This window comes from Pseudomonas sp. 910_21 (assembly GCF_052850735.1).
Genome location: NZ_VXCY01000006.1, coordinates 171,412 through 229,082, shown reverse-complemented (window position 1 = coordinate 229,082; position 57,671 = coordinate 171,412). Strand labels below are relative to the sequence as shown.

43 protein-coding genes and 1 pseudogene (2 of these 44 only partly in view) are annotated in these 57,671 nt (G+C 65.2%); 21 read left to right on the top strand and 23 right to left on the bottom strand.

Annotation, left to right across the window (positions count from 1 at the left end; translation table 11 throughout):
• From FW796_RS20430 to FW796_RS20400, 7 genes are all read right to left on the bottom strand, one after another.
• Positions 1-718 carry the beginning of a TonB-dependent receptor gene (locus FW796_RS20430; protein WP_446439909.1) on the bottom strand. 1,553 nt of this gene lie to the left of the window's left edge, so the window shows 718 of its 2,271 coding nt (coding positions 1-718); the start codon lies at positions 716-718; its stop codon lies beyond the left edge, outside the window.
• A gap of 570 nt (positions 719-1,288) precedes the next feature.
• A complete protein-coding gene (locus tag FW796_RS20425) occupies positions 1,289-2,347 on the bottom strand; it encodes an ABC transporter substrate-binding protein (RefSeq protein ID WP_123727342.1) in 1,059 nt (352 codons plus the stop codon).
• A 37-nt stretch (positions 2,348-2,384) separates the two neighbouring features.
• On the bottom strand, positions 2,385-3,437 hold the full coding sequence (locus tag FW796_RS20420; protein WP_346632901.1) for an ABC transporter substrate-binding protein: 1,053 nt from the start codon (positions 3,435-3,437) through the stop codon (positions 2,385-2,387).
• A 19-nt stretch (positions 3,438-3,456) separates the two neighbouring features.
• Positions 3,457-4,614, bottom strand: coding sequence for an LLM class flavin-dependent oxidoreductase (locus tag FW796_RS20415; RefSeq protein WP_123727344.1), 1,158 nt, complete (start codon positions 4,612-4,614; stop codon positions 3,457-3,459).
• 340 nt (positions 4,615-4,954) lie between these two features.
• On the bottom strand, positions 4,955-6,793 hold the full coding sequence (locus tag FW796_RS20410; RefSeq protein ID WP_446439908.1) for an ABC transporter ATP-binding protein: 1,839 nt from the start codon (positions 6,791-6,793) through the stop codon (positions 4,955-4,957).
• On the bottom strand, positions 6,786-8,567 hold the full coding sequence (locus FW796_RS20405) for an ABC transporter ATP-binding protein (protein ID WP_346632903.1): 1,782 nt from the start codon (positions 8,565-8,567) through the stop codon (positions 6,786-6,788). The genes FW796_RS20410 and FW796_RS20405 overlap by 8 nt, the downstream gene beginning before the upstream one ends.
• A gap of 564 nt (positions 8,568-9,131) precedes the next feature.
• Positions 9,132-10,379, bottom strand: a complete 1,248-nt coding sequence (locus FW796_RS20400; protein WP_346632904.1) for an acyl-CoA dehydrogenase family protein — start codon at positions 10,377-10,379, stop codon at positions 9,132-9,134.
• A gap of 492 nt (positions 10,380-10,871) precedes the next feature.
• On the opposite strand from FW796_RS20400, the gene FW796_RS20395 reads away from it, so the two are divergent.
• The 8 genes and pseudogenes from FW796_RS20395 to FW796_RS20360 all read left to right on the top strand — a co-directional run.
• Entirely contained in the window at positions 10,872-11,927 is a 1,056-nt protein-coding gene (locus FW796_RS20395) for an ABC transporter substrate-binding protein (RefSeq protein ID WP_346632905.1), read from the top strand.
• A gap of 15 nt (positions 11,928-11,942) precedes the next feature.
• Entirely contained in the window at positions 11,943-12,674 is a 732-nt protein-coding gene (locus tag FW796_RS20390) for a class II aldolase/adducin family protein (protein WP_446439907.1), read from the top strand.
• Between the two features lie 255 nt (positions 12,675-12,929).
• Positions 12,930-14,129, top strand: coding sequence for an LLM class flavin-dependent oxidoreductase (locus tag FW796_RS20385; protein ID WP_446439906.1), 1,200 nt, complete (start codon positions 12,930-12,932; stop codon positions 14,127-14,129).
• Positions 14,130-14,139: 10 nt separating this feature from the next.
• Positions 14,140-15,711, top strand: coding sequence for an ABC transporter substrate-binding protein (locus tag FW796_RS20380; protein ID WP_446439905.1), 1,572 nt, complete (start codon positions 14,140-14,142; stop codon positions 15,709-15,711).
• The gene (locus FW796_RS20375; RefSeq protein WP_346632909.1) at positions 15,704-16,765 is read left to right on the top strand and encodes an ABC transporter permease; all 1,062 of its coding nucleotides are present in this window, start codon (positions 15,704-15,706) and stop codon (positions 16,763-16,765) included. The genes FW796_RS20380 and FW796_RS20375 overlap by 8 nt, the downstream gene beginning before the upstream one ends.
• 23 nt (positions 16,766-16,788) lie before the next feature.
• A complete protein-coding gene (locus FW796_RS20370; protein WP_404939831.1) occupies positions 16,789-17,634 on the top strand; it encodes an ABC transporter permease in 846 nt (281 codons plus the stop codon).
• Positions 17,631-19,424, top strand: a complete 1,794-nt coding sequence (locus FW796_RS20365; protein ID WP_446439904.1) for a dipeptide ABC transporter ATP-binding protein — start codon at positions 17,631-17,633, stop codon at positions 19,422-19,424. The genes FW796_RS20370 and FW796_RS20365 overlap by 4 nt, the downstream gene beginning before the upstream one ends.
• 192 nt (positions 19,425-19,616) lie before the next feature.
• A pseudogene (locus FW796_RS20360) lies at positions 19,617-20,072 on the top strand (REP-associated tyrosine transposase); the annotation flags it as partial.
• Positions 20,073-20,136: 64 nt separating this feature from the next.
• Here FW796_RS20360 and FW796_RS20355 read toward each other — a convergent pair.
• From FW796_RS20355 to FW796_RS20330, 6 genes are all read right to left on the bottom strand, one after another.
• A complete protein-coding gene (locus tag FW796_RS20355) occupies positions 20,137-21,228 on the bottom strand; it encodes an LLM class flavin-dependent oxidoreductase (RefSeq protein WP_446439903.1) in 1,092 nt (363 codons plus the stop codon).
• A gap of 37 nt (positions 21,229-21,265) precedes the next feature.
• Positions 21,266-23,845 carry a TonB-dependent receptor plug domain-containing protein gene (locus FW796_RS20350; protein WP_446439902.1) on the bottom strand — a complete coding sequence of 860 codons (2,580 nt, stop codon included), beginning with the start codon at positions 23,843-23,845 and terminating at the stop codon, positions 21,266-21,268.
• Between the two features lie 462 nt (positions 23,846-24,307).
• Positions 24,308-25,891 carry an ABC transporter substrate-binding protein gene (locus tag FW796_RS20345; RefSeq protein WP_446439901.1) on the bottom strand — a complete coding sequence of 528 codons (1,584 nt, stop codon included), beginning with the start codon at positions 25,889-25,891 and terminating at the stop codon, positions 24,308-24,310.
• A 4-nt stretch (positions 25,892-25,895) separates the two neighbouring features.
• Complete coding sequence (locus FW796_RS20340) at positions 25,896-27,104, bottom strand: LLM class flavin-dependent oxidoreductase (protein ID WP_346632915.1); 1,209 nt, start codon at positions 27,102-27,104, stop codon at positions 25,896-25,898.
• A gap of 15 nt (positions 27,105-27,119) precedes the next feature.
• Entirely contained in the window at positions 27,120-28,343 is a 1,224-nt protein-coding gene (locus tag FW796_RS20335) for a lipase family protein (RefSeq protein ID WP_346632916.1), read from the bottom strand.
• Positions 28,344-28,365: 22 nt separating this feature from the next.
• Entirely contained in the window at positions 28,366-29,439 is a 1,074-nt protein-coding gene (locus FW796_RS20330) for an ABC transporter substrate-binding protein (RefSeq protein ID WP_346632917.1), read from the bottom strand.
• Between the two features lie 522 nt (positions 29,440-29,961).
• On the opposite strand from FW796_RS20330, the gene FW796_RS20325 reads away from it, so the two are divergent.
• Positions 29,962-31,029 carry a sigma-54 interaction domain-containing protein gene (locus FW796_RS20325; protein ID WP_346632918.1) on the top strand — a complete coding sequence of 356 codons (1,068 nt, stop codon included), beginning with the start codon at positions 29,962-29,964 and terminating at the stop codon, positions 31,027-31,029.
• A gap of 52 nt (positions 31,030-31,081) precedes the next feature.
• Here the strand turns inward: FW796_RS20325 and FW796_RS20320 are convergent, their stop codons facing one another.
• From FW796_RS20320 to FW796_RS20305, 4 genes are all read right to left on the bottom strand, one after another.
• Positions 31,082-31,870: a type 1 glutamine amidotransferase domain-containing protein gene (locus FW796_RS20320; RefSeq protein WP_346632919.1), complete on the bottom strand. Its 789-nt coding sequence runs from the start codon at positions 31,868-31,870 to the stop codon at positions 31,082-31,084.
• A gap of 124 nt (positions 31,871-31,994) precedes the next feature.
• Complete coding sequence (locus FW796_RS20315; RefSeq protein WP_404939843.1) at positions 31,995-32,834, bottom strand: metal-dependent hydrolase; 840 nt, start codon at positions 32,832-32,834, stop codon at positions 31,995-31,997.
• 38 nt (positions 32,835-32,872) lie between these two features.
• A complete protein-coding gene (locus FW796_RS20310; protein WP_346632921.1) occupies positions 32,873-33,772 on the bottom strand; it encodes an SDR family NAD(P)-dependent oxidoreductase in 900 nt (299 codons plus the stop codon).
• Entirely contained in the window at positions 33,759-35,327 is a 1,569-nt protein-coding gene (locus FW796_RS20305) for a flavin-containing monooxygenase (RefSeq protein ID WP_404939845.1), read from the bottom strand. The genes FW796_RS20310 and FW796_RS20305 overlap by 14 nt, the downstream gene beginning before the upstream one ends.
• Positions 35,328-35,592: 265 nt before the next feature.
• Between FW796_RS20305 and FW796_RS20300 the strand changes: the two genes are divergently transcribed.
• From FW796_RS20300 to FW796_RS20255, 10 genes are all read left to right on the top strand, one after another.
• Positions 35,593-36,588 carry an alpha/beta fold hydrolase gene (locus FW796_RS20300; protein WP_404939847.1) on the top strand — a complete coding sequence of 332 codons (996 nt, stop codon included), beginning with the start codon at positions 35,593-35,595 and terminating at the stop codon, positions 36,586-36,588.
• A gap of 293 nt (positions 36,589-36,881) precedes the next feature.
• On the top strand, positions 36,882-38,174 hold the full coding sequence (locus FW796_RS20295; RefSeq protein ID WP_404939849.1) for an alkane 1-monooxygenase: 1,293 nt from the start codon (positions 36,882-36,884) through the stop codon (positions 38,172-38,174).
• Between the two features lie 131 nt (positions 38,175-38,305).
• The gene (gene praA, locus FW796_RS20290) at positions 38,306-38,797 is read left to right on the top strand and encodes an alkane oxidation protein activator PraA (RefSeq protein WP_446439900.1); all 492 of its coding nucleotides are present in this window, start codon (positions 38,306-38,308) and stop codon (positions 38,795-38,797) included.
• 207 nt (positions 38,798-39,004) lie between these two features.
• Positions 39,005-39,505, top strand: a complete 501-nt coding sequence (gene praB / locus FW796_RS20285) for an alkane oxidation protein activator PraB (protein WP_346632926.1) — start codon at positions 39,005-39,007, stop codon at positions 39,503-39,505.
• 122 nt (positions 39,506-39,627) lie between these two features.
• Positions 39,628-41,043: an outer membrane protein transport protein gene (locus tag FW796_RS20280; protein ID WP_404939851.1), complete on the top strand. Its 1,416-nt coding sequence runs from the start codon at positions 39,628-39,630 to the stop codon at positions 41,041-41,043.
• Between the two features lie 279 nt (positions 41,044-41,322).
• Complete coding sequence (locus FW796_RS20275; RefSeq protein WP_446439899.1) at positions 41,323-43,872, top strand: acyl-CoA dehydrogenase; 2,550 nt, start codon at positions 41,323-41,325, stop codon at positions 43,870-43,872.
• 30 nt (positions 43,873-43,902) lie between these two features.
• Entirely contained in the window at positions 43,903-45,255 is a 1,353-nt protein-coding gene (locus FW796_RS20270) for a 3-oxoacyl-ACP reductase (RefSeq protein WP_404939855.1), read from the top strand.
• 3 nt (positions 45,256-45,258) lie between these two features.
• On the top strand, positions 45,259-46,149 hold the full coding sequence (locus FW796_RS20265; RefSeq protein ID WP_346632930.1) for a MaoC family dehydratase: 891 nt from the start codon (positions 45,259-45,261) through the stop codon (positions 46,147-46,149).
• Positions 46,149-47,447 (top strand): acetyl-CoA C-acetyltransferase, encoded by a 1,299-nt coding sequence (locus FW796_RS20260; protein WP_346632931.1) that lies wholly within the window; start codon positions 46,149-46,151, stop codon positions 47,445-47,447. Before FW796_RS20265 ends, FW796_RS20260 begins: the two co-directional genes overlap by 1 nt.
• Before the next feature lie 19 nt (positions 47,448-47,466).
• Entirely contained in the window at positions 47,467-49,170 is a 1,704-nt protein-coding gene (locus tag FW796_RS20255) for an AMP-binding protein (protein WP_404939859.1), read from the top strand.
• A 158-nt stretch (positions 49,171-49,328) separates the two neighbouring features.
• Here the strand turns inward: FW796_RS20255 and FW796_RS20250 are convergent, their stop codons facing one another.
• Genes FW796_RS20250 through FW796_RS20235 form a run of 4 tightly spaced genes read right to left on the bottom strand, consistent with a single transcriptional unit; the run spans position 49,329 to position 53,997 of the window.
• Positions 49,329-50,615, bottom strand: coding sequence for an efflux RND transporter periplasmic adaptor subunit (locus tag FW796_RS20250; RefSeq protein WP_346632933.1), 1,287 nt, complete (start codon positions 50,613-50,615; stop codon positions 49,329-49,331).
• The gene (locus FW796_RS20245) at positions 50,605-52,104 is read right to left on the bottom strand and encodes a TolC family protein (RefSeq protein ID WP_446439898.1); all 1,500 of its coding nucleotides are present in this window, start codon (positions 52,102-52,104) and stop codon (positions 50,605-50,607) included. Before FW796_RS20245 ends, FW796_RS20250 begins: the two co-directional genes overlap by 11 nt.
• Entirely contained in the window at positions 52,097-53,296 is a 1,200-nt protein-coding gene (locus FW796_RS20240) for an ABC transporter permease (RefSeq protein ID WP_446439897.1), read from the bottom strand. The genes FW796_RS20245 and FW796_RS20240 overlap by 8 nt, the downstream gene beginning before the upstream one ends.
• Positions 53,293-53,997 carry an ABC transporter ATP-binding protein gene (locus FW796_RS20235; protein ID WP_446439896.1) on the bottom strand — a complete coding sequence of 235 codons (705 nt, stop codon included), beginning with the start codon at positions 53,995-53,997 and terminating at the stop codon, positions 53,293-53,295. Before FW796_RS20235 ends, FW796_RS20240 begins: the two co-directional genes overlap by 4 nt.
• 353 nt (positions 53,998-54,350) lie before the next feature.
• On the opposite strand from FW796_RS20235, the gene FW796_RS20230 reads away from it, so the two are divergent.
• Positions 54,351-55,106, top strand: a complete 756-nt coding sequence (locus tag FW796_RS20230; protein WP_446439895.1) for a TetR/AcrR family transcriptional regulator — start codon at positions 54,351-54,353, stop codon at positions 55,104-55,106.
• A gap of 92 nt (positions 55,107-55,198) precedes the next feature.
• The gene (locus FW796_RS20225) at positions 55,199-56,146 is read left to right on the top strand and encodes an alpha/beta fold hydrolase (protein WP_346632937.1); all 948 of its coding nucleotides are present in this window, start codon (positions 55,199-55,201) and stop codon (positions 56,144-56,146) included.
• Between the two features lie 142 nt (positions 56,147-56,288).
• Here FW796_RS20225 and FW796_RS20220 read toward each other — a convergent pair whose 3' ends face one another.
• Together FW796_RS20220 and FW796_RS20215 are read right to left on the bottom strand one after the other, a co-directional pair.
• Positions 56,289-57,602, bottom strand: a complete 1,314-nt coding sequence (locus FW796_RS20220; protein WP_446439894.1) for an NAD(P)/FAD-dependent oxidoreductase — start codon at positions 57,600-57,602, stop codon at positions 56,289-56,291.
• A protein-coding gene (locus FW796_RS20215) for a polyamine ABC transporter substrate-binding protein (protein ID WP_317073221.1) crosses the window boundary here: on the bottom strand, positions 57,599-57,671 show its final stretch. Its footprint extends 1,016 nt past the window's final position; the window shows 73 of its 1,089 coding nt (coding positions 1,017-1,089); the start codon falls outside the window, past its right edge; its stop codon occupies positions 57,599-57,601. Before FW796_RS20215 ends, FW796_RS20220 begins: the two co-directional genes overlap by 4 nt.

Sequence of the window (57,671 nt, the reverse complement as noted above, 5' to 3'; positions counted from 1 at the left end):
CGGCTTTCTTGTCGACGTCGCCGTAGCTGTGGTCATCGGTGAGGTTCTTCTGGAAGCCGTCACGCTCTTCCGAATACAGCGACAGCCGCGCCGCCAGCCGGTCATCCACCAGGGCGCCGCCAATGGCGCCATTGAGGATGCGTTCGCTCTTGCTGCCGATGCCCAGGGTGCCGTAGCCGTCGGTGTCGAAGGTCGGCTTCTTGGATATCACGTTGACCGCACCGGCGGTGGTGTTCTTGCCGTACAGGGTGCCCTGGGGGCCGCGCAGAATCTCGATGCGCTCCAGGTCGAACAGCGGCCCGCCGCCGGCGATCGGCGCGTTGAGGTAGACGTCATCGGCGTAGATGCCCACCGGGAACACCGTGGCCGCCCCGGTATCACCGGTGCCCAGGCCGCGGATGTACCAGCGCGGGCGGCCGTCGCCGTCGGGGTTCTTGGCCGAGGCATTGGGGATGAAGGTGGTGATGTCCCCCATATTGCGTACCCCGTCGGTCACCAGGCTGGTGCCCTGGACTGCCGACACCGCCACCGGAACCTCTTGCAGGGTTTCCTCCCGGTGCTGGGCCGTGACGGTCACCGTCTTCAAGGCGGGTTCGGTGCTGTTCCTGGTGGTGTCGGTGTCGGTGGTTTCAGCGGCCAGCAACCCCTGGCTGAGTGTGCCTCCAGTGAGGGCCAGTGCCAGCCATAGACTCTTGGTGATCGGATTAAGCGTATGCATGTTGAACTCCCCCATTTAAAGTTTCGCTAAGAGGGCTAGAGCAGAGATCGTGCCAAGAGGCTTAGAGGGTTTTTTGGGTAAGTGTTAGTTTGATCAAGATATTGAAAAATAACGATTATTTATAATTTTATGGAATGTTCTGGAAGGGTGTTTGGCGGGGCTGAAGCGTTGCGATGCAAAGGTGTAAAACAGTCTGCGCAGGATTCAGCAGAAGTTGCTTGGCTGGTGCTGCTGGAGCAGCACCGATTGCTCGCTCGACTGTTGCCACACCAGCAACGACCGCGACCCTACGGGGGGACGCGGTGCATCTGCTTGTGTAGGAGCCGGCTTGCCGGCGAAGAGGCCCGTGAGACATGCATTGCCTGAGCCGACGCCTTCGCTGGCAAGCCAGCTCCTACGGGGGGGCGTGGTGCATCTGTTTGTGTAGGAGCCGGCTTGCCGGCGAAGAGGCCTGTGAGACATGCATCGCCTGAGCCGACGCCTTCGCTGGCAAGCCAGCTCCTACGCAGAGCGTGGTGCCGTGGTTATGTGCAGCTCCCCCGTCAGTTCGTGCGGGGGAGTGGGGCGGGGTTACACCGCCACTCGGGAGGTGGAACCGATGACCGTCTCCAGCACGCTGAAGTCGATCCATTCGCGCACGTCGAAACGCCGGGGAATGAATTGCCAGCGGTGCAGGAAATCGGTGAAGTCCTGCAGGGCTTCGATGGAGCGGGCATCCAGGGTGGTGCGCAGGCGCCGGTGGGCGTCCTCGCCATAGGCTGCTGCCACCCAGTATTCGCTGGTGTTCAGTTCCCGGGCCAGAAAGCGCCGGGTTTCTTCGGGATTGGCCCAGGCCCACTGTTCGGTGCGCAGCACGGTGTCGACGATTTTCACGCTGGCATCGAAGTGCTCGCGCAGCAGGTGGGTGTCCACGGTCAGGGTCCGTGGCGTGCCGTTGTTGGAACGGATCAGCGGATCGGGGTGGGAGCCGGTGTCCACCACCACTTGCAGGCCGAACTCATTGGCCAGGTGCACGGCGTGGGCGCCCTTGAGGAAGATCGCATCGATGTCGCCCCGCAGCAGGCCGATCAGTTCGTTGTTGCGCCGGCTGAAGCGGGTCACCCCGAGGCTGACTTCGGAGCCGTACAGGTGTTGTTTCTGCTCATCGCTGTAGGTGCCGCCGTAGGGGTAATCCACCAGTTCGACGTCGCTGACCGCCAGGCCTTCGAGCTTGAGGGCGTTCTCCAGCCCGCGCAGGGCCTGGGCGCGGGTGAAGTCGATCTGCACGTTGGCCCATTTCGGCAGGCCGAAACGCCGGTTCTTCAGGTCGCGGATGCTCTTCACGCCGCTTTCCGCGGTGGTCAGGATCAACTGCACCTCGTCGCTCCAGGACAGCCCCAGGACCCGGGTCTGCACGCCGCTGGAATAGGCCCAGATGGCCGGGATGTTGCCGCCGTGGCGCACCGAGTTCTGCAGGTGGTGGTCGTAGTGAGCCTCGCGCACCTCGCGTTCGCTGGATTCGCGCAGGGACTGGATATTGGTGCCGAAGGGCAGGAAGGCTTGCGCCAGTCGCCCGGACTGCACCGCGATGCCGAGCCCGGTGGGCACCGGGCTGTGGGTGTACCAGAGGGTATCGAGTGGTTTGCTCATAAGGGTCTTCAGTTCGAATCCATGAAACCTGGCGCGGTCAGCCGGCCAGAGCGGTAGGGGTGGCCAGCAACGCATCCAGCGGCCGGCGGTCGATCCATTGGCGCACGTCGACCTGTTGCGGGATGAAGCGCCAGCGCCGCAGGAAGGCGCTGAAGTCCTGCAAGGCGTCGATGGCCTGTTCGTCGAGGCCGGTGCGCAAGCGCAGATGGGCGTCATCGCCATAGGCGGCGCTGACCCAGTACTCGCTGCTGTTGGTTTCCCGGGCCAGGTAGCGGCGGGTGTCTTCCGGGTGCCTGTGGGCCCAGTCTTCGGCCCGCAGCACCGCGCCGAGAATGCCCCTGGCGACGTCGAAGTGCTGCTCCAGCAGATGACTGTCCACCGTCAGGGTACGGGGCGTGCCGTTGTTGCAGCGGATCAGCGGGTCGGGGTGGGCGCCCGTGTCGATCAAAGTGCGCAGGCCGAATTCATGGGCATGACGGGCGGCGCTGGCACCCTTGAGAAAGATTGCATCGACCTCGCCGCGCAACAGGCCCTGCAGTTCCAGGTTGCGGCCGCTGGCGGGCTGGACGCTGACCGGGGTGTCGGCCAGGGTTTGCACCAGCGGGTCGCTGAAGGTACCGCCGTAGCGGTAGTTCACCAGTTGCAGGTCGCCCACTTGCAGGCCGTCCAGGCTCAGGGCATTTTCCAGGCCGCGCAGGGCCTGGGCGCGGGTGAAGTCGATCTGCGCGGCGGCCCAGTCGGGCAAGCCGAAACGCCGGCCCTTGAGCTCCTTGATGCTGTGAATGCCGCTGTCGGCGCGGGTCAGGATCAATTGCACCTCGTCGGCCCAGGACAGGCCGATCAGCCGGGTTTCCCGGCCCTGGGCCCGGGCCCACAGGGCCGGGATGCTGCCGCCGTGGCGCACCGAGTTGCGCAGGCTGTGGTCGAAGTGGGATTCACGCACGGCCTGGTCGAGGGACTCGCGCAGCGACTGCACCTGGGTGCCCAGGGCGCCGAGGCTGTCCTGCAGCCAGCCTTGCTGCACGGCGATGCCCAGGCCCGTGGGGACCGGGCAGCGGGTGTACCAGAGGGTATCCAGAGGATGAGACATGAACGGGCTCCTTAAGGCGTCAGGCACGCGCCTGCAAGGGCGTCGCCTGGGCGACGGGGCGTTGATGCACCAGGGGCAGCACTTCCTGGCCGATGCGCAGGGCTTCTTCCAGATGCGGGTTGCCGGCCAGGATGAAGGTGGAGAAACCGGCGTCGCGGTACTCCACCAGGCGCTCGGCGATGTTCTGGTGGCTGCCCACCAGGCCCACGGTAGGGCCGGGCTTGGCCTTGGCGAAGCCGGCCCAGAGGTTGGGGCCGAGGATCAGGTCATCGAAGCGATCGATGTTCTGGTGATAGGCGGTCTGCCGGGCGCCGCCCACGGAATCGGAGCCGCTGGTGAAGTTCTTGGCAATCAGGCTGCTCTTGCCTTCGAGCTTGTCGAACTGCCGGCGCAGATCGGCCCAGGCCTGCTCCTCGGTCTCCCGGGCGAACAGATCGACCCGCAGGCCGAAGCGCACCGTGCGCCCTTGCTTGTCCGCCAGCTCCCGGACCCGCTCGATATGCGGTTTGAGCTGGTCGATGGGCTCGGCCCAGTTGAGGTAGACGTCGGCATGCTTGGCCGCCACATCCAGGGCCGCGTCGGAGAAACCGGAAAAATACACCCCGGGCTTGCGTTCATGTTGCAGGCCCGGGGGCAGGGCGCCGTTCTCCAGTTGATAGATATCGCCGTCGTAGGAGAAGCGCTCGTTCTCCCATAGGCCCTGGATGATGTCGAGGAACTCGCCGGTGCGCTGGTAGCGCCGGTCGTGCTCCAGGTAGTCGCCATTGGCTCGCTGACTGACCGGATTGCCGCCGGTGATGATGTTCCAGTCCAGGCGGCCGTGGCTGAGGTTCTGCAGGATCGCCGCCTGCTGGGCGGCATAGGCCGGCAGGGTCCAGGTGGCCTGGAAGGCGATCAGAAACTTGATGCGTCGGGTTTCCCGGGCCAGAGCGGCGGCGGCGATCCACGGCTCGGGTCCGGTGGGCAGCAACGCGCCCTCGAAGCCTGCGAGCTCGGCGGCCTTGGCCACCTGAGCGATGTAGTCGATGTAGGTGAAACCGTCGGCCTCGCCATTGGGCAAGCGCCCGGGGGCGATATGCCCGGGACGGTGTTGGGGATTGCCGCGATTGTGTTTGTCGGTGCTCAACTGCGGACCGTCGGTGCCCAGCGGCAGGCGCCAGAAAAATTCAGTGCTCATGGGTGCTCCTGATTCAGTAACGCGTTGCGCCGCGCGGGTGCGAAGACGCCTGTCAGGGGTGATTGCAACCGCCATGCCATGGACCGCAGAGGCCGCAGGCGTGGGGTTTGAGGGGCTATGCCAGAGACTGTGGCGAGGGCCAGTGCTGCTGTAGCAGCACCCCGTCAGCAGCGGTTGCTGAGCGCGCAACAGATACGCCGCCCCCCATATCAACGCTGCCCGTGTAGGAGCCGGCTTGCCGGCGAAGAGGCCCTTGAGCCCTGTGTTGTCCTTGCGGACGCCTTCGCTGGCAAGTCAGCGCCTACGGCTGGCGCAAGATCGGCGTCGTCCTTATGGGTGGTCAGGCCGGGGCGGTCTCGGCGCTGCGCAGGTAGGCCTGATACAGCGCGGCGTAGGCGCCGTCGCGTTGTATCAGTTGCCGGTGCGGCCCCTGTTCCACCAGCCGGCCATGACGGATCACGGCAATCCGGTCGGCGTCGCGGATGGTCGCCAGGCGGTGGGCGATGATGATCGCCGTGCGCCCCTGGCACAGCCGGCGCAATGCCTGCTGGATACGCCGCTCGGTATGGATGTCCACCGCCGAGGTGGCTTCGTCCAGCACCAGCACCGCCGGGTTGGCCAGGTAGGCGCGCACCAGGCACACCAGCTGGCGCTGGCCGTGGCTCAAATGCCCGCCCAGGGGCCCGACTTCGCTGTGGTACTGGTGCGGCAGGCGCTCCAGCACTTCATCGGCCCCCAGTTCCCGGGCCGCGGCAATCAGGGTCGAGTCATCGGCGTCGGGAGCCGCCAGGCGCAGGTTGTCGAGAATGCTGCCACTGAACAGCACATTGTCCTGCAGCACCACGCCCACGGCCCGGCGCAGGTCATGCTGGGCCAATTGCCGGATGTCCACGCCATCGAGTTTCACGGCGCCGCCCTGGACGTCGTAGAAGCGCGTCAGCAGTTGCACCAGGGTGCTTTTGCCGTGACCCGAGGGGCCAACGAGCGCCAGCACTTCCCCGGCCTCGATCTTCAGGTCCAGGTTGTGGATCACTGGCGTGGGGCTGTTGGGGTGATAGGCGAAGCGCACCTGTTCGAAGCTGACGTCGCCCCGTGGACGCGGCAACGGCTGTGGCTTGTGCGGGTCGAGGACCTGGGGCCGGGTATCGAGCAGCAGGAAGATCCGCTGGGCCGAGGCCGAGCCGGTGGCGTAGCGCTCGAACAGGTCGGACAGCTCCTGCAAGGGGCCGAGAAACAGAAACACGTAGAACAGGCTTTCCGCCACCTGGCCCACGCTGACTTCGGCGCTGGCCAGGCCGAAGGCGCCCACCAGCAACAGCGCGGCCATGCCGGCTGAGCTGAGCAGGGCAGTGAACGGGGCGAACCAGCTGGAGCGCAGGCTGCCGCGAATCAGCGCCTGATTGAAGTCCTGCAGCAGGCCGCGATAGCGCTGCAAGTTGCGCCCTTGCTGCCCACATTGCTGGAGCATGCGCGCGCCGCTGACGCTTTCCACCAGGTGCGCGGTGAAACGGCTGCGGTTCTCCGCGACCTTCGCCCAGTTGCGTTGGGAGATGCGCTTGAATCCCCAGGTCGCCACTGCCAGCAGCGGCACCGTGGCCGCCAGGCTGAGGAAGAATCGCGGGTCGATGCGCCACAGCATCACCGAGGCCAGCCCGCAGCGCAGCAGGGCACCCAACAGCTCCGGTGGCCCCTGGATCAACAGCGGCTCCAGGCTGTCGACGTCGCGGTCGGCGCGGGAAATGATCCGCCCGGCACGAGTCTGGTCGAAGTAGCTGATGCTCAGGGCCTGGACATGGGCGAAGACCTTGATCCGCAGGTCGTTGAGCACCCGGATCGCCGCGCTGCCGGCGACGAACTGTGACAGCCCGGCGAGGACAAAGCGCCCCAGCCAACTGGCTGCCAGCCCCAGTCCCAGCCACAGCAGCAGCGACTCGTCCAGCAGCCAGTGCCCCTGGTCGAGCACCAACCCATGGTCCAGCAGTTCACGGACGAACCAGGGCCGCAGAAAGACGGTGAACACCAGCAGCAGCTCGATGCCGATCACCGTCAGGATGGCCGCGCGAATCGGTCGCAGCAGGGGCAGCAGGCGGGAAAACATGCTGCGGTCCAGGGCCTGCCTGGCGAGCATTTCTTCTATTTCGATGTCGCTCAGGGCCTTGCCGGCGATTGGGTTAGCCATGGTCGATTCCCAGCAGGTCGCGGTAGTGCGCGTTGGAGTTCAAAAGGTCGGCGTGACGGCCGCTGGCGCTGATGCGCCCGTCCTGGAGCAGCAGTACCCGGTCCGCCAGGAGAATGGTCGAGAGCTTGCTGGAGATCACCAGCAGAGTGGTGGCCCGGCCCTGGTCCCGGCGTAGCTGGCGGATGTTGTGCAACACCTGGCGTTCGCTGATGGCGTCCAGGGCGCTGGTGGCATCGTCCAGGCAGAGGATGTCCGGCTCGCCGAGCAGTGCCCGGGCCAGGCTCAGGCGCTGGCGCTGGCCGCCGGACAGGGTCACCCCGCGATCGCCGAGTCGGCTGTTCAGGCCTCGGGGCAGGCGTTCGAGTACATCTTCGGCAGCCGCCAGGGCCAGGCCTTGGCGCAGTTGCTGATCACTGGCGCCGGGGGCTGTCAGGCGCAGGTTGGCGGCCAGGGTGTCGGAAAACAGGAAGCTTTCCTGGGGCACCACATGCACCCGGCGCCGCAGTTGGTCCAGGTCCAGGTCGCGCACGTCCTGCCAGCCGCTCTGTTCGCAACCCAGCAGCAGGCGGCCTGTGCCGACTTCCGTGAGGCGCGGCAGGAGGCTGGCCAGCAGGCTCTTGCCGGTGCCGGTGGCGCCGACCAGGGCGACGATCTCGCCGGGCTGCAGGGTCAGGGAACAGTGCTCGAGAATCTTGCGGCCGCCGCCCGGAGCGCTGACGCTGACTTCTTCCAGCTTCAGCCCCAGGGGCGTGAGTGGCAGCAGGGCCGTGCCGCTGCGAATGCCGGCCGGCTCATCCAGCAGGTGCCAGATGCGTTCGGCGCTGGAGCGGGCGTCAGCGAAGGTCTGCATCACCCGGCCAATGCCTTCGATGCGAAACACCAGGGTGGTGACGATCAACAGGGCGCTGACCAGCTCGCCGATCCCCAGTTGCCCGGCGGCCACCTGATGGGCGCCGTACACCAGCACCCACACATGGCTGAGGGCGACCACCGCCTGGGGCAGAGGAATCCGCGAACTGGAATAGGCCAGGGCCCGGCGTGCCTGTTCGGCGAACAGCGCGACCTGGGCGGCGAAGCCCTGGATACGGCTGTGCTCCAGGGCGAAGGACTTGATCACCCGCACGCCGCCGATGCCTTCGCTGAGGTCCTGGTTGACCCGGTCGTAGGCCGCACCCACGGCGCGGTCGAGGCTCACCAGATGCTCGGTCTGGCGCACGAAGATCCACAGCCCGCAGGCCGTCAGCAGCAGCGGCACCACGCCGAGCCAGGGGCTGTACCAGCTCAGCAGGCCGACAGTGGCCAGCACCACCAGGGGCGTCTCCACCACTTGGCGCCAGAAGCTGATCAGGGCATCGCGGACCTTGTCCGCATCGCGGGTGGTCCGGGTGATCATCTCGCCCATGCCGTGCTGCCAGTGGTAGCCCAGGTGCAAGCCCTGGACCTGCTGCAGGATGCGTTCGCGCAGGCGGGTCAACAGCTCCTGGCTGAGCACCAGGGACAAGACGCTGGCGGCGTACTGCAAGGCGCCACGGCCCAGGGCCACCGCCAGCATCAGCCACAACCAGTACCAACCGAGGCGGGCATCCAGACTGCCGTCCGCCAGACGCTGCACCGCGCGTCCGGCGCTGACATCGTTGATGGCATGGCCGATCAGCCACTGCTGCCAGACCAGTCCCAGATTGACCGCGATATAGAGCAGCGCCACCAGAGCGAAGCGCCAGGGCATTTCCCGGTAGATCGCCAAGGCGCGCAAGAGAGGGTGTTTTTTGATCATGCAGGGCTCATTCAAAAAAGTCGGACACTCCCCGTAGGAGCCGGCTTGCCGGCGAAGAGGCCATCGAGCCTTGTGCCGGTCTTGCGAACGCCTTCGCTGGCAAGCCAGCTCCTACGGTGCTGGGTGATGCGTGCTTCTTCGTAGGAGCCGGCTTGCCGGCGAAGAGGCCCCGAGCCTTGTGCCGGCCTTGAGGACGCCTTCGCTGGCAAGCCAGCTCCTACGGTGCTGGGTGATGCGTGCTTCTTCGTAGGAGCCGGCTTGCCGGCGAAGAGGCCCCCGAGCCTTGTGCCGGCCTTGAGGACGCCTTCGCTGGCAAGCCAGCTCCTACGGTGCTGGGTGATGCGTGCTTCTTTGTAGGAGCCGGCTTGCCGGCGAAGAGGCCATCGAGCCTTGTGCCGGCCTTGAGGACGCCTTCGCTGGCAAGCTAGCTCCTACGGTGCTGGGTGATGCGTGCTTCTTTGTAGGAGCCGGCTTGCCGGCGAAGAGGCCCCCGAGCCTTGTGCCGGCCTTGAGGACGCCTTCGCTGGCAAGCTAGCGCCTACGAGAGGGGTGGCAGTGGGTGGGTTATGGGGTCGGGCGAGTTGCGCCCTGTTGTTCCTTGGCGTTGAGGATGGCGGTGTATTCACCCGGGTCGACGCCGTTGAGGTAGTAGTTGCCAACGTGATGCAGGCGCCAGCGGATCGGGTCGTGGGTGGTGTGCACCCGGGCGTTGCGCCAGAAACGGTCGAGGTTCCATTTGCTCAGGGAGGAACTGGCCCCCAGCAGCGAGAAGATGTCGCTGGAAATCTTCAGCGAGGCACTGTCGGAGTGGGCGCGGGCGGTGGCCACGCAGAGGATCAACTGGTCCTGCAATTCCTTGTTGTCCGGGTCCTGTTCGTGCTCATCGAAGACTCGGGCGGCGTCCCGCAGCAAGGATTCGGCGGCGCGCAGGGCCACGGCGTATTCGCCGATCTGCTTGATGATGTGGGGCTCTTCGCTGGCGTGGTCGACGCCGCTTTCCACCCAGGGCCGGGCGTGCTGTTTCAGGTAGTCCACCGCCGCTCCCAGAGCCCCGGCGGCGATCCCGGTGTCGATGGCCGCATGGAGGATCTGCGGAAAGGTCAGACCAGTGCGCTTCATCGGCCCCTTGCGCGGCGAGACGAAGTCTTCGTCCAGTTCGATGTTGTCGAAGATCACCGTGCCGCTGACCGAGTTCTGCTGGCCGAAGGCGTGCCAGTCGTCCACCAGGGTCAGGCCCGGGGTGTTGCGGTTGAGCAGCACCCCGGCACCGCCTTCCTCACTGGCGGCGGTCAGGGAGATCCACTCGGCCAGGTAGGCGCCGGTGGAGTAGAACTTGCTGCCATTGAGAATCAGCTTGCCGTCGGCGCGGCGCTCGATGCGGGTCTTGAGGGCAAACTTGTTCTTGCCGCCGACTTCCGCCAGGGCGTTGCCAAAGCGCTTGCCGGCCAGCACATCGCTGATCAGGCGGTCGCGTACCGCCTCCGGGTAGCCAGTGAAGATGCCCCGCAGCATCACATTGTGGATCTGCAGCAACTGGCCGACGCCGCCGTCGGCCACCGAGATCAGGCGCACGGTCTCGACGATGGTGGCCACCGAGGCCCCCAGACCGCCAAAGGCCTTGGGCACGCCGATGGCAGTCAGGCCGCTTGTGGACAGCAGTTCGGCCTGACGCCGGGGCAACTGGCCGTTGGCCTGACTGTCGGCGGCAATGGCGGCGATTTGCGTGGCGATCTCCCGGGCGGCGGCGATGGCTTCGGCCTCGCTGCGCAGGACACGGACCGGAGTGACAGGAAGGGCTTGGACGCTACTCATATGGAACCTCTCTCAAAGAAATCTGCCCCCAGGGGCGTGTGTATCGGCCTGATCCGTAGGAGCCGGCTTGCCGGCGAAGGGGCCCTTGAGCCTGGCGCCAGTCCTGGTGACGCCTTCGCTGGCAAGCCAGCTCCTACAGGGGGTGTATGCATTGGCCTGATCCTACGAAGAAGGGGGCGTGCTTGAGGGGCTTGAGCAAGTTCTGCGCCAGGGCCTTTTCAGTGTGCTGAAAATCCGTTGCAGGCCTTGTGCAGCAAGGCTTGCAGACGGGGGTGCAACTGGCGCTAAAACGTCTGTTGCTGCTCCAGCAGCAATGCCCGTCGGCCCGTTGCTCCAACAGCAGCAGTCGCTGCGCAATGCTGCTGGTCGGGCAGCAATTGGCATCGCGCGGCTTTCGCCGACAGCGGCCCAGGCCCCGGAATCCGGGGCTTTGCCCGGTTGGCACGGGCGCTGCAATGGCTCCGGCAACTGCCATTGCACAGGAACCGGTCCATGACGCTTGCTGCCTCTTTACCCTTATCCGCTGCCCAGCCTCGGCTGGAGCAGATCTGGTTCACCCGCTGCCCGGTGCCCACCGCTTCCGGGATCGCCTACAAGCTGGGCTGGCTCAGCGAGGAATTCGCTGCCGACGGCCTGCCGGTCGCGACTCTGCAGGAAGCCCGGCAGCTGGGCCATCACCACTACGATCACCAGTTGCCCGGGCTGTTTCGCGAGGGCGGCAACGTCCCGGCCCTGGCCGCCCGCGCCGCCGGTTCCCCTAGCCGACTGATCGGTCTGACCTGGATCGAGGAATGGCAGACCCTGCTGGTGCGCCCCGACTCCGGTATCCGCCGCCCCGAGGATCTCAAGGGCAAGCGCCTGGCCCTGCCGGCCTGGGGCGAGAATCGTCCGGGCAGCATTGCCCGGGCCATGAGCCTGCATGGTTACAAAGGCGCGTTGAGCCTGGCGGGCCTGGGTTTCGATGATGTCGAGCTGGTGGAGGTGGCGCTGCAGGATCAGGAACGTGCGGCGACTCCCCAGGAAGGTTTGCAGCGCCTGTGGTCCGGCCTGGACTACCTGGTGCGCGGCGAGGTGGATGCGGTCTACGTCAAGGGCGCTGCCGCTGCCGATGCGGCGCGGCGCCTGGGGCTGGTGGTGGGCATCGATCTGGATCAGATCGCCGAGCCGCGCTACCGCATCAACAACGGCACGCCGCGACCGATCACCGTGCACCAGAGCCTGCTGGACAACCACTTCGATCTGGTGGTGCGCTTTCTCGCCCAGACCCTGCGCGCCGCTGAATGGGCGGCGCAGAACCGCCCGGCGCTGAACGCCATTCTTGAAGAGGAAACCCGTGCCGGCAGCGCCGGCGTCGCCCAAGCCTATCGCGGCGATTTCCACACCACCCTGGCTCCCGACCTGTCGCCCCAGCGCCTGGAGTTCCTCGATATCCAGAAAAACTTCCTCTATCGCCATGGCTTCCTGGAACGGGATTTCGCCATCGCCGATTGGGTCGACCCACGCCCCTTGCACGCCGCCCATGAACTGCTGGCCCAGCGCCGCGCCTGAACCCGGAGAATTGCCATGACTGTATTGATCAACGAAACCCCCATTACCCAGGAACTGCAGGCCTTCATCGATCAGGTGCTGCTGGAGGCCGAACAGGCGTTCACCGTGTTCCGCGAAACCCAGACCATCACCGCCAACGGCACCGTGGGCTTCATCGAGCGGGTGCCGGGCCAGGAGCTGCTGGTCTCGGTGAACTACGGCGGCCCGTGGAACTACCGCAAACCGTTGCAGGCCACGGTCACCGACTTTGCCGGCAAGGTCATCCTCGGCCAGGGCAAGGGCGGCCTCGGTCGCTACACCAAACTGTTCCAGCAACACCCCGACATCACCACCGTGTCCCACGTGCATTCGCCGTACCTGGGAGCCTGGGCCCAGACCCACCGGACCTTGCCGTTCCACTACGTACCGGTGCAGCGCTACCAGCTGGCCCGGGAACTGCCGGTGTACATCGACCGGCGCCAGCCCGAGGTGGACTTCATCCTCGACAGCATTACCCAGAACCCCTTCAACCTGGCGATTCTCGAAGCCAACGGCGGCTCTACCGTGTGGGGCAAGCAAGGCCTGCGGGCCACGGCGGAATTCATCTTGTTGCTGGAAGAGGGCGCGCAACTGCAACTGCTGGCCGATGCCTTGGGCGGCTCTCGGCCTTACGGCCCGGGGGTCTTGACCCAGCAATGGAAGATGAGCGGCCTCTACGAGCGCGCCACCGAGCTGGGCCTGGTGCCCGCCATCGACCGCCGCACCTGACCCGCCGCCCCGCGGGATCGCGCCGGGCTCCTGCGGGACTTATCTGACTGCTGTAGGAGCTGGCTTGCCAGCGAAGGCGTCCGCAAGAGCGATGCAAGACCCGAGGGCCTCTTCGCCGGCAAGCCGGCTCCTACACAAGCACTGCCGGTATCGCGCCAGCTGTAGGAGCTGGCTTGCCAGCGAAGGCGTCCGTCAGGGCAACGCAAGGGCAATGCCTAGGCGCTAAAGGCGTTCAAACATTCAAGGAACAGGCACATGGCCGTCAAGATTCTCTGGTACCTCACTACACCCGATGGCCCCTATCCCTGGGAGCCCGAAGGACGCTGGAACACCGATTTCGAGCACCTCAAGCAGCTGGCGGTGGCCAGTGATCGCCTGGGTTACTACGGCTCGCTGCTGGGCTCGAGCCCCAATGAAAGCCTGGCGGTCTCGGCGGCGCTGATCGATGCCACCCAGCGCTTGCGCTTTCTGGTGGCCCAGCATCCGGGGGAGCTGTCACCGGCGGTGCTGGCCAAATGGGCGCTGACCTTCGATCAGTTCTCCAACGGCCGCTTGCTGTTCAACGTGGTCAACGGCAGCGATGCCGGGCTGGCCACGCTGGGGGTGCACTATCCCCATGATGAGCGTTATGACTTCAGCCTGGAGTACTGGCGGGCCTTCCAGGGCTTCTATGCCGGCGACACTGCTGGCTATGACGGTCGCTACGTCAAGCTGGCACCGCGTTCCCCGGCGGCGGCCAGCCATCCCCTGGGCGGCTGGCACGCGCCGCGGCAGGTCCCCGGCATTCCCCTGTGGGGCGCCGGCACCTCCGGCCCGGGAGTGGCCCATTCGGTGCAGTTGCTGGACGTCTACCTGAGCTTTGCCAACACGCCGCCGAAACTCGGCGAAAAATTCCGCCAGGTGGCTGCCGAGGCGGCGAAGATCGGCCGCGAGCTGAGCTTCGGCACGCGCCTGCAGATCATCGTCCGGGAAACCGAGGAGGAGGCCTGGGCCCACGCCGAGAAACTGCTGCAGCGCACCTCGTTGCAGACTGCCCGGGCCTCCATCGAGCGCCAGTTGCCACCCGGAGAAACCCTGGACAGCTTCCACAGCGACGACCCGCAGATCCAGCGCAATCTCGAGGCCATCCGCGCCGGCCGCCTGCCCAAGGCCCGGGACCTGGAGATCTACCCCAATGTCTGGCTTGGTCCGAGTCTGTTCGGTTTCAACATCCTCGGTCCGGCCGCGGGCACCTACCTGGTGGGCAGTGCCGAGCAGGTGGCCGAGCGTATTCGCGAATACGAAGAGCAGGGCACCTCGGCCTTCATTCTCTCGGGCTTTCCGCTGATCGACGAGGCCCATCGAGTGGCGGACCTGCTGTTCCCGCTGCTGGACCTGGATCACGGTTTCGAGGTGCCGCGCCTGGGGGGCGTCGCGGCGGCCCGCCAGCCAGCCATTGCCACTGAGCAGGCCTGAGGAGCGAGCCATGAGCGAGGTGTTTTCCCGCCGGGTATTTCTCGGCAACTCCCTGGCTGTCGGTGGCGGCCTGTTGCTGGGCACGGGCCTGCTCGGCGGCTGCGACAGTGGCGTGGCGGTGAACGGTGCGGCACTGGCGTCCAGCACCCCGGCGCGCGGCGGGCGCCTGCGGGTGGGGATCATTGATGGCGACCAGTCCGGCAACCTCGATGCGCACAAACCCGTGGGCGGCGGGATCATTCGTGGCTGGGCGCTGTACAGCAAGTTCTGGGAGTGGAACCCGGACGTCAGTACCCGCCTGGCCCTGGCGGAGTTCGCCGAGCCCAATGCCGATGCCAGCGCCTGGACCATCCGCATCAAGCCGGGGCTGGAGTTTCACCACGGCAAGAGCATCGGCGCCGACGACATGCTGTTTTCCATCCTGCGCCTGACCGATCCGCAGCTGGCTTCACCCTTTGCCGGGCTGGTGGGGGCCATCGACCGCCAGGCCTTGCGCAAGCTGGACGAGCGCACCATCGAGATTCGCTTCAAGCAGGGCCAGAGCTTCTTTCCCCTGGACGAGACCCTGATCAGCTTCGGCGGCATCGTGCCCACCGACTATCACCCGGTGACCAACCCGGTGGGAGCCGGTCCCTACAGGCTCAAGCGCTTCATTCCCGGGCAACGCTCGCTGTACAGCCGTTTCGAGAATTACTACAAGCCGGGACAGCCCTATGCCGATGAACTGGAAATCATCGAGTTCAAGGATCAGGTCTCCCGGGCGGCGGCACTGCGTGCCGGGCAGATCGATGTAGCCAGCGGGGTCCAGGCCGAGCACAGCGCGCTGCTCAAGGCCGATCCGCGGCTCAGGTTCTATGCCTCGCCGAGCACCTCGTTCACCGGCTTCAACCTCAATCTGGCCAAGGCGCCGTTCCAGGATGAGCGAGTGCGCCAGGCGTTTCGCCTGCTGGCCGACCGCCAGGAACTGGTGGATCGCGGCCTCAACGGTTTCGGGCGGGTCGCCAATGACCTGTATTCGCCCCACGATCCCACCTACAACCACGGCATTGCCCAGCGCCCCTACGACCTGGACCAGGCCCGTTCCTTGTTGCGTCAGGCCGGGCACAGCGATCTGCGGGTGGAGCTGACCAGCACCCCGGGTGCTGGTGTCAATGCGGCCCTGGTGTTCGCCCAGCAGGCGAAGAAGGCCGGGGTCGAGATCAAGGTGACCCAGGTCGACGGCTCGGTATTCAACGGCCCCCAGCGGGAGAACTGGCTGCTGTCGCCCGGGGCCACACCAGCCCGAGGCTTTCTCGCCTCGGCGTTGCACAACGATGCGCCCCAGGCCATCTACAACCGCAGCAATTTCCATGATCCGCGTTTCACCGAGCTGTACCAGCAAGCCCTGGCCCAGCCCGACCTGGAATTGCGCAAGCCACTGGTGCACCAGGCCCAGGCCATCCAGCACCAGCGCGGCGGCCTGCTGATCTGGGGCTTCAATGATGTGCTGGACGCCGCCTCGGTGCGGGTCGGCGGCCTGGTGCCGGAACAGACCACCTTCGCCTCCTGGCGCTTTGACGAGTTGTGGTTGAACCATGTCTGAACCCTGCGCAAAAACCTCCAGAACGCCAGCCTGGCTGTCCTGGTTTATCGGTCGCCTGGGCTATGGCCTGCTCACGGCCTGGGTCATCAGCCTGGTGGTGTTCGTCGCCACCCAGGCACTGCCCTCGGACCCGGCGCGGGTGATCCTCGGTCCGGACGCGCCCCTGGAGAGCATCCTCACCCTGCAACGGCAACTGGGGCTGGACCGGCCGCTGCTGGAGCAATACCTGCGCTGGCTGGGGCAGACCCTGGCCGGTGACCTGGGCCAATCCCTGGATTCCAGCGCCCCCGTGGCCGAGATCCTTTTTGCCCGGCTGGGCTACACCCTGGCGCTGTTGGCCGGGGTCGTCGTACTGGTGGTGCCCGTGGCCCTGGCGTTGGGGGTGACCCTGGCCCTGCGCCGGGACAGTCGCCTGGATCGCTGGAGCCTGTCGCTGCTGATCTTTCTCAAGGCGACGCCGGGTTTTCTCCTGGCCATTGGCCTGGTGCTGCTGTTCTCCATGCCCCACATGGACCTGCTGCCGGCGGTGTCGATCCTCGATCCCCAGTTGCCGCTGTGGCGGCAGTTGCAGTTCCTGGTGCTGCCAGTGCTGGCCCTGGCGCTGTCGGCCTTGCCCTACCTGACGCGCATGGTGCGTGCGGCGATGATCGAGGCCCTGGAGTCCGACTATGTGATTGCCGCGCGGCTGCGGGGCATCCCGCAGTGGCGCATCGTCTGGCGCCACACCTTGCCCAATGCCCTGGTGCCGGCGATCCAGGGCCTGGCCCTGACCCTGCGCACCCTGATTGGCGGGGCCCTGTTGGCGGAAGTGGTGTTCAGCTACCCGGGCATCGGCACCTCGCTGAACGCGGCGATCCAGATGCGCGACCTGCCGATGATCCAGGCCATCGTGCTGGTGATCACCCTGGGGGTGGTGCTGATCAATCTGCTGGCGGACCTGGCCACGGTATTGCTGACCCCCAAACTGCGCACGGCGAGGCGGGTCGGCCTGATCCGCCGCAACCGGCGCGGCATCCAGCCTTGGTGGCGTCGCTCGGCGCCCAAGGCCCCCTGAACCTGCGGCATGAGAACCGATGCATGAGTGATTTCCGTACTTCCCGCTGGCGGCTGTGGCTGGCCGAATCGCAAACCCGCAAGGGCGCCCTGATCACCTTGCTGGTGGTGCTGCTGGCATTGCTAGGGCCCTGGCTGGCGCCCAGGGGCAGCACCGACATGCTGGGCCCGGTCTACGGCGCCCCCGACGCCGGCGCCTGGCTCGGCTACGACTTTCTTGGCCATGACGTGCTGTCGCGCCTGCTCAGCGGTGGTCTGTCAGTGTTGTGGATGTCCCTGGCGGCAGCGTCCATCGCCTTGCTGCTGGGCGGCGCACTGGGGTTGCTGGCGGGGCTGTCGCGGCGCCGCCTGGATCAACTGATCAGTTGGCTGGCGGATGTGTCCCTGGCCTTTCCCGACCTGATCCTGGTGCTGCTGATCGTCTCCATGCTGGGGCGTGCGCCCTGGCTGATCGTGCTCACCGTGGCCATTGCCTTCACCCCCGGGGTGGTGCGCCTGGCGCGTGGCAGCGCGGTGGCGGTGGCCGGCCAGGAGTTCGTCGAGGCGGCGCAGATGATGGGGTATTCACGCTGGCGGATTTTGTTGCGCGAGATCCTGCCCAACATCCTCACGCCCTTGCTGGTGCACTTGGGCAACATGCTGACCTGGGGGGTGGGCATGCTCTCGGGCCTGAGCTTCCTCGGTTATGGGGTGGCGCCGCCGGACGCCGACTGGGGGCTGATGATCAATGAAAACCAGGCCGGCCTGCTGGTGCAGCCCTGGGCGGTACTGGCCCCGGCGGTGCTGATCGGCATCTTCGCCTACGGCACCAATATCCTCGCCGAGGGCATTGGTCGCAGTCAGTCGCGGATCGGGGAGAAACGCCCATGAACGCGGTCGCGGAAATTGCCCGGGATGTCCGGGTGCTGCAGGTCCGTGACCTGCGGGTGGAATTGACGCCCGAGGTCGATGTGCTGTCCGGGGTGTCCTTCAGTGTGGGCACCGGGGAGATTCTCGGTCTGGTGGGAGAGTCGGGATCGGGCAAGACGACCCTGGCCACGGCGCTGCTGGCCCATGCTCGCCAGGGTGCGCGTATCGTCGGCGGCCGGGTCGACGTGGCCGGGGAGTCCTTGCTGGAGCTTACCGGCGAGGCCCTGCGCCGGGCCCGGGGCAGCCTGATCGGCTACGTTGCCCAGGACCCGGCCACCGCCTTGAACCCCGCCCTGCGCATCGGCAGCCTGCTGCGCGAAACCCTGGCCGTGCATCAGGTGCGCCTGGCGGCGACGGCGCAACACCAGCGCATCGTCGACACCCTGGAACAGGTAGGGCTGCCGGCGGACCCCGAGTTCCTACGGCGCTTTCCTCATCAACTCTCCGGTGGCCAGCAGCAACGGGTAATGCTGGCCCTGGCCTTTGTCTTGCGGCCCAGGCTGATTGTCCTGGACGAACCCACCACGGCCCTGGATGTGACCACCCAGGCGCACATCCTGGCGACCCTGCGCCAGCTGTGCAAAAGCCAGGGGGTGGCGGCGATCTACGTCTCCCATGACCTGGCGGTGATCAAGGATCTGGTGGACCGGGTGCTGGTGATGTATGCCGGGCGGATCGTCGAAAGCGCATCCCGCGAGGCGCTGTTTCGCCAGCCGGCCCATCCCTACACCCGGGGCTTGCTGGCGGCGATTCCCGACGTCGGCCAGCGCCGGCCATTGCTGGCGATCCCCGGGCAGGCCCCGGCCCCGGGCCAGCGGCCCCAGGGCTGCGCTTTCGCACCCCGGTGTCCGCGTCGTGGCCCGCAATGCAGCGTGCTCGAACCGCCATTGCGCGCCCTTGCGCCTGAGGTTCAGGTGGCCTGCGTCGATCCGCATCGGCAGGCACTGCCGGAGCCTGTGCCCGTGTCCGCGCCTGCGCTGCAGTTGGCGCCCGGAGCCGGGCTGGTGCCCTTGCTGGAGGTCGAAGACCTGAACCTGGCCTACGACCGTCAGGTGCTCTTTGATGTGTCACTGCAGGTGGCGCCTGGAGAGTGCCTGGCCCTGGTGGGCGAGTCCGGCTCCGGCAAGACCAGCCTGGCCCGTGCCCTGGCCGGACTGGGCGACAATGCCGAAGGCCGGGTGCGTTATGCCGGCCGCCCCTTGAGCCTGTCGGCGCGCCAGCGAGAGAAAGGCTTGCGGCATCAGATCCAGTACATCTTCCAGAACCCGTACCGGGCGCTGAACCCGCGGCACACGCTGTACCAGACCCTGAGTGCGCCCCTGGAGCACTTTTTCGCGATCAAGGGCGCCGAGGCCCGGGCCCGAGTGGACGCGGTGTTGCAGCGGGTGTCGCTGTCGCCGGCCCTGGCGGACCAGTATCCCCACAGCCTGTCGGGGGGCGAACGCCAACGGGTGGCGATTGCCCGGGCGTTGATCTGCGAACCGAAACTGTTGATCTGCGATGAAGTCACCTCGGCCCTGGATGTGTCGGTGCAGGCGTCGATCCTGGCCTTGTTGCGGCAACTGCAGGAAGAAGGTTTGACCCTGCTGTTCGTCACCCATGACTTGGGCGTGGTGCGGGCCATTGCCGACCGAGTGCTGGTGCTCAAGCAGGGACGGGTGGTGGAGCAGGGCACGCTGGATCAGGTGCTGGACCGGCCCGAACATGCCTACACCCGGACCCTGCTGGAGAACTCGCCGCGGCTGGGCTGACGGCGACATCTTCTGCGGCAATTGCACCGCCTTCGCTGGCAAGCCAGCTCCTACAAGGCCTGCGCGCACCCGTAGGAGCCGGCTTGCCGGCGCAGAGGGCGCCCGAGACACACCCCGATCCACAATCCGCCGTCGCAATCGTCCCCACGCTTTAGCCTTCCAGTGTGAACCCGGCATTCGGAGGGCAACGCAATGTCCCAGCGTTTTCACGGCAACCGGCTGCGCACCGGGCGCTACTCGCAAACCGGTCAGATCTACCTGCTCACCGCGGTGACCCACTGTCGTGAACGGTTCTTCGACGATTGGCGCATCGGCCGTCTGGTGGTGCAGCAACTGCGTCAAGCCGAGCTGCAAGGGTTGGCCCATTCCCTGGCCTGGGTGGTGATGCCGGATCATCTTCACTGGCTGCTGGAGCTGGGCGGTTGCTCATTGTCGGCCCTGATACGGCGGATCAAATCCTCCAGCGCACGGGAGATCAACGCCCACCTGCAACGTAGCGGTCGGCTTTGGCAAAAGGGTTACCACGACCGGGCCCTGCGTCGCGAAGAAAACCTGCGCGTGGTTGCCCGTTACCTCATTGCCAACCCGATCCGCGCCGGCCTCGTCACCCGCGTGCACGACTACCCCCTCTGGGATGCCATCTGGCTTGCCGGCGAAGAGGCCCCTGAGCCTTGCGCTGCCCTTGCGGACGCCTTCGCTGGCAAGCCAGCTCCTACACGGTTGGGTGGGGCGCGCGGCGGCGGGCGGCGGCTTCGCGGACGGCGGGGATGATCCAGCGGCCATAGTCGATGGTGTCGTAATAAGGGTCGTAACCCCGGTTGAGGAAGGTGCTGACTCCAAGGTCGACATAGTCCAGCAGGGCCTGGGCCACGGTCTCGGGGGTGCCGACCAGGGCGGTGGTGTCGCCGTAGGCGCCCACGGCGGTGGCAGTGGGCATCCACAGGGCGCGGTCGTGGCGGTCGCCGCGGGCCGCAGCCGCCAGCAGGCGTTCGGAACCGGTGCCCTTGAGGCGTTTCTGCCAGGGGCTGCCGGCGGCGAACTGCGGGTTGGCCTGGATCTGCGCGAGGATCTGCTCGGCGCGTTGCCAGGCCAGTTCTTCGGTGGCACCCAGGATCAGCCGTACCGAGAGGCTGACCCTGGGCGCGGTCACGCCTGCGGCGCTGGCGGCGGCCTTCAGTTTGCCGATCTGTTCGGCTACCCCGTCCAGGGGTTCGCCCCACAGGGCATAGAGGTCGGCGTGCTTGACCGCGATCTGGTAGGCGATGTCGGAGGAGCCGCCGAAGGAAATCGGAATGTGCGGCTGTTGCAGGGGTTTCACCGGGGAGAAGGCGCCCTTGATGCTGAAGTAGCGGCCCTCGAAGTCGAAGGGTTCCTCGGCGGTCCAGGTGCGACGGACGATCTCCAGGTATTCGTCGGTGCGTTTGTAGCGTTCGGTCTTGTCCAGCAAGGTGTCGCCTTCCTGAGGCTCGGCGGTGATGCCGGTAATGGCGTGCAGGCGGATACGTCCGCCACCGGTGGTGTGATCCAGGGTGGCAAAGGCCCGGGCGGCGACGGTGGGGGCGCTGAGGGCCGGGCGGTGGGCGATCATGAAGCCCAGGCGCTCGGTGTGGGCGGCGGCATAGGCGGCAATCTGCAGGCTGTCGGCGCTGCCCGGGCCGCTGGCGATCAGTACCCGGTCAAAGCCGGCGTGTTCATGGGCGCGGGCGTGCTGGCGGATGAATTCCAGGTCGAAGTCCGGGCTGCGCACGCCGCGGGTTTCGGACCATTGACGGGGGAAGATCATGCCGACGAATTCGATGCTCATGTGCAGGCTCCTGGGGCGAAAGTTGGGGGAAGGGGGGTTAGAACTGGTAATCAATCTGGGCCAGCACGGTGCGTCCGGGCATGGGCTGCAGGAAGGTGTTGGTGGAGCCGGCCAGGCCGCTGACGAAGTTCAACTCGTTGGTCAGGTTGAGCACGCGCAAGGTGGTGCTCCACTGGGGCTGGCGGTAGTAGAGGGCCAGGTCGAGGTTGTATTCGTCGGGGATCTTCACGGTCTTGCTCAGGTTCAGGTACCAGCTGCTGGTCCACCAGCCGGAGAGTTCGGCACCAAAGCCGGAATCGAAGCGGTAGTCGAGGTAGCCGCTGGCGGTGTATTCGGGAATCTGCACGGCGTCGAAGCGCCCGGACGGCCGTCGGTTGAGGCTGTTGTTGTCGCCGAATAGCGTGCCGTTGTCGGCGATGAACCCGGCTGAAGCGAAGCCGGCCTGGGAGGTGAATTCGTTGTAGGCGCTGAGCCTGGACAGGTTCAGGCCGCTGCGCAGGTGGTTGTCCGGCTGGTAGCGCAGGGTCGCTTCGGTGCCCTTGATGATCAGCCGGGCGATGTTGTTGTTGCTGTCCGGAGACTGGTCCCGGGCCTGCTTGAACGCCGCCAGGGTCATGAACAGCTGGTCGGGCACGGCTTCGACTTTCAGCCCCACTTCATGCAGCACGCTGAGGCTCTGGAAGGCCAGGGGGTTGAGCTGGTTGGCGCCACTGCCGCTGCCCCAGCCCAGGCCGTTGGAGAAGAACCCGGTGTTGACCGCCAGGGAGCGGTCGAAGGTGTAGTACAGGGTGCTGTTCTCGGTGGGCTTGACGTAGGGGCTGACCTGGAAGGCGAACAGCCGATAGTTATGGCTGTCGCGGCGGTCGTTGCCACCGGCAAGGACGAAGGGGTTGTCGATTTCGGCATCGATCCAGCTGCGGCTGGCGCCGATGTTCAGGCCCACTCGGTCGCCCAGGCGCAGGTTGTGCTGGCTGAACAGGGTCTTGGTGGTCCAGGTGCTTTCGGCAGTGTAGGGCGCCACCGATTCGGCATACAGGCCGTGGCCGGCGGGGTACATGGCCGCCAGGTTGAGCCAGCCGTAATAGTTGGAATATTGGGGGACCCCGGGCTGACCGATCCAGGCGCCGTTGCCGCCGGCGGGGTTGCTGCCGGTCAGCCCCAGCAGGTCGCCGGGGTTCTTGCCCGAGGGGTCCTGGGTCAGGTCGTAGGCGTTGATGGTGGAGCCGAAGTGGTTGTTGGCGGCGATCGACTGGTTGAACTCGCGGCGGTAGATCAACCCGCTGTTGCTGTCGTCGCGCAGGGTCAGGTCGCCGAGCCGGGTTTCATTGCGTGAACGGAACTCGAAACGGTTGTCCAGCAGGTTGTCCTTGGACTGCACCTGGAAGGCGCCGACGGCGTCGGTCAAGTCCCTGGAGCGCTGGTAGAAGGTGCTGTTGGCCAGGGTGATCGTCGGGGACAGATCGGCCTCGACCCGCAACTGGCTGGTGAAGCGCCGCGAGCTGCTCTGGTCTTCGCCGCGCTGACCGACCTGGGGCGACAGGGAGGTCAGGCCGTTGCCCGCCAGGCTCGGGTCATAGACCCAGCCACGCAGGGTGCCGGGGCTGGCCTGGGTGTTGGGCGAGGCGGCCTGGAAGCTGCCGTCGACCACGCTGTACTGGCCCAGGGCGTTGCGCTGGCGCTGCACCCAGCCCAGGGTCGGGGCATTGGCGGCGCCGGAGGCCAGCACTGGCGACCACAGGCTGTTGCCGTTCTGGATGATCGGCGTGGCGCGCCCGGCGTAGTACTGGCCGTTGTCCACCAGTTGCTGGGTGGCGCGGTTCCAGCCATGGGTGATGTTGTAGTCGTAGTAGTTGTCGTAGCTGGCGTTCCAGTCCACCCGCAGGTTGTCGTTGCGCCAGGCCAGGGCGCCGTAGAAGGCATCGAAGTTGTTGTCGACGTTGTCGTAGTAGTCCTGCTGGCGCTGCTGGGTGATGCTGACCCGGTAGGCCAGCTGGTCGCTCAGGGGGCCGGTGTTGTCGATGCTGAACTTGCGCGAGTCCCGGGACTGGCCGTCCGGCACCCAGGCACCGAGCTCGCCGCTCAGACGGGTCTTGAATTCGCTGAAGTTGGGTTTCTTGCTCAGGTAGTTGACGTAGCCGCCGCTGCCGGACACCGAGCCATAGGTCACCGAGGAAGGGCCGGCGACGATATCCGCCCCCTCGTAGGCGTTGAAGTTGGCCGGATGGCGCACACCGTAGGCACGCTGGCCGTCCTGGAATACCTCCGAGCCCTGGGCGCGGAACTGCGGGGCGATGCCGGCGTTCTGCCCGCCACCGCGGGTGATGCCCGGGGCGTACTTGACCAGATCGTCGGCGCTGCGGATCGGGTCGTTGGCCAGTTGCTCGGCGTTGATCTGGGTCACCGAGCGTGGCGTATCGAGCACCTTGGTTTCGGTGCCGCCATACACCGAAGTCGGCGGCCGGGTGGGCAGGGCATCGTCGTCGGACTGGCTGCTGGCCTGGACGGTGACGGTTTGCAGCTGGGTATCGGCGGCGCACAGCGGCGAGGCCAGGGGAGAAAACATCACTACGGCCAGGGCCGGGCCGAATGCGGGGCGAGCGAAGGCGTTGGAGGGCATGGCACATGAGCCTCATATTGAATCGCATGGGTGTTCTGCAGGAGCCGGCTTGCCGGCGAAAGGGCCTGGAGGCTCGCGGTGCTCTTGCGGGCGCCTTCGCTGGCAAGCCAGCTCCTACGGGTTGTGTGGCGGTTGCGGTGGTTCCTTGTAGGAGCCGGCTTACCGGCGAAAGGGCCTGGAGGCTCGCGGTGCTCTTGTGGGCGCCTTCGCTGGCAAGCCAGCTCCTACGGGTTGTGTGGCGGTTGCGGTGGTTCCTTGTAGGAGCCGGCTTGCCGGCGAAAGGGCCTGGAGGCTCGCGGTGCTCTTGTGGGCGCCTTCGCTGGCAAGCCAGCTCCTACGGGTTGTGTGGCGGTTGCGGTGGTTCCTTGTAGGAGCCGGCTTGCCGGCGAAGAGGGCCTGGAGGTTGGCGGTGCTCTTGCGGGCGCCTTCGCTGGCAAGCCAGCTCCTACAGTGGGCGGTGGGTCAGGCGCTGTCGTTGAGCCACAACCTTTCGAAACGCCAGGTGCTGAACAGCGATTGTTCTTCGTGGGCACCGCCCACGCGGGTGGAGACGCTGTCTAACAGGTCGGCGTAGCCCCAGATCAGCATGCCGCCCCGTTCGTACTGGATCTGCTGGGCCTGGTGTACCAGGGCCGTGCGCCGTTGCAGGTCGGGCTGGGCCATGGCGGCGAGAAACACTTCGCTGAATTGCGGATCGTTGAAGTGGGTCTTGTTGGATACGGCAAAGGGCGCGTCGGTGTGGATGGCGCTGGCCAGGAAGGGCGCGCCGATGCTGCCGCCGGTGCTCAGGGTCCAGTCGTTGCGCTGTGGGCCCTGGAAGGTCGCCAGGTCCACTTGCTTGACCTTGAGGGTCACGCCAATGCGCTTGGCCTGTTCCGCCAGGACCAGGGCCGAGGTCAGGCCCGGCCCGGGAGTCGTCACCAATTCCAGTTCCAGGTTCTCCTGGCCGGCCTCCTTGAGCAGTTGCGCGGCGCGCTGCGGGTCGTGGGCGCGCGGCCCCAGGCTGTGGTTGAAGGTCGGGTCGCTGGGGGCATACAGGTCGTTGGCCACCCGACCCTGGCCATTGAGGGCGCGGCGTACCAGTTCCTCGCGGTCCGCCAGCAGGCGGAACGCCTCACGCACCCGGGGATCGTTGAACGGCGGCTTGTCCAGGTTCATGTCGAACGACAGCCAGTTGCCGGTCACCGATTTCAACAGCCGTACCCGAGGGTCGCGCTGCAGCACCTGCAGTTGTTCGGTGGGCATCACGTTGGCCATGTCGATCTGCCCGGAACGCAGGGCTGCCAGGCGTGCCACCTGATCCTTGAAGTCGATGATTTCCAGCTCGTCGGCGTAGGGCTGGCCGTCCTTGTAGTAGTTGTCGAAGCGGGTGAACAGCGAGCGCTGCCCCGGAGTGAAGCTTTTCAGCTTGTAGGGGCCGGCGCCCACCGGATTGGTCACCGGGTGGTAGTCCACCGGGACGATGCCGCCGAAGTTGACCCAGTTTTCCGCCAGCGGCATGTAGCTGCGGCCCTCGCGAAAGCTCAGGCGCACGGTGCGCTCGTCGAGCTTTTGCAGGTTGTCGCGATCGACCCAGTGCAGCAGCGCCGCATAGGGCGAGGCCAGTTGCGGGTCGGTGAGGCGGCGGATGGAGAAGATCAGGTCATCGGCGTCGATGCTTTTGCCGTGGTGGAATTCCAGGCCCTGGCGCAGGCGCAGGGTCCAGCTGCTGGCATCGGCATTGGGTTCGGCGAACTCGGCCAGGGCCAGGCGCGGTTGCATCTGCTCGTCCCATTCCCAGAGTTTGCTGTACAGCGCAAAGCCTCGGACGATGCCGCTGCCGATGGGCTTGTGGGCATCCAGGTTGCCGCTCTGGTTGCCGTCGAGAATGCCCAGGCGCAGGCGCCCGCCGTAGCGTGGTTGATCGCTGGCGAGCGTGCCAGGGGCGCTGGCATTGTCCGCGTCGCAACCGGCCAGCAGGCCGCTGCCCAGCAGCAGGCCACCGCCGAACAGCGCGCTGTGGCTCAGAAAGCGGCGGCGACTGAAACCCGAGTAATCCTGGCTCATGACATCAGGCTCCAGCCGGGCCGTTGGCGCTGCGCAGTTCCAGCGGCGCTTGCGGCTGACGACTCAAGGCGGCGCGCTCGGCGCGAAAGTGCGGCAGGATGTGCTCGCCCAGACGGTAGGCTTCTTCCAGGTGCGGGTAGCCGGCGAGGAAGAACAGGTCGATGCCGATGGCGTGGTACTCGCGGATACGCGCCACGACGTTTTCGTAGCTGCCCACCAGGGCGCAACCCGGTGGAATGCCGATGTAGCCGAAACCGGTCCAGACATTGGGGTGGATGAAGAAGTCGTCGAAACCCTGGGTCTCGTTCTTCTGCGCGAACTGGTTTTCGTAACTGAGCTTGCGCGCAGTGCGCAGCCCGGCATGAGCGGCCACGGCCTTGACCGCGCCCTTGGCGATACCTTCGTCGAAGAAACGCTTGGCTTCGGTGCGCGCCAGTTCCTCGGTTTCCCGAGTGATGACGTCGATGGACAGGCCGAAGCGGATGTCGCGGCGCCCGTACTTGAGGGCCCGCTCGCGGATATCAGCGATCAGCGCGGCGATCTCGTCCGGGTGTTCGGCGCGCATCAGGTAGAAGTCGGCGTGCTTGGCGGCGAACTCGCGGGCGGCGATCGATGAGCCGGCGGTGCAGATCAGCGGCAGTTCGGCCTTCTTCAACGGCCCGCGCAGGCCACCGCCTTCGGCGCGGTAGAAGCGGCCTTCGTAGTGGAAGTTCTCGCTGTGCCAGTAGCCCTTGACCACGTCCATGAACTCGGTGGCTCGGGCATAGCGCTCATCGTGGTCGCTGAAGTCGCCGACCTGGCGCTGAATCGCGTCCGAGCCGCCGTTGATGATGTTCCACACCAGGCGGTTGCCGGTGGCGCGCTGGTAGGTGGCGGCTTGCTGTACCGCGACCCACGGCGTGTAGTGATAGGGCTGGAAGGCGGTGACGAACTTCAGGGTGCGGGTTTCCCGGGCCAGCAGCGAGCACACGGTCCAGGGCTCTTCGCCGGAGGGCGCGTTGACCATCAGCGCGCCGCCGAAGCCGTTGATTTCAGCGGCACGGGCGATCTGCCCGAGGTAGTCGATGTAGGTGAAGTGATCACCGACGCTGAAGCTTGAGACGGCGCCGGTGCTGGGCCCGCCGCGGTGCCAGTCGCCGCGGTTGCGCGGGTCGCCGGGGAGGAACTGGGTTTCGCCGTGCAGGGGCAGGCGGGTAAAGAATTCGATGCTCATGGCAGGGCCTCCTGGCTATTGCACGCTGGGGTTGCAGATGGGGGTAATGGCTTGGCCGTTGATGACCTTGTGGGCGAAGGGCACTGAGTCCTTGAGCGAGGCGTTGACCGTTTCGCTGTGGCCCAGGCCCTTGTACAGGTGGCCCTCGACCAGCGAGCCGGCCTTGCAGGCGTCCTGCATCAGCGCCACCTGGGTCGCGGCGGCCGGGGTCTTGTCCTCGGCACCGGTGCCGATGAACACCGGCTGGGCGGTTTTCAGGGTCGGGTAGGACACTTGTTTCTGCCAGGCCGCCAGTTGGCTGCCCTGATAGTCCTTCTTGGCGTTGGCCGGGGTCAGGCCGACCCCCACCACGTCGCTGACCAGGGACGCCAGGCAACTGGTACGGGCCTGTTCGAACAGCGGCAGGGCCTTGTCGGTATAGAAGTCCTTGGGGTTGATGCTCGGGTCGTACTGCTGGGCGGCCAATAGGGTGTAGAAGCCGTAGGCCAGGGAGGCGTCGACCTTGTTCGGGTCCTGTTCGCCGACATTTTTCGCGCCGATGGTGTAGATCACCCCGGTGCCGATGCTGCCCTTGACCCCCAGCTCCGGTGCGTAGGTGGAGGCGTAGGCGGCCGAGGCGAAGGCGCCGGCACCGCCCTGGGACTGGCCGACGATCAGCACCTTGTTGGCCAGCCCGGGCACCCCGGCAACCACCGCTTTGGCGGCGTCGAGAATGCCGTAGGCGGCCATGCGGTTGTTCAGCAGCGGATGGCCGCCGGGCACGCCCAGGCCCTGGTAATCGCTGGCGACAATGGCAAAGCCTTCGTCCAGCCAGCGGCTCAGGTACTGCACGTCACGGTAGGAGCGGCCCTGCCAGGAGGGTGCGCAGACATCCGCCACGCCCACGGTGCCGTGCCCCCAGGACGCCACCGGCCAGCCGCCGGCCGGAGCCTTGCCCTTGGGCAGGAACAGGGTGCCGGAGACCACCACCGGGGTCTTGCCATCGATGCCGTCGGTGGAGCTGTAAAGAATCCGTTGCGCACTGGCTGCGTTGGGCAGGCTCAGGGTCGCTTCCAGGGGCTCGCTGCGCAGCAGCTTGCCCGGGGTGGCGGGAATCGCGTCCTGCCAGGTGTAGAAGACCGAGACCCGGCCGTCGCCCTGCAACGGGTCGGGCTTGGGTGCGTAGGTCGGGCCGGCCAGGGCCGACAGGGAGACAGCCAGGACACTCAGGCCGAAGGCGAATTTTGCGGACAGTTTCATCAAGAAGACTCGTACTCAGGGTTCAAGGAAGGGTGGTGACCTGGCCGCGCAGGGCGGGCCAGTAGTCAGCGAGGTGCAAGTCGATCAGCGCCTGGTTGGTGAAACCGGTGGCCAGGGCCGGGGTGATGTCGTAGGGCGTGCGGATCAACTGGTTGTCCAGGGCATAGGTGCTCAGCGCCTGGTAGTGGGCCTTGAGCTGCTGGTCGCTTTTCGGCGCCCAGCGTTCCTTCCACGTCACCGGGTCGCCCTGGTCGTCGCGGCGCAGCACGCTCTCGGCAGTGCCGGCCCGGGAGGACAGCTGGTAATAGGCGTCCTGGTTCTGTTCCTGGGAAATCCACCAGGCCGCCTTGACCCAGGCGGTGGCCAGCAGTTGGGTAACTTCCGGGTGCTGTTCGATGAAGCTGTCGGTGCCCCAGAGGTCGGAGACCAGGCGCCAGTCGTTGGCTCCTTGCTTGGTGGACCAGATGATCTTCCCCACGCCCTTGTCTTCCAGGGCGTAGGCCTCACTGAGCAGCACCGCCGCGTCGACCTTGCCGGCGGACACCGCCGCCGCGCCGACCTGGGGGTTGAGGTTGGCGATCTTGAAGTCGTCGAGCTTCAAGCCCTTGCTGGCCAGGAAGTTGCTGAAGGCAAACTCCCAGGGCCGGCCGCGATGCAGGGCCAGGCGCTGGCCCTTGAGGTCCTCGATGCTCTTGGCCGTGGAGTTCGCCGGCACCACCAGATAGATATTGTTGCCACTGCCGCCGGGCACGATCAGCTTGCCCGGCACACCGCCGGCACCGGCGATCACCGAGGGCAGGTCGCCGCGCACGGCGAAGTCGATGCTGTTGTTGCTGAAACCTTCGTTGATCTGTGGCCCGGCGCCGGCGTGGGGCAGGGCGATCCACTGCAGCGTGATCCCGCGCTGGCTCAATTGCTGCTCCAGCCAGCCGTCCTCGATGACCCGCCCGGCAATCCCGCCGAACACCGGCTTGCCGCCTTGGGTAAAGGCGACGATGGCGATCTTCACCGCGGTCGGAGCCGGATTGGCCAGGGCGGTGACACTGATCAGCAGCGCGGCCAATGCGGCCAGGGTGTTGCGCCATAAAGCTTGCATTGCACTCTCCCTAAAAATGTTTGCCTTCATCGCCCCAGCGAATCTCGGCCTGCGCCCTTGGGCCTTGTGTTGCCCTGGCGGACACCTTCGCTGGCAAGCCAGCTCCTACGGCGGATATCGCGGTGTTTCCTGTAGGAGCCGGCTTGCCGGCGAAGAGGCCCTTGAGCCTTGCGTTGCCCTTGCGGGTGCCTTCGCTGGCAAGCCAGCGCCTACAGGGGGGTGGGTTGCTGCGGCGTAGGGGCCGGTGTTGGCAGGGTGAGAGCAGAATGCATGCCAGGGCGCGGAAAAATCGCTGCAGGCCTTGCAGGACAAGGGTTTTAGAAGGGGCGGGGAGGTGTGTCGAAGGCCTCTGTTGCTGATCTGCGAACAGCCAGGTGCTGGCCGATTGCTGCTCCAGCAGCAGGGCAGGAACAGTCACTGCTTATATTCGTAAAAGGAATATCTAAAGATTAATTAATAATTATTTAGTCTAAATATCTTCGTGCACTATTGAACCCGCGCTTTTACTGCCAGGAATGCACCATGTCGCTGATCACTCATCCAAACGCCCGCGAATTGACCAAGTCGGTACGGGCCACCGTTCTGGTGTTCAAGGACCCGCGCTCCCAGGAGTTGCTCAGTCGCATCGAGCGCCTGGCCCCCAGTGAGGCCAATACCCTGATCATTGGCGAGACCGGCACCGGCAAGGAACTGGTCGCCCGGCACATCCATCATTTGAGTCGCCGCGGGCGCGAGCCCTTTGTCGCGGTGAACTGCGGGGCCTTTGCCGAAACCCTGGTGGAAAGCGAGCTTTTCGGCCATGAGAAAGGCGCCTTTACCGGCGCCACTACCCACAAGGCCGGCTGGTTCGAAGCGGCCAACGGCGGCACGCTGTTTCTCGACGAGATCGGTGACCTGCCGCTGAACATGCAGGTCAAGCTGCTGCGAGTGCTGCAGGAGCGGGAGGTGGTGCGCCTGGGCTCGCGCACGCCGATCCCGATCAATGTACGGCTGGTGGCGGCCACCAACGTCAACCTCGCCGATGCGGTGGTGGCCGGGCATTTTCGTGAGGACCTGTTCTACCGCCTGCACGTGGCCACCATTCGCCTGCCGCCGTTGCGCGAGCGCCCGGGGGACATCCTGCCCCTGGCCGAATTCTTCCTTGAGGAACACTGCCAGCGCCTGGGCTACAACCGTGCCTCGCTGACCGAAGAGGCCGAACGCAAGCTGCTGGAACACAGCTGGCCGGGCAACATCCGTGAGCTGGAAAATGCCATTCACCACGCCTTGCTGGTGTGCCGCCAGCAGCGGGTCGCTCCCGGCGATCTGCACTTGGTGGACATGCGTTCTTCCGGCATCCGCCAGGAACAGGCGCCGCCGTCAGCGTCGCTCCCGGCCGCTCCGGCGGACCTGGGGCGGGCGCTGCAGGCGCTGTTCGAACAGAACATTCCGGACCTGTACGAACACATCGAAGAGACGATTTTCCGTGAGGCTTACCGCTACTGCCACGGCAACCAGTTGCAGACCGGACGCTTGCTGAACATCAGCCGCAACATCGTGCGCGCGCGGCTGGAGAAGATCGGTGAGTTGAACAAGCCCCTGGCTTCCTGAGGATCGAACCCATTGGCGGCCGGGATGGTTTGCCGTGCATGCAGTGACGGCTTCAAGCCGGGTCAGCGAGCGCCGGTTGAACCTGGGCGTCGCGGGCCTGCTGCAGCAGGGTGACCCATTCATTGGCAAAGCGGTGACAGTCCCCCGGCCAGCGCGCAGTCAATAGATTGCGGTCACGGACCACAAAGCCGCGCTCGGGATGCTGCGCCGAGTCTCGGCGTGGCAGCCAGGGTCCGGAAAGAAAGTCCGCCGGGCTGGCCAGTACCTGTTTGATCTCTTGCTCGACGCTGTGGTCGTAGGTGCGGTAATAGCGCCCCAGCCACGGCGCGGTGACGATCCAGGCCGCCAACTCCATGGGCCCGGCGAGCAGGGCGGTGACCTTGCGCCCGTAGAGCACCGAGCGCCCGCTTTCGGGGTCGATGCAACGGGCCAGCGCGAGTGGGCCGTGACACACCGCGGCCACGGGTTTGTCGGCCTTGAAGAACGCCAGGATGATCCGCCTCACGTCGGCAGACTCCAGCAGGCTGCGCATGCCCCGGGCATGCCCGCCCGGAATCAGCAGGCCCTCGAAGGCTTGCGGATCGACTTGGGCATAGTTCAGGGGGCTGAGAAACGCCGGATCGCGGGTCATGCTGTGGTAGCGCTCAAGGTCTGCGGCCGGGGTCATCAACAGCGGATTGAGCGGGCCGAAGCCCAGGCTCACCAGGCGCGAGTCGGCATAGGCCACAAACCCCAGGGGCGTGGCGAATTGTGCGGCAAAACCCGCGTCCCTGGCGGCCTGCCACGGCAGGCTGCTTTCGCTGGGGTCGTAGTCGGCGTGGGGCAGCAGGATCAGGATCATGGCGCGAGCTCACAGCACAAAGGGTGCGCTGCAGGTTAGCAGGCCCTGGCGTGCGCGCAGGCGCTCATGGCACGCCGCTGTCGCCGCGTGTCATGGCTGTCCACTTGGCCGCTCATTTGGCCGCTCACTTGGCTGCGGCGGCCCGGGTGCGCTCGATGTCCTGGACCAGGCCGTCGATGCGTTGCAGCTGCTCGCGGTTGTCGTGATCCCAGGGATGGAAGCCCGGTTTGAAGAACTGCAGCCAGGGCAGGGCGATGCGCGGGAACACACCCTTGGGGCCGTAGAGGTACTTGATCACCTGCCACAAGCCCCGCCAGTGGCCACCACGACGCCGGTCGGCGATGAGCATGCGCACATGGAAGTCGAACACCACCAGCCAGAAGGTCAGGGTGGTGAAGAGCATGGTCCCGGTGCGGATCAGGTAGCGCTTGGGCCCGGGCTTGAGCACGCTGTTGAAGACGTCGTAGGACACCGATTTGTGTTCGGTTTCCTCCAGGGCGTGCCACAGCCACATCTGCCGATAGCCCGCCACCGAATCGCCGAAGAGGCTGGGGTCGCGCAGTAGCAGGTCGGCGAGGATCGCCGTGTAGTGTTCCAGGGCCACGGTGATGGCCAGGTTGAAGGCCGCCGGGAAGTGCTTTTTCTGGAAGTCGAGGATCATCCGCAGCCGCCGGTCGAGCAAATGGGCCGGCAGCCCGGCGTCCTGCAGCAAGTCGTTGTAGCGCACGTGCTCGCGGCTGTGCATGGCTTCCTGGCCGATGAAGCCCTGGATCTCGCGCTTGAGCTCGGGGTCGTGAATCTGCTCGCGGTAATGGCGCACGCTGTCCATGAAGAACAGCTCGCCGGCAGGAAACAGCAGGGACAGGGCATTGAAGAAGTGACTCACGTGGCTGCCTTGTTCGTGCCAGTCGCAGGCACGTTCGGCAGGCAGTTCGACCTTGATGTCGCGGCGGATGGGCAGCATGGCTGGCGCTCCTCTAGACATGAAATGGGTACGCGGCGCTACAGGCCGCGCTCGTCCTGGGCCTCGTAGACCGCCGGCCGTTCCTGGCCCGGCTTGGGCGCCATGCGCCGGCTGATCCACACCACCAGGGCCTGATAGGCGCCGGGCAGCAGGCGCACAAACAGATCGAGGAAGTGCGCGTCGCGGCCGATCAGTACCCGGCGCTTGTTCTTGCGCACCCCGAGCAGGATCACCTTGGCGGCGGTTTCGGCCGAGGTGATGAAGAGCTTTTCGAAGTCGTCCCGGGCCTGCTGTTCGTTGTCGATCAGGAACCCCTTGACGTTGTCGCTGATGCGGCTGGTGCGGGCGATGTCGGTGCGGATGCCGCCCGGGTGCACGCAGGTGGCAGAGACGCCGTTGCCTTGCAGGTCCAGCTCTTGGCGCAGGGACTCGGTAAAGCCGCGTACGGCGAACTTGGTGGCGTTGTAGCCGCTCATGCCCGGTTGGGAGAACAGGCCGAAGACGCTGGAGGTGTTGATGATGTGACCGTCGCCGGATTGCTTGAGGTAGGGCAGGAAGGCCTGGGTGCCGTGGACCACGCCCCAGAAATTGACGTCGACGATCCACTCCAGGTCCGCCAGGCTCGAACCTTCCACGGTGCTGGACAGGGCCACGCCGGCATTGTTGAAGATCAGGTTGATCTGCCCGTGTTCGGCGGCGCTGGCGGCGGCCCAGGCGAACATTGCCTGGCGGTCGCCGACGTCCAGTTCCTGGCTGCTGATGCGCAATGGCAGCAGGGTTGCGGCTCGGGCCTGGGCCACGGTCTGCGCCAGCCCCTGGGGGTTCTTGTCGGCCAGGGCCAGGTGGCAACCCTCGCGGGCCAGGGCAATGGCCAGGGCGCGGCCCATGCCGGAGGCGGCGCCGGTGATGGCCGCGACTTTACCGTTAAAATTTTTCATCGATGGCGGCCTCTTGCAGGTTCAGCGGGCGTGTTGCAGCCGGCGTGGCGGCAATCCCGGGATGGAGCAGGTGAGTGGTCAGGTAGTCCTGGAGCTGGAAGTGCTGCACGGTCTTCCTGAAGCTCCAGGTAGAGCCGGGCCAGAGGGTGGTGTTCTGCCCGCTACGGGGGTCCAGGTACCAGCTGCGGCAACCGCCGGTGGACCAGATGGCCCCGGCCAGACGTTGTTGCAGGCGCTGGTTGTACTGGCTCTCGACTTGGGGCTTGACCTCCAGGCTGGCGATGCCGTCCAGACGCATCCGCTCCAGCGCCTTGAGGATGTAGTCCACCTGGGCCTCGATCATCAGGATCATCGAGTTGTGCCCAAGGCCGGTATTGGGCCCGACGATCATGAACAAGTTGGGAAAGCCCGGCAGGCAGGTGCCGAGATAGGCATGGGCCCCCCCGGACCAGGCGGCCATCAGGTCCTGGCCCTGGCGGCCGAAGAGCAGGCCCTGGGGGATCGGGTCGGTGGCCTGGAAACCGGTGCCGAAGATGATGCAGTCCACCGGATGTCGGGTGCCGTCGGCGGTGATCACCGCATCGCTGTCGATGCGCTGGATGGCATCGCCGATGACCGCCACATTGCCCCGGGACAGGGCCGGGTAGTAGTCGTTGGAAATCAGGATGCGCTTGCAGCCGATGGTGTAGTCGGGCGTCAGGCGTTGGCGCAGGAGCGGGTCGGGCACCTGTTTGCGCAGATGGCGCAGAGCCACGCGCTGCACCACTTGCATCAGTTTCGGCCGACGGGCGAAGGCGATCACCCGGCTTTCCAGGGCCCAGTACAGCGCCGAGCGCACCAGCCGCTGGGTGAAGGGCAGGTGCTTGAAAGCCCAGCGTTCGGCCGCACTGAGCTCGCGGTCGGGCTTGGGCATGATCCACGGTGGGGTGCGCTGGAACAGCTTGAGCTGAGCCACCCGGGGAGCGATTTTCGGGACGAACTGGATGGCGCTGGCGCCGGTGCCTATCACCGCCACGCGTTTGCCTTGCAGTGAGTAGCGATGGTCCCACTGCTGGGAGTGGAAGCGCTTGCCGGTGAAGGTTTCCAGGCCGGGAATCTGCGGGATCGCCGGACGCGACAGGCCCCCCATGCCGGACACCAGCACGCGTGCGCTGACCTTGCGGCCATTGCCGAACGTCAGTTGCCAACGCTCGGAAACCTCATCGAAGACCGCCTGCTCCAGGCCCATGTTGAAGTGCAGAAAGGGCGCCAGGGCGAAGTCCCTGGCGCAGTTCTCCAGGTACTCGCGGATTTCCGCCTGGGGCGCGAACTGCCGGGTCCAGTTCGGGTTGGGCGCGAAGGAAAAGGAGTAAACGTGGGATTGCACGTCGCAGGCGCAGCCGGGGTAGTGATTGTCGCGCCAGGTGCCCCCCAGGGACGCGGCTTGTTCGGCGACCAGGAAGTCTTGCTGCCCGGCTTGCTTGAGCTTGATCGCCATGCACAGCCCGGCGAAGCCGGCGCCGATGATGGCGATGTCAACGACCTCGGGGTCGTTGGGTGGCGAGTACGCATTCATGGTGTGTACCTCGATTGTGGTGACGCTTGGGGTGACTTTCGTCGGTGAGTGAAATCTCAGGATTGCACAATTTAAAATAATGTTTTAAAAATTAATTTAAATAAATCACCTGGAAATGTCACCTGCGCCATTCGCTTGTGGATCTTGCAGGGCTCATCCGGACCTGGGATGAGACGCCACAGGCGGTACCCGGCCAAGGCGACAGCCACTGCTGCGGATCATCCTGATCCTGCAGTGCGGCGCAGGGAAGCTGAGGGGACGGGTTATGGAGTGGCTGGTAGCGGCAGCGGTATTCCTGGTGGTCAGCGCGGTGCTCTGGGTGGTGAGCTTTCGCATCAACCGCAGGATCGAACGTCAGGTCCCGATCAACGGACGCTTTCTGGAAGTCGGTGGTGAACGCCTGCATTACACCGACGAGGGGCGCGGCCCGGCACTGCTGATGATCCATGGCCTGTCCGGCTGCGGTCGCAACCTGACCCACTCCCTGGCGCCGCAACTGCGCGAGCGGTTCCGGGTGATCACCCTTGATCGCCCCGGCTCAGGCTATTCCACTCGGGCCCGGGGGGCGCCGGCGGACCTGCCGGCCCAGGCCAGTCTGGTGGCCAAGTTCATTCGCACCCTGGACTTGGGGCAGCCGCTGGTACTCGGGCATTCCCTGGGCGGCGCCGTGGCCCTGTCTTTGGCGCTGGATCATCCGCAGTCGGTGTCCGGGCTGATCCTGGTGGCGCCCTTGACCCATCCGCAACGCATGCTGCCCTGGGTGTTCCTGTCCCTGGGAGTGCGTCCGGCCTTCCTGCGGCGCTGGATGTCCCTGACCCTGGCGGCCCCCATGGCCATGCTCGGGCGTCGTGGCCTGGTGAAGGCGATATTCGCGCCGGACCCGGTGCCCGAAGACTTCGCCGAGCGTGGCGGCGGCTTGCTGGGCATGCGTTCGGACAACTTCTATAACGCCTCCAGCGAGATCGCGGTGGTCAATCGCGCTTTGCCGGGCATGGTCAAGCACTACCCCAGCCTGAAGCTGCCGGTGGGCCTGATCTATGGTTCGGCGGACTCGATACTCAATTACCGCCGGCATGGCGAGGCCATGGTGGGCAAGGTGCCAGGGCTGCAACTTGAGATCGTTCAAGGTCGGGGGCACATGCTGCCCATCAGCGCCGTCGAGCGGGTGGTGGCCATGGTCGAGCACATTGCTTCCCAGGCTGCACCGCAGCGCAGCGCCACCGTGCTGCACCCGCCGTTCGCGGCATCACGAGCAGGCTAGGGGCGTTGTGGGGGGCGATTCCGATCGTCGCGCAACGACTCTGGCAGCAGCTGTAAACGCTTCACGGGCGACATTCAAAACAAGCCGAGAAAATAGTTGACGAGCTAACGAACCCGAGCTATTTTTTTAAAAAAATGTTTTGAATGTTTTTTTTGAAAGTGCAATTGAGCGATTAAAATAATGAAAATAACGCCATTTCACGCTTTTGTTTTTTCATCTGTCCACGCTCCGTACAGCGCTATCGCGCTGTCCTTTATAGCATCCCTGCCGACGGCCATCCTGCGGAGGCTGCCATGACTGTTTCCGTGGCGGCAACCGGCGTCTGGACCGATGGCAAGCGGCACCTCTGGTGGCTGGGCACCTTGCCGATGATCACCCCTCTGCTGGCTGGTCTGTTCGCGCTGACCACCGGTGTCCAGGTGTTCTGGTGGAGTGGGGTGGTGGTGATCTTCGGTCTGATTCCGCTGATTGACGGCCTGCTCGGAGAGGACGCCAGCAACCCGCCGGAATCCGCGGTTCCCGATCTGGAAAAACAACCCTACTACCGCTTTATCGTCTACAGCTGCGCCGTACTCTCGGTGGCGTCCCTGGTGTTTACCGCCTGGATGGCCATCCAGGGTGTCGACTGGATCATGGCCGGTGGCTTGTTGCAACTGAGTGAACAGTTGCACCTGCAGGGCAGCCTGGCGAGCTTCGCGGCCTTTCTGACCGAGCGTGCGCAACTGCATGGCAGCGTCGGCTGGTTCACTTACCTGGGCATGGCCATGTCCACCGGTGCCGCCACTGGCATCGCCATCAACATCGCCCATGAGCTGGGGCACAAGAATCGCGGGATGTCCAAGTTCCTGGCCAAGCTGGCCCTGGCTTCGACTTTCTACGGGCACTTCTTCGTCGAGCACAACCGTGGCCATCACGTTCGCGTGGCGACTCCTGAAGATCCCGCCAGCTCCCGTCTTGGCGAATCCTTCTGGAGCTTCCTGCCGCGCACCGTGTGGTTCAGCCTGCGTTCGGCCTGGCACCTGGAAAGCGAGCGTCTGCACAAACTCGGGCTGCCGACCCTGCACTGGAAGAACGGCGTGCTCAGTGCCTGGCTGTACAGCGTGGTGCTCTGGGGTGGGCTGATTGCCTGGCTCGGCGCGGCGGTGATTCCCTTCCTGGTGATTCAGGGCATCTACGGTTTCTCCCTGCTGGAAGTGGTGAACTACGTCGAACACTACGGCCTGCTGCGGCAGAAACAGCCCAATGGCCGCTACGAGCGCTGCTCGCCACGCCATTCCTGGAACAGCAACCGCATCGTCACCAACATCTTCCTGTTCCAGCTGCAGCGTCACTCCGACCACCATGCCAACCCGACCCGGTCGTATCAGGCCCTGCGCCACTTCGACGAGTCGCCGCAACTGCCCTATGGCTACGCCACGATGATTGTCTGGGCCTATGTGCCGGCGCTCTGGCGGCGGCTGATGGACCATCGGGTCCTGGCCCACTACTCGGGGGATGTACGGTTGGCCAACCTGCACCCGGCCAAGCGCGCCGAACTGCTCAAGCAATACGGTTTCACCGACACCGATTCAGACACCGCTCTTTAGTTGTACCGCTCACCCCTTCAAGTGGCCGTGAACCGCCTGCGTTTGCCTGCTTGAAGGGTGAGCCCCGCAACACAGAAGTCCTTTAGCACGTTGACCGACAACAACAATAAGCAACTGTAAGGAAGTCACGGATGTCTATTTCACCTCTGCTCGCTGCCCGTCTGTTCGTGGTCATGGTGGGTGTGTCGCTGATGGGCGCCGCCGAAGCGGCGCGCATCGAGCCGGCCAACACCGAGTTCACCGCCAAGGGGCCCATCAGCTTCGCCAAGAGCATCATCAATGCCGACTGCACCATCCAGGTCAGCGGCAAGGTCAGCCCCGACGGCAGCTTCGCCAGCGTCGAGAAAGTCGACTTCAGTGGCGGCCTCAAGTGTGGCCAGGTGGAAGCCACGCACTTGCCCTGGAAGCTGATTGCCAAGGACGAAACCCGCGGCGCCATGTCCGGCATCCAGGTCACCGTGCACGCCCCCCTGGTGGGCGGTGATTGCGGGCCAAGCACCGCCGAAGGCAGTTGGAACAACAGCACCGGCAAGCTGGAGGCGGCCCAAGTCAGCCTCGAAGGTGGCTGCACCATCAAGACCGTATCGATCCAGATGCCACCCACCTTCCGGGTCGCACCCTGAGTCACAACAGATTCCATGGAGGGACGCTGATGAACTTGCGATCGAGTAGTCCGAAAGCGCCGGCAGCTGAGGCCGGGTCGGTATCGCCATAGCGTGCTCCAGCACCGAATTCGGTCGAACTGGAGAGCCGATGGCGTCATCGACCCCCTGGCAAGGCTGATAACCCCCTGGCAACTGACCGTTGCCTAAATCTTGAGGAAAACAACAATGCAAAGCATCAAGACTCTGGTATCCGTAGCCTCTTTCGCCATCTGCATGGGCGCCGCGTCGATGGCCAGCGCTGCCACTATCGGACCCTCCACCAACTTCGGTAAGACCTTCTCGGCACCGGGCACCATCTCGGTATCCTCGCCGGCATCGTTCGGCATCCCGGTGAATTGCAACATCAACTTCACTGGCACCGTGGCAGCTGACGGCTCCAATGCCTCGATCACTGGCGCCACCGTTGGCGGCAGCAACTCGCTGTGCGGCGTACCGGTTCTGCTGAACCTGCCTTGGACCCTGACCGCCTCCAGCGTCAGCGCCGGCACAGTGACCGGGGTCAATTTCAAAATCCTCTCCAACTGCAGCAGCACTCCGGTGACCATCAACGCCACCTGGAACAACGCCACCAACACGCTGAGCATTCCTTCGGCGCAAACCGTCGGCAGCTGCAAAATCACGGCGCTGAGCGTCAACCCGAACCCAGCCTTCACCGTAACTCCATGAAGTTGATCTGACTTCAGCCTGTTGATCACTTGCTGAAAAACAGGCGCCTCGTTTGGGGCGCCTGTTGCAACACCCTGGATCGGTGGTGGCCGATCGCGGTCGATAATAATAAGGAGTGGGGCATGAATAATAAGAAACACAAGATCCAGGCAGCTATCGGCCTGGCGGTGCTGGGCGGCCTGATCAGTTCCGGGCCGGTGCAAGCGGGTGGTTTCACTACTCCTACCTTTGGTGCTCCCGGCTGGGGCCGGGCATTCGGTGGGGGCTCGCTGTTCAAGAACGATCCCAGTGCGGCCTACAACAACCCGGCGGCTATGGCGTTCATCGATCAAAACGTGGCACAGATGACCGTGGATTACGCGCGGATCAAGATGAAATACAAAGGCAATGCCTACGATTATCAAGGCAAGCCGGCCTCCAGTTCGCCGATCGACGATCCGTTCGCCCAGACCCCCCTTGAAGGTGATGGTGGCCAGGGTGGTTTTACCGCCTGGTTGCCGACCGGCTTCATGGTCATGCCCATCAATGATCGTTTTGCCTTCGGCCTGGCTCAAGTGGTGCCCATGGGCATGCGCAGCACCTGGGACAACGGCTGGAAGGGACAGGATTTTGCGGTGGACACCAAGATTGAAACGGCGGGGGTCTCGGGCTCCTTTTCGTTCAAGGTCAACGATCAATTTGCCCTCGGCCTGGGCGCCATCCTTCAGCACACCAACGGTTTTGTCAGTCAGAACCTCAACTTGAGCGGTTCGGCGGGGGTCTCCCTGTTGCCTGGCGCGCCTTCAGGTGTGGGGTCCAACCTGATGCGGGTCAAGGTGGATAACACCTCCGTCGGCTGGTTCACCGGGGTGACCTGGAAGCCTACCGAGCAGGACACCCTGGGGCTGAACTATCACGCCAAGATCAAGAACAAGCTCGAGGGCAAGTACAACATCCGTGCCGACGCGCTGGGTCGCTCCTACACCGACTCCTCCGGTGGGCCATCCCTGGTGGAGATCGCCTACCCGGGGCTCAAACTGTACCCCGATGGCGCCAATGCCTCGGCGCAATTGGACATTCCGGCCAGTGCCGGTCTCGACTGGGTGCACGTGTTCAATGATCGCTTCACGCTCGGGGTCAGTGCGCTGTGGACCCAGTGGTCGTCGTTCAAGGACCTGACGCTCAAGTCCGACGGCAACACCCTCATCGCGATCCCCTACAAGTACAAAGACTCGATGATGTACTCGGTGGGTGGCGATTACCGTTTCACCGAACAGCTGACACTGCGTGCCGGTGTGGCTCTGGACCAGACGCCTACTCGCGGCGAGACCCGTGACCCGCGGATTCCGGACAACGATCGCTGGTTCACCTCCCTGGGTTTTGGCTACGACATCAAGGCGATTCCCGGGCTGACCATCGACGGTGCCTACTCCCGGCAATTTGTCAAGGAAGCGCGGATCCGCACCCAGAACCAGGACCGCCTTGGCGGCTCGCGCCTGGACGGCAAAGTCGACTCCAAGGGCGAAGTGGTGAGTCTCTCCGCGACCTATCACTTCTGAGGTCTCGCGCTTCATCCGTGTCTTGAGATAACGGCAGTACCAAGGGATTGTGCTACTGCCGTTGGCTGGGCGGGTCACTTCAGGACCCGTCTCGACCTGCCTGCTTTTCCAACCCTTGGCTGACATCGTTCAGCCGTCGTGCGTTGCTGAAAGCACTCAAAACAATATTTAAAAATAAAATTTGAAACATGCTTCTTTCCTTTGTAGGGTGATCTTCGAGGGGCCGGCACAACGCCCGGGCTCCCAGTGGTTGTCTCGTTAGAACAAGAGAGGTATTCCATGATTGTCTGGTTATTGGTGGGACTCGCCGCAGCCTGTGCACTGGCCTATCGCCAGGCCGCCGCGGCCCTGTGGCTGGGCAGCGGCCTGGTGTGGCTGGCGGCAGGTTATCTGTTCAATCTGGTGGGCACCCTGGGCCTGACCCTCGGCGTACTGCTGGTGCTGGCGCCGGCCGCGCTGCTGAGCATCAAGCCGCTACGCCGTGCCTTGCTCACCCGCAAGGCCCTGGCCATGTTTCGCAAGATCATGCCGGCCATGTCCGACACCGAGCGCGCCGCCATCGAGTCCGGTACGGTCTGGTGGGACGCTGAGCTGTTCAGCGGCAAGCCCGACTGGCCGCGCCTGCTGCAGGCCGCCCCGGCCAGCCTGAGCGCCGAAGAACAGGCGTTCATGGACAACGAAGTGGAAACCCTGTGCGACATGGCCAACGACTGGGAAACCACCCAGATCTGGCAGGACCTGTCGCCCAAGGCCTGGCAATACACCAAGGACGCGGGTTTCCTGGGGATGATCATTCCCAAGCAATACGGCGGCAAAGGCTTCTCCCATTACGCTCACTCCCAAGTGGTGATGAAACTCTCCACCCGCTGCTCGGCGGCGGCGATCTCGGTGATGGTGCCCAACTCCCTGGGCCCGGCCGAGCTGCTGCTGCACTACGGCACCGAGGCCCAGCGCCAGCATTACCTGCCGCGCCTGGCCCGGGGCGAAGACATTCCCTGCTTTGCCCTGACCAGCCCCTATGCCGGTTCCGACGCTGGGGCGATTCCCGATGTCGGGGTGGTCTGCAAGGGCCAGTTCGAAGGTCAGGAAGTACTGGGCTTTCGTGTCACCTGGGACAAGCGCTACATCACCCTGGGCCCCATCGCCACGGTGTTGGGCCTGGCGTTTCGCGCCGAAGACCCGGACGGCCTGCTGGGCGGCAACGGCAGCCTGGGGATTACCTGCGCACTGATTCCCACCACCCATCCGGGGGTCAATACCGGGCGTCGTCACTGGCCGCTGAACGCGGTGTTCCAGAACGGCCCGACCACCGGCAAGGACGTATTCATTCCCCTGGAGTGGGTGATCGGCGGTGGCGATCAAGTGGGCAACGGCTGGCGCATGCTGATGGAGTGTCTGGCGGCCGGACGGGCGATTTCCCTGCCGTCGGCCAACGTCGGCCTGGGCAAGGTGGCGGTGCGCGGCACCACGGCGTATGCGGCGATGCGCAAGCAGTTCGGCTTGCCCATCGGCAAGTTCGAAGGCGTTCAGGCGCCCCTGGCGCGCATGGCCGGGCACCTGTATGCCTGCGATGCGGTGCGCAAGGTCTCGGTGGCGTCCCTGGATGCCGGTGAGAAACCTTCAGTGATCTCGGCCATCGCCAAGTACCACGTCACCGAACGCGCCCGGGCCATCGTCAACGACGGCATGGACATCGTCGCCGGCAAGGGCATCTGCATGGGCCCCAACAACTTCCTGGCCCGGGCCTACCAGCAAAGCCCGATCGCCATCACCGTGGAAGGCGCGAACATCATGACCCGCTGCCTGATCATCTACGGCCAGGGGCTGATCCGTTGCCATCCTTATGTGTTCCGCGAAATGGAAGCCGCCCGGGATAGCGGACGCAAAGGCCTGGAAGCGTTCGACAACGCCATGTTCGGCCACATCAGCTTTGTCTTCGCCAACACCGTGCGTGCCGCGGTGCATGCGCTGACCGGCGGCCGCCTGATCAAGGCCCCGGCCAATACCGACAAGGCCCTGGCCGCCTATTACCGGCAGATCCAGCGTCTGTCGGTGGTCCTGGCCCTGGCTTCGGACATTTCCATGGGCGTGCTGGGCGGTGCCCTCAAGCGCAAGGAAAGCATCACCGGGCGCCTGGGGGACATTCTGTCCCAGCTGTACATCCTGTCCTGCGTACTGAAGCGCTTCGAAGACGATGGCCGGCCCCAGGCCGATCTGCCGCTGGTGCACTGGGCGGCCCAGGATTCCCTGCTGCGGGCCCATGAAGCCCTGGCCGAGGTACTGGACAACTATCCGTCCAGGGCGGCGGCGCGGATTATTCGTGGCCTGAGCTTCCCCCTGGGCATTCCCCAGCACAAACCCAGCGACCGTTTGCTGGCCGAGGTGGCCGAGCTGGTGCAAACCCCGGGCGCCACCCGCGACCGCCTGCTGGCCGACTCCTACATCCCGCAGCCGGACATCGACAAGCTGGCCTACGGCGAACTGGCGTTCCGCCTGCAACCGCAAGTGGAACTGATCGAGGCCCGGCTCAAGCCGGTGATCAAGCAGGGCGCCCTGGCGCCGTTGCCGATCTCCCGCGAGGCGTTCGTCATCTGGCGGGTCAAGGCCCTGGAGCAGCAGTTGATCAGTCAGGAGGAGGACGAACTGCTGAGCCGTTATGTGGAGTACGGCGATCACGCGATTCAGGTCGACGACTTCCCCCAGGACTTCGGTCTGCTGGAAGCCCTGCAACAGCGTCAGGCGCACTTCGAGCAAAGCGCCAAGCCGGCCTCGCGCAAACGCGCCGCCAGCAGCGAAGACACGGTGGTGGCCAGCGACTCGGCCTATTGACCCTCTACTGGTTCTGATCGGGATCTCTTTATGTCTGACGGTTATCTTTCGTTCGTCAATTCCGGGTGGGGCCGCTGGCTGGCCCAGCGTGCCGGCCTGCCACAACCGGTGCCGCTGCAACGCCACCGCGAGGGGCAGGGCGGCAACCTGATCAACCCGGTGGTCCTCGCCGCGGCGCCCGAGGGGCGCCTTTTAGGCGAGCTGCAACGGATCTTCGCCGCCACCGACACCGTGGCGGCCCAGGCCGCGAGCATCAACGCGCCCTCGACCGTGAAGGTCCAGGGCCTGGTCTTCGACGCCAGCGGGCTGGCGGATATCGCCCAGCTCGATGAGCTGTACCGCTTCTTCCACGCCAATGTCCGGCGCCTGAGTGCCCATGGCCGGGTGCTGGTGCTGGGCACACCGCCGGAGCACTGCAAGGCGCTGGCCCAGGCTGTGGCGCAGCGGGCCCTGGAGGGTTTCGTGCGGTCCCTGGGCAAGGAGCTGCGCCGGGCCATTACCGCGCAACTGCTGTATGTCGAGCCCGGCGCCGAAGGTGAGCTGGACAGCAGCCTGCGGTTTTTCCTGTCCCGTCGTTCGGCCTATGTCTCGGGCCAGGTGGTGCGCATCGGCGAGCCGGTGGATGTGCCCAGGTACATCGATTGGACCCAGCCACTGGAGGGCCGTCGGGCCCTGGTCACGGGGGCCTGTCGCGGCATCGGCCTGGCCATTGCCAAGGTCCTGGCCCGGGAAGGCGCCCAGGTGGTGTGCCTGGACATTCCCCAGGTCGAGGCCGAATTGCAACAGGCGGCAGCCGGCCTCAAGGGCAGCGCCCTGGCCCTGGACATCACGGCTTCTGGCGCCGGGCAGCGGCTGCTGGAGTTCGTCGGAGAGCACGGAGCCTTCGATATCGTCGTGCACAACGCCGGGATTACCCAGGACAAGACCCTGGCGAAGATGACCGAAGCCGCTTGGCGCAAGGTCATGGCCGTCAACCTGGAAGCACCGCTGCTGCTCAGCCAGGCGCTGCTGGAGGGCCAGGGCCTGAACCCGGGGGGACGGATCGTCTGCGTCTCGTCGATTTCCGGGATCGCCGGCAACCTCGGGCAGAGCAACTACGCCACCTCCAAGGCCGGAGTCATCGGCCTGGTGGAGAACCTGGGGCCTCTGGCGGCGCGTCAGCAGATCACGGTCAACGCTGTGGCTCCGGGCTTTATCGAAACCCAGATGACCGCGAAGATCCCGCTGATGATTCGCGAGGCCGGACGGCGCATGAACTCCATGTCCCAGGGCGGTCAGGCCGTGGATGTAGCGGAAACCATCGCCTGGCTGGCCCATCCGGCCTCCGGCGGGATCAATGGACAGGTGGTCCGCGTCTGCGGGCAAAGCCTGCTGGGGGCCTGAACCATGAATGCCGATTCTGCCATTCGCATCATCGAACCGCCTCCGTCCCGGGGGCAGTTGCTGTACGACGGCATCCGCAGCCTGCGCAAGCCCAAACCGGACGCCGCCCCCAAGCTGCCTAGCGAGCGTCTGGTGCGCCCGGCGGTGGAACTTGAGGCCGCCGAAGTCGCCCGTTATGCCCAGGCTTGCGGCTTTCGCCGGGAGCACGGAGTGCCGCTGGCGTTTCCCCATACCCTGGCTTTTCCATTGCACCTGTTGTTGCTGACCCACCCGACGTTTCCCTATCCGGCCAGCGGCATGGTCCACCTGGCCAACCGTATCCGTCAGTACCAGAAGCTTGCGGAGGGGCAGGCCCTGCGCCTGGAGGTGTTTGCCGAGCGTTGGCTGGCCCATCCCAAGGGCCAGGCCCTGTCGATTGCCACCCGGGCCCACAGCGGTGGCAGCCTGGTCTGGGAAAGCGACAGCCTGTATTTGCGCCGTGGCGTCAGCGGGCCCATTGGCGAGCCCTGGCAAGGCTCGCTGCCGCTGGATGAGCAAGCCTTGATACGCACTCAGCGCTGGAGTCTGGCGGGCGACCTGGGACGCCGTTTTGCCCAGGTCAGCGGCGATTTCAATCCGATTCACACCTCCTGGCTCGGTGCTCGGCTGTTCGGTTTCCGTCGGCCCATCGCCCACGGCATGTGGACCCTGGGCCGGGCACTGGCCGCGCAGCAACCGCCCCATCCACTGGCGGCGGCCCAGCTGGACTGCGAGTTCAAGCTGCCGATTTTCCTGCCGGCGGCAGTGACCTTGTGGAACTGCCTGCCCGACGGTCCGCGCCATGCATTCGAAGTGCGCAATAACGCGGGGGACAAACCCCACATGCGCGGCCTATTTATCTGGGGAGCTCGGTGATGACTGAGTACAGTTTCAATCCGGCGCCGGTGCGCCGGGTAGCGATCATTGGTGGCAACCGCATCCCGTTTGCCCGTTCCAACACGGTGTACGCCCATGACAGCAACCAGGACCTGCTGGTGGCGGCGCTGCAAGGGCTGGTGGATCGCTTCGGCCTGTCGGGCCAGCGTCTGGGGGAGTTCGCGGCGGGGGCGGTGATCAAGCATTCCCGGGATTTCAACCTGGCCCGGGAAAGCCTGCTGTCCACCACCTTGTCGCCGCAGACGCCGGCTTACGACGTGCAGCAGGCTTGCGGCACCGGGCTTGAAGCGGCGCTGCTGGTGGCCAACAAGATCGCCCTGGGGCAGATCGAAGTGGGCATTGCCGGGGGTGCCGACACCACCTCCGATGCGCCCATCGGCATCAACGAAGGCCTGCGGCGGACCTTGCTCCAGGCCAACCGCGCCAAGGGCACCGGCAACAAGTTGCGCAGCCTGCTCAAGGTGCGCCCGGGGATGTTCTTCAAGCCGCTGCTGCCACGCAACGGCGAGCCGCGCACCGGGCTGTCCATGGGCGAGCATTGTGAAGCAATGGCCAAGCGCTGGCAGATCAAGCGCCTGGCCCAGGATGAACTGGCCCTCACCAGCCACCAACAGTTGAATGCGGCGTACCAGCGCGGCTTTTTCGATGACCTGATGACCCCGTACCGGGGCCAGACGCGGGACAACAACCTGCGGGCCGATGCCAGCCTGGAGAAACTCGCCGGCCTGGGCCCGGCCTACGACCGCCACAACGGCACCCTGACCGCCGGCAACTCGACGCCGCTCACCGACGGTGCCTCGGTGGTGCTGCTGGCCAGCGAAGACTGGGCCGCCGCGAACAATCTGCCGGTGCTGGCCTACCTGCGTACCGGGGAAACCGCCGCAGTGAACTTCGTCGATGGCACGGAAGGGCTGCTGATGGCCCCGGCCTACGCGGTGCCGCGCATGCTGGCCCGGGAAGGCCTGGGCTTGCAGGATTTCGATTTCTACGAGATTCACGAGGCTTTCGCCGCCCAGGTGCTGTGCACCCTCAAGGCCTGGGAAGACCCCGACTACTGCAAGGACAAACTCGGCCTCGACGGCGCCCTGGGCAGCATCGATCGCAGCAAGCTCAACGTCAACGGCGGTTCCCTGGGCTGCGGGCATCCCTTTGCCGCCACCGGCGGGCGGCTGTTGGCGACCCTGGCCAAGGCGATCCACCAGCGCGGCTCCGGCCGCGGGCTGATTTCCGTTTGTGCAGCAGGCGGGCTGGGTATCACCGCCATCGTCGAAAAATAAAATAACAAGGAGACTGCCAATGAGTGTCGTGAGCCTGCAAGCCGCCGAGCGTATCTGGCTGAACGCTTACCTGCCGGGTGTGCCCAGCGATATCGAAGCCGACATCGACCGCTATCCGTCGCTGCGGGAAGTGTTCCTCGAACACGTGGACAAGTACCGTCAGCGGGTGGCCTATGTGAGCATCGGCACCGAGATGGGCTACGACCTCTGGGAGAAGCGCGTATTCGCCTTTGCCGCCTGGCTGCAATCCAAAGGGGTGAAGAAGGGCGACCGGGTGGCGTTGATGATGCCCAACTGCCTGCAGTACCCGATCTGCCTGTTCGGCACCCTGTTGGTGGGGGCGGTGGTGGTCAACGTCAATCCGCTGTACACCGCTCATGAGCTGCGGCACCTGCTCAAGGACAGCGGCGCCGAAACCGTGGTGATCTTCGAGAACTTCGCCCACACCCTGGAACAGGCGATGCCCGGCAGCCAGTTGAAGAACGTGGTGGTGGCCGCCATTGGCGACCTGCTGGGCACCTTCAAGGGCGCGGCCTTGAACTTTGCCTTGCGCCATGTGCAGAAGCAGGTGCCGAAATTCAACCTGCCGGGCAGCATTCGCTTCCCGGCGATGATGAAGCTGGCCGCCGTGCTGGAGCATCGTCCGGTGGACCTGAAGCAGGACGACATTGCCTTCCTGCAATACACCGGCGGCACCACTGGCGATGCCAAGGGCGCCATGCTCACCCACCGCAACATCCTCGCCAACCTGATGCAGGCCAAGGCCTGGGTCGGCGACCAACTGGACGAGAACCAGCAGGAAACCAACGTCACTTTGCTGCCGCTGTACCACGTGCTGTCGCTGACGGTGAACTGCCTGATGTTCATGTGCCTGGGCGGGCGCAACATCCTGATCGCCAACCCCCGGGACGTGAAGCGGGTGCAGATGATCCTGCGCAAGGAAAAGTTCAGTGGCATCGTCGGGGTCAACACGCTGTTCAACGGCTTGCTGGAGAACGAAGAGTTTCGTGGCCGGGACTTCTCCGACCTGAAGCTGGCCATCGCCGGCGGCATGGCCACCCATACCGCCGTGGCCCGGCGCTGGAAGGAAGTCACTGGGGTGCCGATCATCGAAGGCTACGGCCTGACCGAATGCTCGCCGGTGGTGAGCATCAGCCCCATCGACATTGCTCGCATGCGCGAGGGCGAGTTCACCGGGACCATCGGCGTGCCGCTGCCTTCGACCTGGGTGCGTTTCGTGCGTGAGGATGGCGAACTGGCGGAGCTGGGCGAAGAGGGCGAGTTGCAGGTGCGTGGTCCCCAAGTGATGAAGGGCTACTGGCAGCGTCCGGAAGAAACCGCCAAGGTCCTGGATCGTCATGGCTGGCTGTCCACCGGGGATATCGGGGTGATGAACGAGCAGGGCTTCATCCGCCTGGTGGATCGCAAGAAGGACATGATCCTGGTGTCCGGCTTCAACGTGTACCCCAATGAGATCGAAGATGTGGTGGCCCTGCATCCGGGCGTGGCGGAAGTGGCGGCGATCGGGGTCGAGGATGGGGTCACGGGGGAGAAGGTGAAGATCTTCGTGGTGCGCAAGGACCCGAATCTGACCCAGGACCAGTTGCTGGCCCACTGCCGGGAATACCTGACCGGCTACAAGGTACCGCGGTATGTGGAATTTCGCACCGAGGAATTGCCCAAGACCACCGTCGGCAAGGTCCTGCGCCGAGCCCTGCGCTGAGCCCCTGAATGGACGGCCGCGGCCGTTAGCGGCGACATGCCGGCGGTCTTCCTGTAGGAGCCGGCTTGCCGGCGAAAGGGCCGTTGGAGAGGGCGTAGTTCTTGAGTACGCCTTCGCTGGCAAGCCAGCTCCTACGGGATGTTGTTGGTGTTTGGGAGTCAGGGGGCGCCGGGGAGGCGCACCTGGCCCGGCTGCAGGCCGAACACTTCGATACCCTCCGCCGTCGATTGGCCGACGCTTACCGGCAGGCGTTTTGCCGGCTGATCGGCGCTCGGCCGATATTCCACGCTCATGCCGTCTGCGCCACGCTGGATCGCAGCCGGCGGGATGACGATTGCCTGATCGTTGCGGTAAGTGATGATGGTCAACCGCGCGCTCATGCCCAGGCGCACACGCTGCAGTTGTTCGCGGGTCAGCGTGGGGATCGACAGGGTTACCGGGAACTGTGCGCTGGCGCCGCTGGCGTCGCCGGGCAGGGCCAGGCTGCTGACGATGTCCACCTGGCCATTGAGGCGTTCGCCATCAAAGCCGTCGCCAAGAATTTCCACGCTCTGGCCCTGGTGCAGCTGGTTGATATCCAGCTCCGAGACCTTGCTGACGATCTTCAGTTGCTCGATGTTGGCCAGGCCGAACAAGGCTTGGCCCTGGCCGACCTTGCTGCCGGTCTGCACCGGGCCCGAGGTCGCCGCCGAGGCCATCTGGGTCAGGTTGACGCCCGGCGCCGGCACCACGATGCCGGCAAACGGCGCGGTGACGTCCTTGCCCGCCAGCAGGGCGCGCAGGGCTTCGTACTTGACCGTGGCATTGGTCAGTTCCATCTCGGCAATCTGCCGGTATTCGCCCTTGCCCTGATCCAGAGCCTGTTGCAGCTCGCCCTGAGCCGCGGTCAGGTCCAGGCGCTGGGTCTGCAGTTGCTGGGTGAGGTCGTCCAGCTCGTTGCGGGGAATGATGCCCCGGGCAAACAGGCTCTGGCTTTCACTGAGCTTGCGCTCGGAATTGCTGACCGCCATCTGCGAAGAACGCAAGGTCCGCCGGGCACGGGTGACCTGAGCGCTGTTGTTCCAGTCCTGCAGTTCCTGGACGCTGCGTCGCGCCTTGAGCTGGACCGACAAGGCCTCACGCAGCTGGATCTCGATCAGGCTGGGGTCCATTTTCAGCAGGGTCTGGCCGGCTTCCACGCGCTGGCCCTGTTCCACCAGGTTGGCCAGGACATTGCCGTCGAACGGCGCGGTCAGGCTGATGGTGCGCTGGGGTTCGATCTTGCCCACCAGACCGATCTGATGAATCAGCGGCGCGCTGCTGACCTCGATCCAGCGTCCCTTGTCGGCCGCCGTGTCAGCCGGGGCGCGGTAACCGATCAGGGCCACGCCGGCCAAGGCTAGCACCACCAGCGCCGCGCCCCCTTGCAGGTAGCGCTTGCGCGAGGTTTTCTGCTCAGTAGTCATTGAGCGCAATGTCCCAGGTCTCCAAGGTCATGCCCAGGGTCAGATCCAGTTGGGTCTGGGCGTTGAGGTAAGCGATAAGTGCGTTGAGGCGGGCGTTTTCACTGGTGCGCAGATCGCTTTCATAGCTCAGCACCTGAAAGTTGCTGGAGCGCCCGGCGCTGAGTTTTTCCCGTTCGATATCCAGTTTGCGCTTGGACAGCTCCACCGCGCGCTGGGCAATTTCGTACTGGCGCCAGCGGGTGCCCAGGTCGCGCACCACGTCATTGACACTGCGTTCCAGGGCCTGGCGGGCATCGGCCAGGACCAGCGCCTGGTTTTCCACGTCGACCCGGGCATGGACTTCGGCCTGGCGTGTGCTGAGGTCGCCAATGGGTATCTGCACCTGGACTCCCGCATAGCTGTCCCAGGTTCTGCCGGTGCCATTGCCGCCGTCGTTGTCGTAGCGGTTGCGCACCTGGTTGGCACCGGCCACCAGGGACACGTCCCAGCGGCCCTGGTCCTTGGCAATCACCAGGTTCAGATCGGCCTGCTGGCTGCCGAGCAAAGTCGCCAGGTAACTGGGTTGCTGGAGCTGGGCCAGGCGCAGGGCGTCCTGCTGGTCGATGCTGATCCTGGCGGCCTCCAGACCGTCGCTGGCGCGAATGCGCGTGGACAGGTCCAGGGCCAGCAGACGCAGCAGCGACAGGCGATTGATGTCCACCTGATTGCGCGCTTCTTCGACCCCCAGTTCCTGGCTGGCGATATCGGCTTCGGTCTGCACGATTTCGAACTCGGCCATGCGCCCGGCGGCGATCAGCGCCTTGTTCACCTGGAGCAGGGCATTGGCGCGCTTGAGGGCATCCTCGACGATCGCCAGCTGTTGCTGGGCCCGCAGCAGCTCGCGGTAGGCGCCGATGATGTCGCTGATGGTCTGCGCGACGTTGGCCTTGAGGTTGAGGCGATAGGCCTGTTCGTTGATCCGCGCCAGGCGTGGCGGGGCGGTGGTCACATCCCAGCCGGCACCCTTGAGCAGGGGTTGGATAATCGCCAGGTCGAGGCCGTCGCGACGGTAGTAGCCGGCCCGATTGGCGTTGTTCAACTCCTGCCGCCAGGCCATGTTCAAGCGGGTGCCGTACTCCCCCAGCAAACTGGAACTGGGCGTCAGCATGGCATTGCGCACCCCGTCGTTGCTGCCCTTGTTGGCCTGATAGGTGCCACTGAGCAGCAGCTTGGGGTTGAAGGCATCTTCCGAGACCCGCAGATCGAACTTCTGCGCCACGCGCTGCAAGTAGGCGCTGCGAATCCCGCGGTTGTTGCGCAGGCCCAGGTAGACCGCATCGGCGAGGGTCAGGTCGGTCTGCTGCTGGCTCAACAGGACGCTGCGTTCATAGCCGCTGTGCATGGTCGGGGCTGACGCCTGGCGAGCCACATTCATGTCCTGGGAGGCGGCCAGCCCCAAGGGGCTGATCAGCCACAGCAGCAACAGCCCGGCGCGTTGGCGATCATTCATCGCGCAGCGCCTCCACCGGTTGCAGGCGCGAGGCCGAGATGGCCGGGTACAGGCCGAAGAACAGGCCGATCAACAAGGTGCTGCCGATGCCCAGGGGCAAGGACGCAGAGGCCAGGGAGAACTGCCAGCCGGAAACCCGGGCATAGAGGTAGGCGGCGCTCATGCCCAGCACTGCCCCGGACAGGGCACCGACCGCGGTCAGGGTCACCGCTTCGAGCAGGAACAGATTGCGGATATCCCGGCGCCTGGCGCCCAGGGCCATGCGGATGCCGATCTCCCGACGCCGCTCCGAGACGTTCATCAGCATCACGTTCATCACCCCGACGCCGCCCCCCACCAGGGAGATGCCCCCCAGGGCCATCAGCAGGTAACCGAAGGTGCGACTTTGCCGGGTCATGCCGTCGATGATCTTTTGCGGTATCTGCACTTCCACGCTCCGCCCCGGCAGCTGTTTCTTCAGCGCATCGCCCAGGGCCGCGGCCAGTTGGTTCATGTCCTGGGAAGGGCCGGCGCGAGCAATCAGGTTGCTGATCTGCGCACTGGAGGAAATTCGCCGCATGCCCTCCAGGGGGACGAACAGGGATTCGTTGGTCTGCACCGGGATCAGCACGGCAGCGGGTTGCGGGTGCAGGATGCCAATCACCTGGAACAGGTAATCGTTGATGCGGATTCTGTCGCCCAGGCGCAGCGGGTCATGGGGCTGGCTCAGAGCCTGGGCCACTTGCGCCCCCACCACCGCGTAGGTTTCGGCGGCATCGAACTCCGAGAGAAAGCGTCCTTCCTGCAACTGCAGGCGCATGGCGTCGGTCAGTGCCGCGGTGCTGCCCACCAGGTTGGCGTTGGTGGTGCGTCCCTGGAACACCACCGGGCCGCTGAACAACGCCACCGGGGCGATGTGCAGCAGGCTGGGCAGGGCCTTGTACAGGGTGGCGATGTCCAGTGCCGCCGGCATGGGCGTGCGCGCGCCCGAGGCGTCGGGGAACTGTACCGCCAGGGTATCGGTGCCCATGTCCTGGAAGATGGCCGCGGCGTCTTCGGCGGCGTTGTGGCCGATATTGATCAGGGCCACCACCGACGAACTGCCGATGACGATCCCCAGCAGAGCCAGGATCGAACGCTTGCCGAGGGTGCGCAGGCTGACGAAGGCTTCATGCAGCAACTGGCTGGCGCTTTGCTCGACCTTGAGGCTCATGCCGGGCAGACCTCCTGGACCACGCCGTTGGTGACCCGGATCTGCCGCTCCAGGCGCTGGGCAATGCCGGGGTCGTGGGTGACGATGATCAGGGTTACCTGGCGCTCGCGGTTCAGCGACAGCAGCAGGTCCATGATCTCCTGGGCAGTGTGGCTGTCGAGGTTGCCGGTGGGTTCGTCGGCGAGGATCACCGAGGGTTCGCCCACCAGGGCCCGGGCAATCGCCACCCGCTGGCGCTGGCCGCCGGAGAGGTCCGCCGGGCGGTGGTGAGCCCGTTGCCCCAGGCCAACTTGATCGAGCATATGCAGGGCACGTTCCAGGGATTCACGCCGGGCCACGCCGCGGTAGCTCAGGGGCAGGGCGACATTGTCCAGGGCACTGAGTCGCGGCAGCAGGTTGAAACTCTGGAAGACGAAGCCGATCTGCTGGTTGCGGATCGCCGCCAGCTGGTCGGGGCTGGCGCGGAAGATATCGTGACCGGCAAAGCGGTAGTCGCCGTTGTCGGGCAGGTCGAGCAGGCCGAGGATGTTGAGCAGGGTGCTCTTGCCGGAACCGGAGGCCCCGAGAATGGCACAGCTTTCACCGACTTCGATGGACAGGGATACGTTCTTGAGAATATGGAGCGGTTGCTCCGCCAGCCGATAGCTCTTGCCTATGCCCTGCAGGGAGATAAAACCTGGGTCGATTATCGTCGCTGTCATCGCTTACCGCGCCGGATGGCTCGACTGAATGCTTGAACACTCCCACCGCGTACGGTTCGTGCAGCGGGGATTCAGGGGCAACGCCAAGCTCTGGTTTTATTTATTATTTTAAAAACTTTGTTTGAATAGTAACTGTGTTCATCCTGGTGCGCCAGCCGTCTGAACCGGGTAATTGCGGGCTTTTTTCGGCAAATTTCCGGCAGGAACCCATGAGTCACAAAACGGCCTTGGGCCGCTGGGGACGTCCCTCAGACGCTTGCTTTTAGGGCTTCTCACGGGTATAAAAAATCAAATTTTTTTTTAAAACACTGTTCGAACGGTCAGTTTTTCATCCCAGCAAAGGTTAGTCCTCCATGGTCGCCAAGAAACTCAGTGCCCCCAATGTCACCAAGACCCGACTGCTGGAAGCGACCGAGGCATTGTTCATCAAGTACGGCTACGACGCCGTGCTGTTGCGTCAGATCACCGAGCGCGCCCAGGTCAACCTGGCGGCGGTGAACTATCACTTCGGCGACAAGGATTCGCTGATGAAAGCCCTGCTGATGCAGCGCCTGGGCCCCCTCAACGATCAGCGCCTGGAACTGTTGGCCAAATGCGAAGAGCAGGCCCAGGGACCTCTGGATTGCGAGACCCTGCTCGGCGTGCTGTTCGCCCCGGCCATGGGCCTGGAGCGCAGCGATGCCAACGGCGGCGTGGAAGGCCGTTCGTTCATTCGTTTTCTTGGCCGGGTGTACAGCGACACCTCGCCCTTCATCCAGGAATACCTCAAGGAACACTACCAACCGGTATTCGAGCGCTTCTTCAAGGCCTTTGCCCTGGCCCTGCCGGACCTGCCGCGCAACGAGCTGGGGGTGCGCCTGCAATTTGCCCTCAAGGCAATTTCCGGGGTCATGGCCGGCACTGAACTGCGCCTGCTGATGCAGGCCATGAGCCTGGGTCGTCCGGCCACTGATGCCGAAGTCATGGCCAAGCTGATCAGCCTGGTGTCGGCGGCCATCCGTGCGCCGATGCAGGACCCGGATTCGGAACAGGCTCTGGAAAAGGTCCTAGACACCCAGCGTCAGATTCGTCAGCACAGCCAATCCCTGGCGGGCTTGATTCCCGGCTGAACAGGCCCGTCATTCGATTGATCAATGATGACCAGGATCGCCACCGGCATCTGTTAGGTTCTGCTCCCTGCACCGGCTTTGGAGCACCCGACATGACTGCCTATCAACAGCACCTTCTGTCCGTCAACGGCATCGAGCTCAGCGTCCAGGTGGCCGGTCCCGAGCAGGGGCGGCCAGTCTGGCTGCTCCACGGCTTTCCCGAGTGCTGGTATTCCTGGCGCTATCAGGTGCCGGCCCTGGTCGAGGCCGGGTTCCGGGTGTTCGTGCCAGAGATGCGCGGCTATGGCCGCAGCTCCGCTCCCGAGGCCGTCGAGGCTTACGATCTGCTGACCCTGTGCGCCGATATCCAGCACGCCATGGACGCCTTCGGCCACCAGCGTGTGTGCATGGTCGGCCATGACTGGGGCGCGCCGGTGGCCTGGCACCTGGCGCTGCTGGAGCCCGAGCGGGTGGGGGCGCTGGTGACCCTGTCGGTGCCCTTTGCCGGGCGGCCGAAACGCCCGGCCAGCGAGATCATGCGCGAGGTGCATGGCGAGCATTTCAACTACATCCTCTATTTTCAGCAGCCCGGAGTGGCCGAGGCAGAACTGGATGCCGACATCGACGCCAGCTTGCGGCTGTTCATGGGCAACGTCGGCGCGCTGCTGGTGGCGAAACCGGCCGCTGCCCGACTGTTTGACGGAGTAACGGTGCCCGACGGGCTGCCCGCCTGGTGTTCCGAGGAAGCGTTCCAGGTTTATCGTCAGACCTTCGCCGGCCGGGGATTTCGCGGTGCCTTGAACTGGTACCGCAATTTTGAGCGCACCTGGCAGCGCACCGAGTTTCTGCAGGACGCCCAGGTGCAGTCGCCGACCCTGTTCCTGATTGGCGACCGCGACCCGGTGGGCGTCCTTGAAGCCCATACCCTCAAGCGCATGCCGAGCCGGGTGAGCGACCTTGAACAGCATGTACTGGCCGATTGCGGGCATTGGCTTCAGAGCGAACGGCCGCAGCAGGTCAACGAATTGCTGCTGGATTTCCTGCAGCGCCGTTTCCCATAGGCCCCGCTGTGGGTAGGAGCTGGCTTGCAGGTAGGAGCTGGCTTGCCAGCGAAGGCGTCAGCGAAGGGCGGTGCAGGACTCGAGGGCCTCTTCGCCGGCAAGCCGGCTCCTACGGTGGTGCAGTGCGGGGCGGGGTGGGGCGTCAGGCGAGGGTTTCGCGCAGGCGGTGCCAGAGCATGCCCAGGGCCAGCAACGGGGCGCGCAGGGCCGGGCCGCCTGGGAAGGTCATGTGGGGCACAGCGCTGAACACATCCAGGCCATGGCTGTGGCCGGCATGGATGGCTTCGGCCAGCAGCCGTGCGGTCCAGTGGGTGACATTCAGGCCGTGACCGGAATAGCCCTGGGCGTAATACACGTTGGGGTACTGGCGCAGGCGCCCCACCTGGGGGAAACGATTGGCGGTGATGCCAATCTTGCCGCCCCACTGGAAGTCGATGGCCACCTCCTGCAGTTGCGGGAAGACCTTGAGCATCTTGGGCCGCATATAGCCGGCGATATCCGCAGGATCACGTCCTGAATAGTGGCAGGCACCGCCGAACAGCAGGCGTCGATCCGCCGTCAGCCGGTAGTAGTCCAGGCCCACTTTCTGGTCGCACAGCGCCAGGTTCTGCGGGATCAACTGTGTCGCCAGCGCCTCAGGCAATGGCTCGGTGGTGATGATGTAGCTGCCGGCGGGCAGCACCTTGCCGCTCAGGCGTGGTTCCAGTTCATCCAGGTGGGCGTTGCAGCCCAGTACCAGACTCCCGGCGCGCACGGTGCCTGTGGCGCAACGCACCTGGACCCGGTTGCCATGCACCAGTTCCAGCACCGGGCTCTGTTCGAAGATCTTCACCCCCAGGGAGGCCGCCACCCGCGCTTCCCCCAGCACCAGCTTGAGTGGATGCAGGTGCCCCGAGCCCATGTCCACCAAGCCCCCGGCATACACCGGGGAGCCCACCACCTGATGCATGTCCTGGGGAGCCACCAGGCGGGTAGGGTGGCGGTAGCCCAGACCCACCAGACTGTCCTGCTCGGCCTGGAACGCGGCGAACTGGGCCGGGGTGTTGGCCAGCTCGCAGAAGCCCCAGCGCAGGTCGCAATCGATGCCGTGCTCGGCGATGCGCTGGCGCACCACGTCCACCGACTCGATCCCCGCATGCTCGAGGTATTTCACCCCTTCCTTGCCGACGTAGCGGGCAAAGCCGCTGACGTCGTGGCCAATGCCGCGGATCAGCTGGCCGCCGTTGCGCCCACTGGCGCCCCAGCCGATGCGCCGGCCCTCCAGGAGGATCACCGACAGCCCGCGCTGGGCCAGTTCGATGGCGGTGTTGACCCCGGTGAAACCGCCGCCGATGACACAGACGTCGGCGCTCAGGTCACCGTCCAGGGACGGGTAGCCGGGCAGGCTGCCGGCCGAGGCCGCGTAGTAGGAGCGGGCGTGCCCGTTAGCAATGCCCGAAAGGTTTGGCTGAATCATTTGTTGGACTTCACTTTGCTCCAGGAGCGGGTCATCAAGCGCATGATGGCCGGCGACTGGGTGGTGGAA

Coding starts and splice junctions, on each gene's coding strand:
- FW796_RS20425 (WP_123727342.1), bottom strand. CDS start 2,347: ATGAGCAAACCACTCGATACCCTCTGGTACACCCACAGCCCGGTGCCC.
- FW796_RS20420 (WP_346632901.1), bottom strand. CDS start 3,437: ATGTCTCATCCTCTGGATACCCTCTGGTACACCCGCTGCCCGGTCCCC.
- FW796_RS20415 (WP_123727344.1), bottom strand. CDS start 4,614: ATGAGCACTGAATTTTTCTGGCGCCTGCCGCTGGGCACCGACGGTCCG.
- FW796_RS20410 (WP_446439908.1), bottom strand. CDS start 6,793: ATGGCTAACCCAATCGCCGGCAAGGCCCTGAGCGACATCGAAATAGAA.
- FW796_RS20405 (WP_346632903.1), bottom strand. CDS start 8,567: ATGATCAAAAAACACCCTCTCTTGCGCGCCTTGGCGATCTACCGGGAA.
- FW796_RS20400 (WP_346632904.1), bottom strand. CDS start 10,379: ATGAGTAGCGTCCAAGCCCTTCCTGTCACTCCGGTCCGTGTCCTGCGC.
- FW796_RS20395 (WP_346632905.1), top strand. CDS start 10,872: ATGACGCTTGCTGCCTCTTTACCCTTATCCGCTGCCCAGCCTCGGCTG.
- FW796_RS20390 (WP_446439907.1), top strand. CDS start 11,943: ATGACTGTATTGATCAACGAAACCCCCATTACCCAGGAACTGCAGGCC.
- FW796_RS20385 (WP_446439906.1), top strand. CDS start 12,930: ATGGCCGTCAAGATTCTCTGGTACCTCACTACACCCGATGGCCCCTAT.
- FW796_RS20380 (WP_446439905.1), top strand. CDS start 14,140: ATGAGCGAGGTGTTTTCCCGCCGGGTATTTCTCGGCAACTCCCTGGCT.
- FW796_RS20375 (WP_346632909.1), top strand. CDS start 15,704: ATGTCTGAACCCTGCGCAAAAACCTCCAGAACGCCAGCCTGGCTGTCC.
- FW796_RS20370 (WP_404939831.1), top strand. CDS start 16,789: ATGAGTGATTTCCGTACTTCCCGCTGGCGGCTGTGGCTGGCCGAATCG.
- FW796_RS20365 (WP_446439904.1), top strand. CDS start 17,631: ATGAACGCGGTCGCGGAAATTGCCCGGGATGTCCGGGTGCTGCAGGTC.
- FW796_RS20355 (WP_446439903.1), bottom strand. CDS start 21,228: ATGAGCATCGAATTCGTCGGCATGATCTTCCCCCGTCAATGGTCCGAA.
- FW796_RS20350 (WP_446439902.1), bottom strand. CDS start 23,845: ATGCCCTCCAACGCCTTCGCTCGCCCCGCATTCGGCCCGGCCCTGGCC.
- FW796_RS20345 (WP_446439901.1), bottom strand. CDS start 25,891: ATGAGCCAGGATTACTCGGGTTTCAGTCGCCGCCGCTTTCTGAGCCAC.
- FW796_RS20340 (WP_346632915.1), bottom strand. CDS start 27,104: ATGAGCATCGAATTCTTTACCCGCCTGCCCCTGCACGGCGAAACCCAG.
- FW796_RS20335 (WP_346632916.1), bottom strand. CDS start 28,343: ATGAAACTGTCCGCAAAATTCGCCTTCGGCCTGAGTGTCCTGGCTGTC.
- FW796_RS20330 (WP_346632917.1), bottom strand. CDS start 29,439: ATGCAAGCTTTATGGCGCAACACCCTGGCCGCATTGGCCGCGCTGCTG.
- FW796_RS20325 (WP_346632918.1), top strand. CDS start 29,962: ATGTCGCTGATCACTCATCCAAACGCCCGCGAATTGACCAAGTCGGTA.
- FW796_RS20320 (WP_346632919.1), bottom strand. CDS start 31,870: ATGATCCTGATCCTGCTGCCCCACGCCGACTACGACCCCAGCGAAAGC.
- FW796_RS20315 (WP_404939843.1), bottom strand. CDS start 32,834: ATGCTGCCCATCCGCCGCGACATCAAGGTCGAACTGCCTGCCGAACGT.
- FW796_RS20310 (WP_346632921.1), bottom strand. CDS start 33,772: ATGAAAAATTTTAACGGTAAAGTCGCGGCCATCACCGGCGCCGCCTCC.
- FW796_RS20305 (WP_404939845.1), bottom strand. CDS start 35,327: ATGAATGCGTACTCGCCACCCAACGACCCCGAGGTCGTTGACATCGCC.
- FW796_RS20300 (WP_404939847.1), top strand. CDS start 35,593: ATGGAGTGGCTGGTAGCGGCAGCGGTATTCCTGGTGGTCAGCGCGGTG.
- FW796_RS20295 (WP_404939849.1), top strand. CDS start 36,882: ATGACTGTTTCCGTGGCGGCAACCGGCGTCTGGACCGATGGCAAGCGG.
- praA (WP_446439900.1), top strand. CDS start 38,306: ATGTCTATTTCACCTCTGCTCGCTGCCCGTCTGTTCGTGGTCATGGTG.
- praB (WP_346632926.1), top strand. CDS start 39,005: ATGCAAAGCATCAAGACTCTGGTATCCGTAGCCTCTTTCGCCATCTGC.
- FW796_RS20280 (WP_404939851.1), top strand. CDS start 39,628: ATGAATAATAAGAAACACAAGATCCAGGCAGCTATCGGCCTGGCGGTG.
- FW796_RS20275 (WP_446439899.1), top strand. CDS start 41,323: ATGATTGTCTGGTTATTGGTGGGACTCGCCGCAGCCTGTGCACTGGCC.
- FW796_RS20270 (WP_404939855.1), top strand. CDS start 43,903: ATGTCTGACGGTTATCTTTCGTTCGTCAATTCCGGGTGGGGCCGCTGG.
- FW796_RS20265 (WP_346632930.1), top strand. CDS start 45,259: ATGAATGCCGATTCTGCCATTCGCATCATCGAACCGCCTCCGTCCCGG.
- FW796_RS20260 (WP_346632931.1), top strand. CDS start 46,149: ATGACTGAGTACAGTTTCAATCCGGCGCCGGTGCGCCGGGTAGCGATC.
- FW796_RS20255 (WP_404939859.1), top strand. CDS start 47,467: ATGAGTGTCGTGAGCCTGCAAGCCGCCGAGCGTATCTGGCTGAACGCT.
- FW796_RS20250 (WP_346632933.1), bottom strand. CDS start 50,615: ATGACTACTGAGCAGAAAACCTCGCGCAAGCGCTACCTGCAAGGGGGC.
- FW796_RS20245 (WP_446439898.1), bottom strand. CDS start 52,104: ATGAATGATCGCCAACGCGCCGGGCTGTTGCTGCTGTGGCTGATCAGC.
- FW796_RS20240 (WP_446439897.1), bottom strand. CDS start 53,296: ATGAGCCTCAAGGTCGAGCAAAGCGCCAGCCAGTTGCTGCATGAAGCC.
- FW796_RS20235 (WP_446439896.1), bottom strand. CDS start 53,997: ATGACAGCGACGATAATCGACCCAGGTTTTATCTCCCTGCAGGGCATA.
- FW796_RS20230 (WP_446439895.1), top strand. CDS start 54,351: ATGGTCGCCAAGAAACTCAGTGCCCCCAATGTCACCAAGACCCGACTG.
- FW796_RS20225 (WP_346632937.1), top strand. CDS start 55,199: ATGACTGCCTATCAACAGCACCTTCTGTCCGTCAACGGCATCGAGCTC.
- FW796_RS20220 (WP_446439894.1), bottom strand. CDS start 57,602: ATGATTCAGCCAAACCTTTCGGGCATTGCTAACGGGCACGCCCGCTCC.